Below are 45,541 nucleotides of genomic sequence, written 5' to 3' on the forward strand. Positions count from 1 at the left end.
GTGCGGCTGGTCGTGCCGCATCTGTATTTCTGGAAGAGCGCCAAATGGGTTCAGTCGATCGAATTCCTGACCGAGGACGCGCCGGGCTTCTGGGAAGTCCGCGGCTATCATAACCGCGGCGATCCCTGGGCAGAGCAGCGCTATTCGGGCGATTAGATTCAAAGCAAGGACGGGGGGAAGCCCATGCCGACAGAGCGCTTTCAATTCATCGGCGAAGGCGGCCATCAACTTTCGGCCGCGCTGGAGCTACCCGACGGCGAGCCCGCGGCCTTCGCGCTGTTCGCGCATTGCTTCACCTGCGGCAAGGACACGCTGGCCGCCAAACGCATCTCGGTCGCGCTCGCCGCCAAGGGCATCGCGGTGCTTCGCTTCGACTTCACCGGGCTCGGCTCGAGTGAAGGGGATTTTGCCAATTCGACGTTTTCCTCAAACGTGGCCGATCTCGTGCGCGCGGCCGATCATCTGCGTAGCGTCCGCAAGGTGCCATCCATCTTGATCGGTCACAGCCTCGGCGGCGCCGCGATCCTTGCGGCAGCAGGACAAATCCCGGAAGCCAAGGCGGTTGTGACCATTGCGGCACCGTCCGATCCCGCCCACGTCACCGGCCTGTTCAAAGAGCATCTCGACGACATTCGCACGCAAGGTGAGGTCGAAGTCTCGCTTGCAGGACGCCCGTTCCGGATCAAGCGCGAATTCCTCGACGACATCACCGAGCACGAACTGATGAAAGACGTCACCGGCCTGCACAAGGCGCTGTTGGTGATGCATTCTCCGGTCGACGATACCGTCGGCATCGAGAATGCGACGAAGCTCTTCGTCTCCGCCCGGCATCCCAAGAGCTTCGTCTCGCTCGACCATGCCGATCATCTCCTGACCAAGCCTGCCGACGCGCTCTACGCAGCCGACGTGATCGCGGCCTGGGCAAGCCGGTACATCGACACGGCAAAACCTGCGAAGGCGATGGATCTCCCCGAGGCGCCGCGCCGGGTCGTGGTGCAGGAGACCCGCAAGAGCAAGTTCAACCAGACCATCTCCGTCGGTCCGCATCAGCTCATCGCGGACGAGCCGGTCGCCGCCGGCGGCGAGGATGCCGGCCCTGGTCCCTACGATCTCCTGCTCGCTGGCCTCGGGGCCTGTACCTCGATGACTATGCGTCTCTATGCCGACCGCAAGTCGCTGCCGCTCGATCGTGTCACCGTCTCGCTGAAGCATTCCAAGATCTATGCAAAAGACTGCATGGAGTGCGAGACGCGCGAGGGCATGCTCGACCAAATCGAGCGCGACATTGCGATGGACGGCGCGCTCGATCCCGAGCAGCGCAAGAAATTGATGGAGATCGCCGACAAGTGCCCGGTGCACCGGACGCTGACCTCGGAAATCCGCATCGTGACGAGGGCTGTGGCCTAGGACGCTGGCGCTAGAAGCACGACGCCATCGTTCGCAATGCCGCGGTGATCTCGCCCTCGCGCCAGGCCGCGAAGCCGAGCAACAGACCGTGATCGCGCGGCCTGCCAACTGCCAAGCCGGACAGGGCACGCGTTTCAACGCCCGCTTCGACCAGCCGCTTGACCGCCGCCTGATCGGCGCGACCGCGCTTGAGGCGCGCGACGAGCTGAATGCCGCCCGGGGGCACTTCGGCCGCGAGCGCTTCCCCTAAATGGCGCTCCAATCCCTGCACGAGGTGATCGCGGCGGGCGTGATAGATCCGGCGCACCCGGCGCAGGTGCGCCAGGAAATGCCCGTCGGCAATGAACTCGGCCAGCGCTTCCTGGACGTGGCTCGGGGCGATCAGCCCGATGTGCCGCTGTGCGATCTCCAAGGTGTTGACCAGGGACGGCGGAACGACGAGGTAACCGAGCCGGATGTCCGAGGTCATGGCCTTGGAGAACGTGCCGACATAGAACACGCGGCCATGGGCATCGAGTCCCTGCAAAGCCGGCACCGGCCGGCTGTCATAGTGGAATTCGCCGTCGTAATCGTCCTCCACGATCCAGGTCTTGCCGGGCCTGCTCAGGCCAAGAAATTCCGTGCGGCGCGAGAGCGACATCAGGCGACCGGTCGGGTGTTGGTGCGACGGCGTCATGAAGATCAATGTCGGGGTCGCCATCCCCGGAATCCGCTGCATGCCCTGCTCGTCCAACCTGATCCCGGTCACGCGCGCACCGGACGCGCGGAAGGCGGCTGCGGCGCCGGGGTAGCCGGGATCCTCGACCCAGACGTCGTCGCCGGGCGTGATGAGGGCAGCCGCAATCAAGGTCAGCGCCGCCTGTGCGCTCGGCAGAATCAGGATCTGATCCGCCGTCGCGCGCACACCCCTGCTGGCCGCGAGATAGTGTGCCAGCGCCTCGCGCAGGCGCGTCCGGTTGACCGGTCCAAGCTCGCGCTTGGCCGCGCGCACGGCGCTGCGGCGCAGGCAGCGCGCCCAGACCTCGTTTGGAAACTCCCTGAAATCGCCGTGCCCGGGACGCAAGGGTCTCAGTCGCGCCTGATAAGACATCGGCCAGTCGGTTTGCGTGAGGCTCGAGGCCCAGGGCGAAAGCCGCGGCTTGCCAGGGCGCATGCGAGATGCGACGGCGCCCGCCTCTGCGACGCGCTCGCCGCCGTCGACTGTGACCATCGGACGGCGGCCGTGCGAGGCTTCGAGATATCCCTCGGCGGCGAGCTGCTCGAACGCATAGCTGACGGTGTTGCGCGAGACGCCGAGATCGCTCGCAAGCCGGCGGCTCGACGGCAGCGTGCGGCCTTTGCCGAGGCGGCCCGTCGCGATCAAGCTTCGGAGCTGGCTCGTCAGCTGAGCCACCAGTCCGTTGTCGTCGGCCCGGTTCAGGTCGATCAGGGCGGAAATCATGCTGTCCGGAACTGGCACCTTAATCCTTTCCGATCTGGCACTTTTTCAGGTGCCAAACGGGATGCTATTCGCCTGATAGAACTGCTTCAAGGATTTCCGATGAACTCCCTCTCACCCCGCGCGGCCGTCGGCCTGTTCCTCATCGTCGTGCTGGCCTGGGGCGTGAACTGGTCGGTGACGAAGCAGCTCGTCCAGTTCCTCCCGCCCCTGTGGACGTCGGCAATCCGGAGCTGGATCGCGCTGGCCGGATTGTTCGCGATCCTCGGACTGAGCAACAATCTGGTGATCCCGGAGCGGCGCGACATTCCGGTAATCCTCAGCGTCGCACTGCTGCACATGACGGTGTTCTCGGTGCTGGTTGCGACTGGTGTGCGCTTCCTGCCCGCAAGCAAGGCCATCGTGCTGGGCTACACCACGCCGCTCTGGGTCGCGATCGCCGCGCCGCTGCTCGGGAAGGACACGCTGACCGCGCCAAAGCTGGCCGGCGCCTTGCTCGGGCTGATCGGCCTTGCCGTGATCCTGAATCCGGCATCGATCGACTGGACCAACACCAACGTCGTGCTCGGCGCAGGCATGATCATCCTGGCCGCGATTTCATGGGCCGCAAACATCATCTATATCCGCGCGCATCGCTGGATCGCGTCCCCGCTCCAGCTTTTGATCTGGCAGGTGCTCGTGGCGACGATCGTGCTGACGGGATCGGCCGCCGTGACGCACGGACTGCCGCACGCGGAATGGTCATGGAAACTCGTCCTCCTGTTCCTGTACTCCGGTCTGATTGGGACGGCGCTGGCTTATTGGGCCATGTCGATGGTCAACAAGAGCATCTCGGCGCTGACGACGTCGCTCGGCACCACCGGGACGCCGCTCGTCGGTATAGCCACAGCCGCGATCCTGCTGGGTGAACCCATCGACATGAGCCTTGTCATCGCAGCCGCGCTGATCGTCACGGGCATCGGCCTCGCGACGCTGGGCGACCGGTTGCTCCGCCGTCAGGCTACGGCCAGCGGCTGAACACGCAGGCTTCCGCGCAGGCCAGCTGTCGTGCCCAGCAGGATGCCGGTGACCGCGACGAACGAGCCCAGCGCCAGCGTCGACACGCCGGTGAGCCCTTGCCCGATCGAACAGCCGAACGCCATCACGCCGCCGATGCCCATCAGCGCAGCGCCGCCGGCCGATCGCAGCATGTGACGTGGCGAGGAATAGCCTTCGAGATGGAAGCGGCCCGTGGCAAGGGCGGTGACCAGACTGCCGGCGAAGACGCCGGCAACTGTCGCGATGCCGAAGTTCAGCGTCAGACCGGTCGAGAGCATGGCATATTGCAGGCTGTCCGCGATCGGCGCGATGAACGTGAGCGAGGTCACAGGGACGGGGTTGAAATCATCCGCGCCGAGATAGCCGGTGACGAACCAGCCGCCCGCGACGAGGAGACCGACGATGACACCGGCCGCAATCTGGCCGGGCGAACGCCGGAACGCCGGGTGCGCGAAAGCAAACAGGATCAGCACAACGACGATGACAGCAGCGGCCATCGCGCGCGAAACCGCTTCAGCCGGACCGAACACGGCCAACAATGACGGCAGCGAATTCACGTTGACCGTGGTTTGCGAGGCCTGGACCAGCGCGATGCGCGCCGGCGCGATCAGGCCCTTGAGCGTCATCTGCGCGGCGATGGCGAGCACGACCACCACGACGAAGGAGCGGAGATTGCCGCGACCGAGCAGCACCAGCGCGCGCGAACCGCAGCCGTTCGACAGCACCATACCGTATCCGAACAGAAGCCCGCCGAGAAACAGTACTGGCACCGAAAAGGACTGTTGCAGGTAGATCGATTTGCCGAGATCGACCATGCCGTTGCCGGCGAGGAATTGGCTCGCTGCCGTCGCGACCGCGATCGCCAGCGCATAGGTGCGTACCAGCCGCCCATCCCCCTCCGACAGCCAGCCGCGCATGCTGCTCATCAGGCAGAAGCCGCTGAGCAGGCCGACGGCGCCGTAAACCAGGCCAATGACGAGGCCGGCGAGGACGACGAGCTGGGTGGACGATTCCATGATCAAGGCTTCAGGATCACACGATCCCGCGACGAGCCGGCAACGGCGACATAGGCCTCCTTCGCGCGTTCGAGCGGATAGACGGCGTTCGCCTTGATCGGGAACGGTTTCAGGTGCCCGCTCGCGAAGCCCGGGCCGAGCTCACGCAGCACAGCGCCTGTCGCGATCGACGACAGGCCGAGCGTGTCGATGCCGACATAGGTATGTTGCCCGCGATAGAATTCGAGAATGTTGAACTGCACGATGCGGTCGATCGCGGCGATCAGGATCTGGCGACCGCGAAGCGCGAGCGACTTGTGCGCCGCCTGGAAATAGGGATCGCCGACCGTGTTGAAGACGATGTCGGCGCCTCTACTATCGGTCAACTCGCGCACGCGCGTGGGGACATCGGTCGTGGAAGCGTCGATCACCTCGATGGACGCGTTGGTATGGCCCTCATAAGCTTCCGCCTTGCGCACCACGCCGATGACACGCGCGCCCTGCCACGTCGCGATCTGCACCGCAGCTTGACCGACCTTGCCATTGACGCCGAACACGAGAACGGTCTCGCCGCTCTTCGGCCCACCGGCGCGGCGAAAACCCTCCATGGCGGTGACAAAGGGCACCCCGATGCCGGCGGCCTCCTCCCAGGACACGGTCTTGGGCTTATCGACCACCGCGTCGGATTCAACGACGAGATGGCTGGCGTGAGTGCCGTCGCGACGGATGCCGAGATCGCCGGAGGAGCCGAACACCTCGCGGCCGATGGTACCGGCCGGCCCCTCGATCACCACGCCGGCGTAATCGCGACCCGGCGTGCGTGGGAAGACGGCATAGGGCATCAGCCCGGTCGCGGCCTTGACGTCGGAGGGATTGACGGCGGCGGCCTTCAGCTCGATCAGCAGATCGCTAGGGCCGCGAACAAGCGCGTGAGGCTCGACCACCGGCGCAACCGCAGCCGCGTTCTCGGCCTTGGCATTGAGGCGCACACAGCGCGCGTCGACGGCTTTGGGATCGGCTGTTGACATGGAAAGACCCGCGATTTCTCGCGGGCCTTGTCGCCTCTGCGGACGATCAAGTCAATCCGTCAAGTCAATCCTTGGGCCGCTTGTCGTAGAGGCGCTTGGCCTTGCCGAGCGAACGTTCCAATGTCGCAGGCGCAACCACCCGCACGTTGGAGCTGATCCCGATCGTGTTCTTGATATGAGTCGAGATCCGGTCGGCATGATCGATGAGACCCCGGCCGTCCCAGCTCTCAGGCCGCGCCTCGGCGATGATGGTCAGCTCGTCCATCCGGCCTTCGCGGGTGAGTTCCAGGACGAAGTGCCCGCCGCACCAATCGGTCGCCAGCAGAACCTCCTCGATCTGGGTCGGGAACAGATTGACGCCGCGCAGAATGATCATGTCGTCGGAGCGTCCGGTCACCTTCTCCATCCGCCGCATGCCCGGCCGCGCCGTACCCGGCAGCAGCCGCGTCAGATCGCGGGTGCGATAGCGGATCACCGGAAACGCTTCCTTGGTCAGCGAGGTGAAAACCAGCTCACCTTTCTCTCCATCGGGCAGCACTGCACCGGTCTCGGGGTCAATCACTTCGGGATAGAAATGATCCTCCCAGATGTGCAGGCCGTCCTTGGTCTCGATACATTCCTGCGCGACGCCGGGCCCGATCACCTCGGAAAGACCGTAGATGTCGGTCGCGTCCATGTCGAAGGCGTCTTCGATCTCGCCGCGCATCGCATTGGTCCAGGGCTCCGCGCCAAAAATGCCGACCTTGAGCGAGCATTGACGCGGATCGAGCTTCTGACGCTTGAACTCGTCGAGGATCGCCAACATGTAGCTCGGCGTCACCGTGATGATGTCGGGCCGGAAGTCGTTGATGAGCTGCACCTGCCGCTCGGTCATGCCCCCGGAGATCGGCACCACGGTGCAACCGAGCTTTTCGGCGCCATAGTGCACCCCCAACCCGCCGGTGAAGAGACCGTAACCATAGGCATTGTGGATGATCATGCCGGTGCGGCCGCCGGCGGCGCGGATCGAGCGCGCCATCACCTCCGACCAGGTGTTGATGTCGCGTTGCGTATAGCCCACCACGATCGGCTTGCCCGTCGTGCCAGAGGACGCATGCACGCGCACCAGCTTTTCACGGGGCACGGCAAACATGCTGAAGGGATAATTGTCGCGCAGGTCCGTTTTTACGGTGAACGGAAATTTCGCAAGGTCCGAGAGCTCTCGAAAGGCGGACGGGTGCACGCCGGCCGCGTCGAAGGCGTTGCGATAATGCGCGACGTTGTCGTAGGCGTGCTTCAGCGACCAGGCCAGCCGCTCCGTCTGGAGCGCCTGGATCTCGTCACGTGACGCGCGCTCGTGCGCGTCCATTTCGGCGCGGTAGGTGTTACCACCTTCCTTGAGCCTCGTCAGAGCCATCCTCGTTTCCCCACATCATTGGTTTGTTCTTTTTTTATTGATCTTGCGTCGGCAACCACGAACCGGAAATAACCCGCGAATGCCCGCGGAATTCGGCGATGACTGTATCGCCGGCGGTGACGCGCACGTCATAGATGCCGGAGCGCCCGCCGCGCGTGACCTCGCGCGCCTTTGCGACGAGGCGATCGCCGAGCTTGCCCGGCTTGATGAAGGTGATCTGGCCCTGCGCCGCTACGACGCGATCGTTGTGCGAGTTGCATGCGAAAGCGAAGGCCGAATCGGCCAGCGTGAAGATGAAGCCGCCATGGGCAATGCGCTGGCCGTTGACCATGTCCGGCCGTACAGTCATAGCCAGCGTGGCATAGCCCGGCCCGACCTCGACGATCTCCATGCCGAGTCCTTTGGAGGCATCGTCCTCCGCCCACATCGCATCGGCGCAGGCGCGGGCAACATCCTCGGGCGACAAGGTGGCTTTGACGTTCACGCGCTCCTCCCGTCCGATTGTTTGGACACGATGTTCTGCTGCCTGGCTAAGACTGTCAAACTTGGTCGTAATCGACCACGACCCGCTCCGACGATGGCTTGGCCTGACAGGTCAGGACAAAGCCGGCCTTCAGCTCCCACGGTTCCAGCGAGTAGTTGACATCCATCGGCGCCTCACCCTCCACCAGTTTGGCACGGCAGGTCGAGCACATGCCGCCCTTGCAAGCGAAGGGCAGATCGACACCGGCGCGTAGCGCGGCATCGAGGATCGCCTCGTCCTCGGCAACCGGCACGTCGCGGCGCTTGCCGTCGATGATCAGCGACGCGATCGCTTTCGGCGGCGCGTCCGGGGCAACCATCTTTTTCGGCCGCGGCTTGCCGCCGAACTCGGAGACAAACCGCTCGACATGGATGCGCTCTTCCGCGATGCCGAGTCCTCGGCAAGTCGCCTCGATGTCTTCGCTCATGCCGAGGGGGCCGCAGATGAAGACGTGATCGATGCTCGCGGCCGGCACCAGCGAACGCAGCAGCACCCTCACCTTGTTGCCGTCGAGCCGGCCGTGCAGGATCGGAATGTCCTGTTCCTCGCCCGAGATGACGTGGAAGATCGAGAGGCGGTCGATGAAGCTATCCTTGAGCTCTTCGAGCGCCTCGAGGAACATGATGTTGTCGGTCGTGCGATTGCCGTAGAACAGGAAGAATTGGCTGTCCGGCTCGCGCGCAAGCGTGCCCTTGACGATCGACAGGATCGGCGTGATGCCGGAGCCTGCGGCAAAGCCGACATGGATGCGGCCGGCGCTGGCCGGCGGGATCACGCCGAAGCGTCCCGTGGGCGTCATCACGTCCAGCGCGTCGCCGCACTTCAGATCGTCCGCCGCCCAGCTCGAAAACGCGCCGCCGTCCACCTTCTTCACGGCGATGCGGATCTCGCCGTCCTCAGGACCGGAGCAGATCGAATAGGAGCGGCGCACTTCCTCGCCATCCAGCACGGTGCGCAGCGTGAGGTATTGGCCGGGCGTGAAGGCGTAGTCGGTCGCAAGCTCCGCCGGGATGGCGAATGTCAGCGATATGGCGTCCGACGCCTCGCGGCGGAGGTCGTCGACGGCCAGGCGATGGAAGCGCGGTGCGGCTGCTGACATGATCAATGACACTTGAAATAGTCAAAGGGTTCGCGGCAGGCCCTGCAGCGCCAGAGCGCCTTGCAGGAGGTCGAGCCGAATTCGGACAGCAGCTCGGTATTCGTCGAGCCGCATTGCGGGCACGCAACGGCTTGCTCGCCGAACAGCGCGCGGCGTGAATTCGAAGCCTGCGGCGGCGCGATTCCGTAGGCGTGAAGCTTCTGGCGGCCCTCTTCGCTCATCCAGTCCGTGGTCCAGGCCGGCGACAGTACGGTGCGGACCTTTGGACTGCGGAAACCCGCGCGCTCCAGCGCGACCTCGATTTCCAGCGCGATCATGTTCATGGCCGGGCAGCCCGAATAGGTCGGGGTGATCGCGACCTCGACGTGATCACCATCGAGGACAACATCACGCAGCACGCCGAGATCGGCGATGGTCAAAACCGGAATTTCGGGATCGACCACGCTCGCCGCGGCATCCCAGGCCCGTTGGCGCAGTTCGCTATGGGGCTCCAGCACCATCACCATGTCTGCCCCGGGAAGGTGCGCTGTACCGACTGCAGCTCGGACAGAAGATGGCCAAGATGTTCGCTGTGCTGGCCCACGCGGCCGCCCTGCTGCATCCAGTCGTTCTGCGGCAGTTTGAGCGTGGCTTCGCCGATCACGTCCGAGAGTGTCGTCAGCCAGGGACCTCGCAAGGTCCCTGGGTCTACGGCGATACCGGCATGGATCAAGGCGCGCTCGCCGTCGTGGACGGCAAACATCTCGCCGGTGAACGCCCAGAGATGATCGATCGCGGCCTGCGCGCGGGCATGGCTCTCGTCGGTGCCGTCGCCCAGCCGGATGATCCACTCCGAGGCATGGCGAAGGTGATAGGCGCTCTCCTTCTCCGACTTGGCGGCAATGGCCGCAAGCGCAGCGTCGCGCGAAGTCATCATCGCCCGCCAGTAGAGATCAGCGAAGGCGGAGTAGAAAAACTGCCGCACCAGTGTCTGGGCGAAATCGCCATTGGGCTGCTCGACCAGCAGCAGATTGCGGTACTGCCTGACGTCGCGCAGGTAGGCGAGCTTGTCCTCGTCGTTGTCTTTGCCTTCGGCCTTGGCGGCGTAAGAGTAGAGCTCGCGGGCCTGGCCGATGAGGTCGAGCGCGATGTTGGAGAGCGCCATGTCCTCTTCCAGCATCGGCGCATGTCCGCACCATTCCGAGAGCCGGTGGCCGAGGATCAGCGCATCGTCGGCGCGGCGCAATGCGTAAAGCACTAGCGGCGTTTCGGAGACCTGGATGTTCGCGACGGGCATCACATGTGCCCCACTTCCTCGGGCACCTCGTAAAACGTCGGGTGCCGGTAGATCTTCGATTCCGCCGGCTCGAACATCATGCCCTTGTCTGCGGGGTCGCTCGCAGTGATCGCCGTCGACGGCACGACCCAGATCGAAAGACCCTCGCCGCGACGGGTGTAGATATCGCGGGCGGCCTGCAAGGCCATCGTGGCGTCGCTCGCATGCAGCGAGCCGACATGCTTGTGCGCGAGCCCGTTGCGGCTGCGAATGAAGACTTCCCACAGCGGCGTGTTCGGCGTGGCCATCGCGATCTCCCTACTCTGCCGCTTGTGCAGTTCGACGCTGCGCGCGCTTGGCGGCATAGCTAGCTGCCGCCTCGCGTACCCAGGCGCCCTCGTCGTGCGCCTTGCGGCGCGCGGCCATCCGGTCACGATTGCAGGGGCCGTTGCCGGCGAGCACCTGCTTGAACTCGGTCCAGTCGATCTCGCTGTAACGCCAGTGCCCGTCCGCGTCCTGAATCATGCCGGGATCGGGAACGGTGAGGCCGAGATATTGCGCCTGCGGCACGGTGGCATCGACGAACTTCTGGCGCAGCTCGTCATTGGAGAAGCGCTTGATCTTCCACTTCGTCGAGGTGTCGCTGTGCTGGCTGGTCGCATCGGGCGGGCCGAACATCATCAGCACCGGCCACCACCACCTGTTCAAGGCATCCTGCGCCATCGCCTTCTGCTCGTCGGAGCCACGGCACAGCGTCAGCATGATCTCATAGCCCTGGCGCTGGTGGAACGATTCCTCCTTGCAGACGCGGATCATCGCGCGAGCATAGGGACCGTAGGAGCAGCGGCACAGCGGGATCTGGTTCATGATCGCGGCGCCGTCGACCAGCCAGCCGATGGTGCCGCTGTCGGCCCAGGTCAGCGTCGGATAGTTGAAGATCGAGGAATATTTTGCCTTGCCCGCGAGCATGGCGTCGACCAGCTCTTCGCGCGACGTGCCGAGCGTCTCGGCCGCGGCATAGAGGTAAAGCCCATGGCCGCACTCGTCCTGCACCTTGGCGAGCAGCGCGGCCTTGCGGCGCAAGCTTGGCGCGCGCGTGATCCAGTTGCCTTCGGGCAGCATGCCGACGATCTCGGAATGAGCGTGCTGGGAGATCTGGCGGGTCAGCGTCTTGCGATAGGCCGCCGGCATCCAGTCGTTCGGCTCGATGCGCTCCTCGGCATCGATGCGCGTCTGGAACTGCGCCGCCTTGGCCGCATCCTCGAGGCCGCGATCATCGGTCTCGGCCGTGTTCAGCGCCTGGGTATACATGCGCATCCTCCCATCTTATTGAGAGGCAATATATATCAAGAATCATCTCATGCAAGATATTTCTGTAACATAACGATCAAGCTTGGAATCTCCGTTCCAAGAGTCTTCGCGCCGGCGGCAATGACCCCTTTTCATTAGTTCCATGACCATCAAGCCATTGTTCCGACGGGACAAGCAGCGCGCGATAGATATCGCCGCACAACGCACGGGCGGCCTTGCCCGGCCAGTTCGCCGGAAGCAGAGTTTCGGGCAGCAGCGGATCGCGCAACACGACCCGGCGGTAATGGTGGATCAAGAGGATCCGAGCCGTGAAGGCGTCGGCCTCGGACAAGTCCGTGCCGCGCGCGATCGCGGCGCGCAGCGGCTCGAACGTCTTCATAAACTTGAGATAGGCGTCCGCAGTGCGATCCAGCGGCCAGCTCGCACTGAGTAGCCGGCGGCCGCTGTCATCCTCGGCCGAGACTTCCAGACGGATGGCGCCCGCGGCCTCATCCGGCACTGGCACACCTGACGGGGCCACCCACACGCCCGGCAGCGGGCTGCCGAAGCCCGCATTGCGGAGCGCCTCGCGGGAGGCATCGCGATCCTCACCATTGCCGATCAGAAGCAGCTCGAAGCGCCCGGTCCAGTCGGATGGCGGCGGATCGTAGATATGGCGTGTCGCGGCCTCGAAGATCTGGCGGCCCTTGTCGGCCAAGCGGTAAAAACTATTGCGGCCGAGCTTTTCGCGCGACAGCCAGCCATCGGCGGCAAGTCGCGACATCGCGGTACGCACCACGCCGCTGTCGATGTCCAGGCTCTCGAAGAATTCCAGCAGCGTGCCGAGCCATACCGAGCCGCCACGCGGCACGATGGCATCGCCGAACACGGTGATGACGATAGAGCCGGTGCGCGACGGCTCGCGCTTGAGCTGCTCGATGATGCGGGACAACGGATGCGCCATGCGCGAGGCATAGCGCGTTTGGTGCGGGCGCGACAATGGGCCGGTGCGACAATGCAAGAGCCGGGCTCAATCCTTCGAGACGGCGCTTCGCGCCTCCTCAGGATGAGGTCTAACTACCTACGCGCCGCGCCACGTCGTCTCAATCCTCATGGTGAGGAGCGCGGCAAAGCCGCGCGTCTCGAACCATGCAGGCCCGGCTACCGATGCGGATCGGGATAGACCACGCTGCGCCAGCCGCTACGGTCGAAGGGCCGCCAGCTGCCTTCCTTCTGCGCAAGGCGATCAGCCACCGCGAAGACAGCGGCCGGATGATGGCCCATGCCGCAATGGCTGCTCTCGATCTCGATGCTCTCGGTCTGCGTGCCCGTCTTCTCCATGCAGCCCTGCCAGGCGCAGACGCCGTCGGTGCGGCTGAAGATCGCCGTGGTCGGCACCGGCGGCGGAACGGCGAGATCGCCGCCGAACTGCGGATCGACCTCGTCGGACTTCCGCCCGCTCGCCCATTCATAGACGCGCCAGGCGTTGGTCGAATGCGGATCGCCGGCAAAGGGGCTGCCGAGCGTGATCACCTGGCGTACGCGGTCGGGCATCATCTTGGCGAGCTGGCGCGCATAGAGACCGCCGAGGCTCCAGCCGACCAGGCTGATCTTGCGGCCATGCCTGTCGCTGAGCTCCTGAACCAGATCCACCATCGCGTGCTGCACGCCCTCGCGCAGGCCGTAATTGCGGCCCTGGCGCCAGCCGCTCACCGCATAGCCCTTGCCCGACAGAAACGTCCGCAGCGCGCGCGTGGACCCGTCGGAGGCCACGAGGCCCGGCAGCACCAGCACCGGATGTCCATCGCCGCGCGGCGCAAGGCTGAGCAGCGGCAGCGCGCCGAGGAACGCGCCGAACTCGTGGATCGCTCGCCCTTCCAGGAACATCAGGGTGCGAGACGGTGGGCTCAGCGTCTGGGCAGTAGTGGTCATCAATGGTCCCCTTGGGAGAATTGCTGAAAAGGCCACCGGTTGTTTGCCGGCAAATGGGTATGGGATTCCAACACGCCGGCTTCTTGATCGTTCCGCAACGCAACATGAATCAGCTAGGCAGCGGGTTTCCGACATTCAAGCGGGAGACACACCGGGCCACAATAGGCCGGCGCGCTAATGCTGGCGTCCGTGACGCAAAAGTCACAACAATCGAAGCAGGAATTCTACGGAGTAAAGCGCAAGGCCCGCCAGCCCGCCGATCAGCGAGCCGTTGAAGCGGATGTATTGCAGGTCGCGGCCGATGTTGATTTCGATCAGCGAAATCAGCTGCGCCATGTCCCACGACTTGACCTGGTCGGAGATGAAGGTTGAAACACCGCTCTTCTGGTCCGCGACGAAACTGCGCAGCACCGTCACCAGGCCCTTGTTGATCTCGCCGCGCAACTCGGCATCGCCGGCCAGCGCTTCGCCCGCCGCGACACACATGCCGGCGAGATGATGCTGCAGCACCTGCGTCTCGCCGCTTGCACTACGCTCGATGAATGACCGCGTGTTGGCCCAGACGGTGCGGGCGAGATCGGCAAGCTCGGGACGCGCGAGCAGATCGCGCTTCAAGCCGTCGATGCGGTCGACATAGGCCTGGTCGGTGCCGAGCCGGTCGACGAAGCTCAGCACCATGCGATCGAACTCGCCGCGGAACGGATGTTTGGGATCGCTGCGCACTTCATTGAAGAACGCGGTGGCGGAGGCCACGATCTTGTTCACCAGAAATTTGTCGGCCCGGTAGAGCCTGAGCAAGGTCGGCAACTCCGCACGCACCTTCTCGCGGATCATCGCCATCGTCTCGGTCTGGTTCAGCGTCTCGTGCATCACGCGCAGGAGATCGTCGAACAGGATCTGGTGGCGTCCCTCCGCGACGAACCCGCGCAACGTGCCGGCCGCGAGCGGCGCCAGATCGATGGCCTGGAGCTGCGAGGACATGCGGCGAAGGATGAAGGTCATCAGGCCCGAGCTTTCCGTCGCAGAGACGGCCTCCGGCAGCAGGCGCAACGCAAAGCGCGCGAGGTCGTCGCTGCGCTTGCGGTCGCGCAGCCAGTCGGCGACGAAGGAGCCGAAATCGATCTCCTTCAGCTTGGCCTCAACGGGAGCAGCCTCGAGGAAATGCACCTGGATGAACTCGCCGAGCTTGTCGGCGATACGGGCCTGGTTGCTCTGGATGATCGCGGTGTGCGGGATCGGCAGACCCAGTGGACGCTTGAACAGCGCCACCACCGCATACCAATCGGCGAGCCCGCCGATGGTCGCGGCTTCGGCGAAGGCCGCGATGAAACCGAACACGGGATGCACGGGCAGCAGCCATTTCGCGACGACGAACAGGACAAGCGTCGAGCCCAGCACCAGCGTCGCCAGCGCTTTCACGCGGCGAAGCTCGGCTGCGCGTTCGGCGTCGCCTGGGGAATCGAACGAGAAGGTGGCGGGTGGAGTCATGGTAGATACTTAGCGCGTCGATCTCCGCGTGTCCCGGACGCGGTGCAGCGCGGAGCGATGCGCCGCAGAGCCGGGACCCAGCATGGCCCCCGGATCAGCAGTGCACCACGCCGCAAACGCGGCGCGCTGCACAGCATCCGGGGAACGCAAGAGACAAAAAACAAGGCCCGCCGAAGCGGGCCTCAAATTCAGTTTTACTCAGGGCGTCGTATCAGGCGGTCTTGTTGTAGACCTTGGCAAAATTGTCCTGAGCGGATTTCGCACCGTTAGCGGCGAGCTTGCCGAAATAGTCGGTGGTCGCCTTGGCGCGCGAGACGAACGCTTCGCCGCGGGCGCGGAGCAGGCCGGACTGGATCTCGACAGCTTCGCTGAACGACTTGGCGGACGCGAGCTTGTCGATGCCCGCAAAGAATGCCTCGGCGTCCTCGTAGATCGCCTGCTGGATGTTGCGGCTGATCTTGCCGGCTTCGGTGACGGACTCGGTCACCGCGTTCTCGACGGCAGCGGTCACGCGCTCGGAGCCAGCGAACACCTCGGCAGCACGGTCCTTGGCGGTGTTGGCGGACTTCTTGACGAACTCGCGGGCGGCCTCGGGAACTTCCAGGTTCTGGATGTTCTTGAACGCGTCCTTGAAGCCTTCGAAAGCGGTGTTGGTTTCGGTGGTCATTGGGGTCTCTCCATCCTCATTGGGTTGAGCTATGGGCTCACCCCGTCCGGTTTTGGCCCGGGGCATGGCTTATATGGCATAGTTAATTGTGCGATGCAATATACATATTGCAGTGCGATATCACGAAATCGTGAATAGCCCTAATGTGAGGCAATCTGGCGCCTCCCTGACCATCCGGGTCCCAACACCCGCTCAGAGGTTCTCAGTGCTGGACGGCGCCGGGCAGCCCATAGGCCTCCATCTGGGCCTGCACCTGCGAGATGTTATGACCGAGCACGACGATGTCGTGGGTCTTGCCATCGACGTCCCGGACATGATCGCGCAGCAAGGCCTCGGCCTTGAAGCCGAGGCTCTCGAACAGCGTGATCGCTGCCTGCTGATCGACCGTCATCTGGACCGAGAGCTTCTCGAGGCCGGCGCCGAGCGCGAGTGCGAAGGTTTCCTGCGACAGCGTCCGTCCCACCCCCTTCCCGCGCACGTCGAGCGAAACCACCATCCGGATCTCGCCGACATGGGGCGACCAGGAGTGCGGGTCGCGCACGAGCGTGCCGCAGCCGACGACCGTGCCGCCCCTGACCGCGAGCAGGCTCGTGATCGCGCCGCGCTCGATCTCCTTGACCCATGCGGAGAGCACCTTCGCCTCACTGATGTTGCGCGGCAGGAACAACAGGTCGTGGGTCGGCAGGCCCTTGCCGAACGCGAGGACCGCGGCTTCGTCTGCCGGGGACATCAGGCGTATCTCGATATCGCCGGCGTCCGTCTTCACATGACGCGGATAGGAACGCTGCTCACTCATGTCGATCTCTTCCCCAACCAGGAATCCAGTTTCGGCCACAGCCGCTTCACCGCATTGGCGCCGGCGACGAGCGAGACATGACCGCCTTTCAGCATCACCTCCTCCTTGTCCTCCGATCCGATCTTGGCGATCAGGTGCTTTGCCGCCTCATACGGCACGATGTGGTCATGCTCCGCCACCGCGTGCAGGAACGGCACCTTGATGTCCTCGAGCTTCGCCGCACGGCCGCCGACCGACATGGTGTCGTTGAACAGCTTGTTGTCCCACATCAGGTCCTTGGTGATGGTGCGGAAATATTCGCCGGCCAGCGGCAGCGTGTCGGTCGCCCAGCGGTCGAACATCCGGTACGATTTGACGAACTCGTCGTTCCAGATGTTTTCCCAGAGCTGGATCTGGCTGACGGTGCGTGAGGCCGGGCGCAGCATCTCGAACGACGACAGAATCATCTCGGGCGGCACGTTGCCGACGCTGTCGACGAGGCGATCGACGTCGAAATAGCGACGGTCGGAGAAGTTCGAGAACAGTTTCATCTCGCGAAAGTCGATCGGCGTGGTGAAGCAGATCAAATTCTTCATCGGCCCGTCCCTGTGGATCGAGCCATAGAGCAGCGACAGCACGCCGCCAAAGCAATAACCGATGACGGAGACGTCCTGTTCGCCGGAATCCTGCTGCACGCGGCGGATGCAGTCTGGGATGAAGTCGAGGACATAGTCCTCCATGCGGAGACTCTTCTCCTCCGGCCGTGGCGCGCTCCAGTCGAGCATGTAAACGTCGTAGCCGCGCTTCAAGAGGAACTCGATGAAACTCTGGCCGGGCACGAGGTCGAGAATGTAACCGCGATTGGTGGTCGCCATCACGATCAAGATCGGAATTCGATAGATCTCGTCGGACATCGGCCGATAATGGTAGAGGCTCATCGTGCCGCGCGAATGCAACACGTCCTTCGGGGTTGAGCCGAGCGTGGGACCGGACGTCGAGAAATATTCGACGCCCTTGATGCTGCGCTGAATGGCGCGTTGCACCTCGGACTGGATGCGCTCCGGGATCCCTGCGTAATCTAATCCGGCGGGTGCATTCATGTCTGCTCTCCGCCTTCAGATGGCGGCCGCTTGGTGCGCGGCGGGCGCAATGCGGGATCGGGACCCTGAGATAGGCCGGAACTTGCAGCCATCTGGCTTAGCATCGACTTGATCTCACCGATCTGTCCTTCGATGGACTGCAGCCGTTCCGCAAGGCCGGTGACCTGGTCCCGGCTCGGTAGATTCATGGAGACCAGATATTTCTCCATGAGGTCGCCGAGCTGCTTCTGAGCACCTGCAGCAACGCCGCCGGCCCGGTTCACGGCTTGCGAAAACTCGGGCGACGACATCGCCTGATTGGCGAAGGAGTTGAACCCCTTCTCCATCTCGCCAACCATCTTCTGCCACATGGCAATGGGGTCGTTGCTCTTGTCGGTCATCGGCGTTCTCCTGAACTCGAGAGCTTCGATGCCCTTCCTTTTTTCACCATACCACACCGTTGCGCGGTGCCGGTCAACCGGCAAGCAGCGGGTCCGGTGTCGCGAACGCAGCTTCATTGCGAGGGGAAACCGTGCCATACAGCATTAATCAAAAGCCCAGGGAACGCACCCGTGAACGCCTATCAGCCGCCGCAAACCGTCCACGCCAACGGCATCGACATCTGTTACGAGACTTTCGGCAACGACAGTGCCGAGCCGCTGCTGCTGATCATGGGGTTAGGCGCCCAGATGATCCACTGGGACGATGCGTTCTGCGAGCAGCTCGCCGCGCACGGCTTTCGCGTCGTTCGGTTCGACAATCGCGACATCGGCAAGTCGAGCCATCTCACCGGCGGCAAGCGCCTGACGCCGCTCGAGCTGTTGAAGCTCCGCTTCCTCAGGATTCCTGTGGCCGCAACCTACAAGCTGATCGACATGGCGAAAGACACGGTCGGGCTGATGGATGCGCTCGGCATCAAGTCGGCGCATCTGGTCGGGGCGTCCATGGGCGGCATGATTGCGCAGGAAGTGACGTTGTCGTTTCCCGAGCGCGTGCGCTCGCTGACCTCGATCATGTCGACGACCGGCAATCCGCGCGTGCCGCCGCCGACACGTGAGGCCGCCGCGATGCTGATGGCGCCGCCGCCGCGCAGCAAGGAGGAGTTCATCGTCCGCTACGGCCAGACCTGGAACGTGTTGCGGGCCGGGTCCTTTCCGGAAGAAGAGGCGCTCGATCCCGGTCGTGCCGAGCGCGTGTTCGCGCGCGGACTCAATCCGGCCGGCGTCGGCCGGCAGCTCCGCGCGGTGCTCGCCTCCGGCAGCCGCAAGGAGCGGCTGCATGGCGTGAAGATGCCGACGCTGGTCATTCACGGTACCGTCGATCCCCTGGTCCGTCCCGAGGGCGGCAGGGACACGGCAGAGTCAATTCCGGGCGCCAAGCTGTTGATGATCGAAGGCATGGGCCACGCGCTGCCGATGCGGTTCTGGCCAGAGATCATTGGCGCCATCGCCAAGCACGCGCATAGCGCAGCGGCGCAGGCGGCGTAGATTGACCGGCGCAGCAGGTCGCCTCGCGGTGACCATGTGAGCTGCCGGTTACTCTCTTAACGGAAGCCGGCCCGAAAGCTATACTGGCCTCCTTCAATCGCCGAGAACCTCAATCGCCAACAAAGAGGCTGCGGCCTCTCGGAGTTCACATGCATCTCATCGTCCGGTCGGCCGCAATCGTCGCTGCTTCAGTCCTCACGCTGTCCCTCGCCAGTGGCGTCGCGATGGCGGGTAGCGCGCAAGAAGAAGCCAATCGCAAAACAGTCCTTGCGTTCTACGAGAAGGGGCTCAACCAAAAGGACGCCGATGCAGCCCTCGCCCATGTCGGCGACCGCTACGTCCAGCACAATCCCAACGCGGCCGACGGTCCGGACGGATTCCGAAAGTTCATCGGCTTCCTCCGCGAGAAATTCCCGAACTCGCACAGCGAGATCAAGCGCAGCTTCGTGGATGGGGACTACGTGATCCTGCACGTTCACGCGGTTCGCGAGCCCGGCAGCAGGGGCAACGCGATCGTCGACATCTTCAAGCTGGAGAACGGCAAGGTCGTCGAACACTGGGACGTCGTTCAACCGATCCCGGAAAATCCGGCGAACAACAACACGATGTTCTGACGGATTGAACTGATGGCTGCGCAGACAGCCTAACTCTTCCTGGCCAACCAGATCACGTGACGCGCGCCACCGCCTCTTCCGGTGGCGCGAATGTTGACTTCATTGACGTCGAAGCCGGCGCTCCCGAGCCGCTTGGTGAAGGCCGGGTTGGGTCCCGAGGACCAGACCGCGAGCACGCCGCCCGGCCGCAACGCCGTCTTCGCCGCTTTCAACCCGCTCGCATTGTAGAGCGCATCGTTGCCCTTCCGGGTCAGCCCTTCCGGTCCGTTGTCGACGTCGAGGAGGATGGCATCGAATGCCGACCGCCGCGCCCGGATGATTTCGCCAACGTCGGTTTCCCGGATGCTCACCCTGACATCATCGAGACTGTCGCCGAACACCTGCGCCATCGGGCCCCGCGCCCAGGCGACCACCGCCGGCACGAGCTCGGAGACCACAATCTTCGCCTTGCTTCCGAGCACGGTCAGCGCCGCACGCAGCGTAAAACCCATGCCCAGGCCCCCGATAAGGACGACAGGTTTCGCGACCGTCTCGATCTGCTTCGCCGCGAGCGTGGCGAGCGCGGCTTCCGAGCCCGACAGGCGGTTGTTCATCAGCTCGTTGGTGCCGAGCTTGATGGAAAACTCCTTGCCTCGCCGCATCAGGCGAAGCTCTTCATCGGAGCCGGGGATTTTGGCGGTATCGATCTTTTCCCAGGGAATCATGCGAGAGCTTTAGCACGTCCGGCCGCCGGCCTACCCACCTGCCCACACGTCCAGCACATACCTGTTCTTGGCGCCCATCTCCTCGATCCAGCGGGCAGCCGCGGCGGCATCGCTGCCGCTCTTCTCGCGATGGATCGCGACCAGCGCCGCCTTCACGTCGGGCTCCATCTTGCTGCCGTCACCACAGACATAGACGATCGCGCCCCGCTCGATCAGCGGCCAGACCTTGTCTTTCTGCGCGGCGAGGACGTGCTGCACATAGGTCTTCGGGCCCTCCGCGCGCGAGAACGCGGTGAACAGCTCGGTGATGCCGCTTGCCGCCAGCGCCTTCAGCTCGTCCGCATAGAGAAAATCCTGATCGGGATGACGGCAGCCGAAAAACAGCATGGCCGGACCGAGCGCGGCGCCCTTGGCCTTGCGCGCGGCGCGCTCCTGGAGGAAGCCCCGGAACGGCGCCAGTCCCGTACCCGGGCCGATCATGACGATCGGCACGGATGGATCGTCCGGGAGCCGGAAGCCGGCCTTGGTCTCACGCACGGTTGCATGGATCACGTCGCCCGCGCGTCGATTGGCGAGGTAGTTCGAGCAGATACCCTTGTAGGTGCCGCGGCCCGAGGCGGCCGGTCCTTCAACCACGCCGACAGTGACGCTGCAACGAACCTGGTCCACCGACGGCGAAGACGAGATCGAATAATAACGCGGCGCCAGCAGCGAGAGCATTTCCAGATAGACGTGGAACGGCAATTCGCAGGCCGGATATTCGAGCAGCAGATCGAACACCGATTTCCGCCTGGCCAGAATCTCGCTGCGATAGCGCTCCAGCAGCTGGGGCTCCTCGCCGACGTAGGCCAGCAGCTTCGGCTTGGTTACCGGGCAGCGCGTGTGTTCGGCCATGATCTTGATCTGGTTCCGCGTCGCGACCTGCTGCAGCTCGACGAACTCGCTGAGCAGGCGGCCGACCGACACGGCATCGCCGACCGGCAATTGCGCGCGGCGGCCTTCGGCGACCTGAAGCCTGATCTGGTCGGCCGGCAGGAAGCCGAAGCGACGGGCGACCGAATCCACCAGCGTCGGATCGTTGCGCGGAACCACACTCAGATGGTCGCCGACGCGGTAATTGATGTTGGACGGCAGCTGCACCTCGATGTGGCGGGTCGAACGCTCTGACGGATTGGAACCAGCCTTGTTCTGTAGCTCGTCATTGACGAGCACCTTCATCGCCACCGCGCCGCCCTGGGCAACGATGGTGTTGACGGCGGTCACCGCGACCGGCTCGATCGCGTAGAGCGGATCGTCCTCCGCGGTACGGGTGAAATTCCAGTCGATGCCGAATTCCTTGGTCGCGACCTGGGCGGCCGCCGGGAACCATTTCTGGAACTGGCCGTCGAGATCGCTGCGCGCATCGCCTTCGCCGCGCGGATAGACCGCGCGCGCGCCATGCTTCGACAACTGCTCATCGATGAAACGCGGCACCGACTGGTAGGTCGCGGCCCAGTCGCTGTTGCCGCAGCCGAACACCGCGTAACGCACATTGGCAAACGCATCCTTCGGCAGCTCGTCACCGAGCCATTTGACGAATTGCGTCGCGTTGTCCGGCGGCGCGCCGTTATAGGAGGCGCAGATGATCAGCACGCCGCCCTCCCGCGGCAGCTTGCCGACGTAATCGTCGAGCGGCCCCAGATGCACGGCAAAGCCGTTGATCTCGGCAAGGTCGGCCATGCGCGTCGCGAGCTCCTCGGCGGTGCCGAGATTGGAGCCGTAAAGGACCAGCATCGGCGTGTTGTGGCCGGGACGTGCGGTGGGCTGACGCGGGGCCTTCGGCGCCGACGACACCGCCACAGGTCCGCCATAGGCACCGCGCTCGCGATCGGCGCGCGGACGGACCTTGATCTTGAAGCCTTCTGGCTTCATCGTCAGCGTTTCCTTCAGATGCATCTGGTAGCGCTGGTGGTCGATCAGCTTGAATCGCTGGAGGATCATGCCGAGCGCGAGCGCGGCCTCGTGCATGGCGAAGCCGCGGCCGATGCAGGCGCGCTGGCCGTTGCCGAACGGCTTCCAGGCATTGATCGGCCGTTTGGCTTCCGCCTCCCGGCTGAAATTCTCCGGATCGAACGCGTCCGGGTTCGGACCCCAGACCGAGGGATCGCGATGCAGCGAGGTCACCAGGATGGTGGTGAACGTACCCTTCTTGAGCTTGTACTTGCCGCCGCCGATGGTCTCGTCGTTCAGCGGCGAGATGCCATAGGCCGGCGCCGGCGGCCATAGCCGCAGCGCTTCCTTGAGAATCTGCGTGATGTAGGTGAGCTGCGTGACCTGCTGATAGGTCGGACGCACGTCGACATTGGGACCGAGGACGCGATCGACCTCGTCATAGGCCTTCTTGAGAATGTCGGGGTGTTTCAGCAGCGCATACAGCGTGCAGGACAACAGGCCGCTGGTGGTCTCGTGGCCTGCGATCAGGAACGTGTTGATCTGATAGCGAATGTTGACGTCGTCGAGCTGCTCGCCGGTCGAGCGATCGACCCCGGTCATCATCGCCGCAAGCATATCCTTCTTGTCGTCGGTGGCATCGCCTCCCTTGCGGCGCTCCGCAATGATCTCGTCGACCATCCTATTCATGAAGTCGACGTCTTCGGCCATGGTCTTGCGCCGCTTCTGCATCCAGAGCTGCTCCAACGGCAGGCCGCGCGTCATCATGATGGTTTCGAGCGAGCGCACCAGCGACTCGACGAAGGGATGGTAGTCGCGCCGGTAGAACGAATTGAAGCGGTAGTCGAAGCCGCACAGCCCGATCGTATCCAGCGTCAGCGCCGTCATGTCGTGGACGACGTCGATCTCGTCGTCAGCGTTGAGCCGTTCCCATTTGCCCACGAGCTGCTCGGCGATATCGACCATGCTCGGATGATAGGATTGCATGGCGCGGTTGCCGAAGGGCTGGAGCAGGATGTTGTGCGCCTTGTTCCAGTTCGGCTCCCTGGTGTCGGCCGTGAACAGGCCGTCGCCGCCGACCGCGCGCACCCGTCGCAATGCACCGCGCACCGTCTTGTCGAAACGCTTCTCGTCCGACAGCTCGTCGACGAGATCGTGGCCGGAGACGACCACGATCGGCGAGCCCATCATGTCGAGCCAGAAGATCGGCCCCAGCTCCTTGGCAAGCCGGGTCAGATGCTGCACCGGCGCGGCCGAATCCAGCGACAGCATGTTGCCGACCACCGGCTTGGTCGGGGGCTGCGGGATCGGATCCAGACGGTTCTTCGATGACATTAAAAGTGCTTCCCCTGCCTCGGTATTCAACGTCGTCGTTGCGAGCTAGCCAAACCGCCTTCTACGCCATTCGATCAGTTTCGCGCTGACCTCATCCGGCTTCTCTTGTTGCGTCCAATGGCCGCTGTCCTTCACCAGATATTTCTCCAGGTCAGATACCAGCGTCTCCATGCCGTCGGCCGCCGACGGCGGCAGCACGGCATCGTTCTCCGCCATGATCATCAATGACGGCACGTGCACGTGATGGTCCAAACCTTTGGCGCGCTCCCAATTGCGGGTGAAGTTGCGATACCAGTTGATGCCACCGGTGAAGCCGGTTTTCGTGAACGTATCGACGAACACCTTCTTCTCGTCGGCCGACAGGATCGGCGTACGCGGATCGTGCTTTGCATCGTAGGCTGCGATCATCTGCGGGAATGCCAGATTGGTCTTCGACGAGGCGCCGACACCCGCGATCGGCGGCCCCTCCGGTTTCTCTGCCGGCCGCGCCAGCGGCTTGCGCATGAACGCGTCGAACGTCTGCTCGACGCGGCTGCCGAAGATCCTGTCCGGCTCACGCGCGGGATCCTGAAACTGGACGATGTACATCTGATCGCCGAAGCGCTGGCGGAACAGCGCGATCGGATCGATCGGCGCGCGGTCCCAATGCGGCGTGTTGACGCCGACCACACCGGCGACGCGCGAAGGATGCCGCAGCGGCATCTGCCAGACGACGAATCCGCCCCAGTCGTGGCCGACAAAGATCGCCTTGTCGATCCCGAGATGATCGAGCAGCCCGACCAGATCGCCGGTCAAATGCTCCATGTCATAATCCTCGACCGGCTCTGGCCGGTCGGTCGCGCCGTAGCCGCGCTGGTCCGGCGCGATCACGCGGATGCCGGCCTCGCTCAGCGCCTTGATCTGGTGGCGCCAGGAAAATGCGAGTTCGGGCCAGCCATGGCACAGCACCATCGGCGGCTTGTCTGTGACCGGGCCCGCGTCGTAATAGCCCATGCGGATTCCGTTCGTCTGCACGAACCGGAGCGGTGGCATTTCAATCATCGGGACATTCCTACTCAGCGGCGCCCTTGATGTCCGCAGCGGGCAAAGCATAGGCCGCCTCCAGCGCGGCGAACTCTTCCGGCAGCATGTCGCACATCACCTGCACGTGCGGAATGATGTTGGCGCCGACGATGAAGCCGAAATCGAGCTGGTCGCGATAGCTCTGCACGGTGATGTTGAGCGCCTGTCCGTGTGTCGAGATCGACACCGGGAAGATGTGCAGCAGCTCCGCGCCCGCAGCGTAAAGCGTCTGCCGCGGCCCGGGTACGTTGGACACCGTGATGTTCGCAGCCGGCGGCAACACGTCCGACAAATCGGAGCGACTGTAGAGCAGCGCCATGATCTGCACGACGATCGGCGCGCCCAGCATCGAGATATTGGATATCTGCGGCATCAGTGCCCGCAGCGGATGCGACATCTCCTTGGACTTGGTCGATTGCGCGATAATGGCTTGCAGCCGCTCCTTGGGATCGTCGATGTTGGTCGCGATCGAGCAGATCATCCCGAACACCTGGTTGTTGGCCTCGGTGTTGCCCTCTTCGCGTAGCGAGATCGGCACCGCGGCCGTCAACGATTTTGCCGGCAGCGTGGCATATTGCTGGAGGTAGCGCCGGACCACACCGGAGGCGAGCGCCAGCACGACGTCGTTGAGCTTGCCGCCGGCCTGCTTGGCCAGCGCCTTGGATCGCGACAGCGAGATCGAGACGCCGGCGAAACTGCGCTCGGACGAGATCGACTTGTTGAGCATGGTCGGCGGGGACACCATGCTGGCGAGGCTCTCGCGCGATTTTGGATCGGATATCTTGCCGAGCACGTCCGAGACGCTCTTGACCATGGTCGGGATGTTGCCGGCAAAGCGCACCGCACTCTCGATCTGGTACATCGCATTGTCGAACAGGATCGAACCGATGTCGCTCTTGCCGGTGCGCGGCAGCTGCAGGTTCTTCGCGGCCGCCGATGCATCGAGCGGCTGGGTGAAGAGCTGCTGGTAGGAATCGACCAGGTTCGCTGCGATGTCGCGCGGCTCCTGCCCGGGCTTCGCTCCCGCGGTCGGCGGATCGACCTTCCGCGGGATCGGCGAGATATCGTAGATCATGTTGGTCAGCGCCGCGCCGGCGCCGCCGTCGATGGCGGCATGATGCATCTTCGAATAAAGTCCGACCTCGTTGTCCTTCATGCCCTCGAACACGTAGAACTCCCAGAGCGGGCGGGCGCGATTCAAGAGCTTGGCGTGCATCCAGCCCACGATGCGTTCGAGCGTGGCGCGGTCGCGCGGCTGCGGCAGGCTGGCGCGGAAGATGTGACGGTCGATGTCGAACTGATCGTCCTCGACCCAGGAGGGATGATCGATGTCGAGCGGCGCCTTCTCCAGTCGCGCCTTGAGGATCGGCGCGATGTGCAGGCGCGAGACGATCATCGCCTTGAAATCTTCGAAGAAGTCGCCCTTGTAGTCGTCCGGCAGGCGGAAGATCGCCATGCTCCCGACATGCATCGGCATTTCCGGCGTTTCCAGATAGAGAAACGACGCGTCCAGCGACGACAGTTTCTTACCGTCAGCCATAGTTCCCTCCCGAGTATTTGACGGGCGCCTTAGGCGGCGCTTCTCGTCAGGCCGATACTGCCTGTTCCGGCGGGGCATATGCAATGGCAAACGGCCCTGCCCTGTCAAATGGCCAGAACTCCCCCTCCGGTTGCGCAAGGCGGTCCGCCACGGCCCATAGCGCTGCGGGATTCACCCCAAGCCCGATATGGCTCGCCAGGTGCACCTCCATGTTCTCGGCGCGGTCGGAGGGACGCAGCAGGCAGGTCCGCCAGTTCACGATGCCGTCGGCGCGCGAATAGATCGACGTCGCCGGTACCGGAAGATCGCCGGCGATCGCCTCACGCAGCTCGACGAAATCCTCGACACGCTCGCCGGACATCATCTCGTAGAGCCGCGTCGCATTGGTCGCTCGTATGTCATTGGCAAAAGGGCTGCCGAGCGTGATGACATTGCGGACCAAGTCGGGCGCCTGCAGCGCGAGATCGCGTGCATAGACACCGCCGAGGCTCCAGCCCACCAGGCTGACCTTGCGTCCGCTCGCAGCATGGATTTCGGCGAGACGGGCGCGCAATGAATCCCGCATCCGTCCGAACCCGCCGAAATTGCGGCCCATCCGCCAGGCATGTGCCTCATAGCCGAGCTCGCTGAGATAGCGTCGCATCGGCGCCATCGAGAGGTCGCTGGCGAGGAAGCCAGGCAGCGCCAGCACCGGATGACCATCGCCTTTGGGGGCCCGCATCAGGACCGGCGACAGCAACAAGCTGGCGTTGAGTTCGAGCAACCCACGGGCTTCGGCGAGCAGCAAAGCAAGGCCGGGCGGACGAAGCCGGCCTGGGGTCTGCGGCCCGTCCGGACCCGGCGGCATTATTTCTTCTTGTCGCCGCTGCGCGTGCCGCCCAGGCCGGCCATGGTGACGAACATGTCCTGAAACCGTTCGGCCAGCTTGGGATCGAAGGTGAACCAGCTCTGGATCAGCGACTCCGGCGAGACCTTGTCGATGTTGCTCAAGACCTGCTGCTGCAGCTTGTCCATCACCGCCGTCTGCATCGGTGCCAGATCGGGCAATCCGATGAACTGACGGGCTTCGAGGGGGGTGCAGTCGATTTCGATATTAACCTTCATGTCCCCTCCAGATGAGATTCGAGCGCCCGGCCGCAGTATCGCCGCGAGACGGTGTGCAACGCAAGCGACCTGAGGCCGGTCGCGGCGCTTCGGCTTCCGCGATCGGCGCGTATGGTCAATCAAAATCGGCCGCGTCCGCGCCCATCCACCCGTCAATGCCGGTCAGCATTGCTGCACAGCGGTGCAACTTGGCGCGTTCCTTGCTGGAATGGCGCTTGCACGGGTCGAGAACTCTGGGCAACATGGATTGGGACGCCCCGCCGAACAATCAAAAATCACGGCGCGGCCGAGTTGAGAGGATCAAGAATGACAGTCGGTCGAACTCTGATTGCGGCGACGCTCGCCGGTATGCTTGCGTTGACGATGTCGCCCGCGTCGAGCCAGACGTTGCGCTATGCCAACCAGGGTGACCTGAAGTCGCTTGATCCCTACTCCCTGAACGAGTCCACCACCCACGCCCATCTCGGTCACGTCTATCAGGGCCTCACCGCACGCGACAAGGACCTCAAGATCATCCCGGCGCTGGCTGAGAGCTGGGAGACTCCGGAGCCGACCCGCTGGCGCTTCCATTTGCGCAAGGGCGTCAAATTCCACAACGGCGACCCCTTCACCGCCGACGACGTGCTGTTCTCCGCCGACCGTGTTCGCAACAAGAACTCGAACATGCAGACCCGCCTGGCGCCCAACGTCAAGGTCGTCAAGGTCGACGACTACACGGTCGATTTCGTCCTGCCCTCGCCCAATCCCATCCTGCATTCGGCATGGGACGTCTGGTACATCATGGACAAGAAGTGGGCTGAGGAGAACAAGGCCGTCGAGCCGACGCCGGTGTCCGCGACCTCGCCGAGCTACGCCTCGCTGCACGAAAACGGTACCGGTCCCTTCATCATCGAGAGCCATCAGCCCGGCGTGAAGACCGTGTTCAAGGCCAACCCCGATTACTGGGGCAAGATGGAAGGCAACCTGAAGGAGATCATCTTCACCCCGATCGCCTCCGACGCCACCCGTGTCGCTGCGCTGCTTTCGGGCGAGGTCGACGTCATCGAGCCGGTGCCGATCCAGGACATCTCCCGCGTTGATGCAAGCCCGAATGCCCAGGTGCTGAAGGCTCCGGAGCTCCGCACCATCTTCATCGGATTCGATCAGACGCGTGACGAGCTGCTCTACTCCAACATCAAGGGCAAGAACCCGTTCAAGGACGCCAAGGTCCGCGAAGCCTTCTACAAAGCGATCGACATCGAGCTGATCAAGACGCGGGTGATGCGCGGGCTGTCGACGCCCTCGGCGCTGATGATCGCTCCGGAATTGTTCGTGCTGTCGAAGGAGTTCACCCGGCCGAAGTTCGATCCAGATGGTGCCAAGAAGCTCCTGGCCGAGGCCGGGTACCCCGAAGGCTTCGAGGTCACCATGGATTGCCCGAACGACCGTTACGTCAACGACGCCGCGATCTGCCAGGCCGTCGTGGGCATGCTTGCCCGCATCGGCGTCAAGATCAATCTGCTGGCGCAGCCCAAGGCGCAATACTTCGCCAAGGTGTTGAAGCAGGGCGGCTATCAGACCTCGTTCTACATGCTGGGCTGGACGCCGAGCACGATGGACTCCCATAACGTGCTCTACGACATCATGGGCTGTCGCGACGATGCGAAATCATCGCGCGGCGAGGCCAATCTCGGCGGCTATTGCAACAAGGAATTCGACGCCATCACCGACAAGGTGCTGGTCGAAACCGACACCGCCAAACGCAATCAGCTGATCAAGCAGGCGTATGAGATCAGCATCAAGGACTGGGCCTATATTCCGCTGCATCAGCAGGCGCTGGCCTGGGGCGTATCGAAGAAGGTCAACCTGCCGCAGCGCGCCGACAATCTGGTCATGTTTCACTGGGCGACCAAGAAGGAATAGCGTCAGTTGAACACGAGGTCCCGGCAGCGTCAGGCTACCGGGACCTTGTCCTTTTCCGGCTGACAAAGACGTCGGCCAGACGCACACTCAAGGAAAGTGGAAGGCATGCTCGCTTTCACTCTTCGCCGGGCCGTTCAGGCCATCGGCGTCATGTTCGCCGTCGGCATCATCGCGTTCTCGATGTTCCGCTTCGCCGGCGACCCCATCAACCAGATCGTCTCGCTCGATACGCCGGCGGCCGAACGCGCCGCCGTGCGCAAGTCACTAGGTCTCGATGACCCTGTGCCGGTGCAGTTCGTGCGCTATTTCGCCGATGCCGCGCAATTCAAGTTCGGCGTCTCCTATCAATTCCGCCAGCCGGTCTCGACGCTGTTGATGGAGCGTATGCCCGCAACGCTGGAACTTGCGATCTGCGCGACCGTATTTGCAATGGTCTCCGGCATCCTGATGGGCGTCTATTCGGCGCTCAGGCGCGACACCTTGCTCGCCAAATTATTCCAGGCGGTTTCGCTGATCGGCATCTCGCTGCCAACTTTCCTGATCGGCATCCTTCTGATCTATCTGTTTGCGGTGACGTTGGGCTGGTTGCCCTCGTTCGGCCGCGGCGAAGTCGTCAAGCTCGGCTGGTGGACCACGGGCCTGCTCACATTGTCGGGCCTGAAGGCGCTGATCATGCCCTCGATCACGCTCGGCCTGTTCCAGATGACCCTGATCATGCGGCTGGTACGCGCGGAGATGCTGGAAGTGCTTCGGACCGACTATATCCGCTTCGCCCGCGCCCGCGGGCTGACAACCCGTGCCATTCATTTCGGCCACGCGCTGAAGAACACGCTGATTCCCGTGATCACGGTGGCAGGACTTCAGTTTGGCTCGGTTATTGCATTTTCGATCATCACCGAAACCGTGTTCCAATGGCCCGGCATGGGACTTCTGTTCGTGCAGGCCGTGCAAAACGTCGATATCCCGATTATGGCTGCCTACCTGCTGATGGTCTCGCTGATTTTCGTCACCATCAATCTGGTGGTCGACATCCTCTACACCGTCGTCGATCCGCGCCTGCGCGCGACCGTCGGCCGCGCCACATAAGGCAGCCTGTATGTCCGAAGTGGTCGCCTCCAATCCCGACAAGCCGAACACGCTGCCGACGCATGCCGCCCGTAGCTGGTTCAGCCGCGCACTCGACAGCGACGTCTTCTATTCGTTTCGCCGGTCCAAGCTGACCATGGTGGCGGCAACCATTACCGTGCTGTTCTTCCTGCTCGCGATCTTTGCCTCCGCGCTCGCGGTGCAGGACCCTTTCGATCCGGCACAGCTCCAATTGATGAATTCCAGGATCTCACCGCTCTGGACCGCCGAGGGGCAGAGCCCGTTCCTGCTCGGCACCGACGAGCAGGGCCGCGACGTGTTCTCCGCCATTCTCTACGGGCTGCGCATCTCGCTCGCTGTCGGCGTGGCCGGCGTGATCTTCGCGGGCGCGCTCGGCATCGCGCTTGGCCTGGTCGCCGGGTATTTCGGCGGCGCGGTGGACGGCGTGATCATGCGGATTGCAGACGTGCAACTCACTTTCCCCGCCATTCTGATCGCGCTGCTGGTCAACGGCATCGCGAAATCGATCCTCGGCAACCGGCTGGATGCAACCAGCATGCTGATCGTGCTGGTGATCTCGATCGGCCTGAGTTTCTGGGTTGGCTATGCACGGACGGTACGCGGCTCCGTGATGGTCGAGAAGAACAAGGATTACGTGGCTGCCGCGCAATTGATCGGCCTTCCCGCGCCAAAGATCATGTTCCGCCATGTGCTGCCAAACACAATGGGTCCGATCCTGGTCATCGCCACGATCAACCTCGCGCTCGCCATCATCACCGAGGCGACGCTGTCCTTCCTTGGCGTCGGCCTGCCCGACACAATGCCCTCGCTCGGCACATTGATCCGCATCGGCAACAACTACCTGTTCGCGGGCGAATGGTGGATTGTGGCCTTTCCCGGTATCGCGCTCGCCGCCTTGATCCTGTCGATCAACCTGCTCGGCGACTGGCTGCGCGACGCGCTCAACCCGAAGCTCCGATGAGCAAAATTTCGATGAGCAAAACTTGCATAAGCAAAATTCGGATGAGAGCGTCTCGCTCATGATCGACCCCATCCTCTCCGTGCGTAATCTTCAGGTCGAGTTCGCCTCCCGCCGCGGCACGCTACGCGCCATCGATGGCGTCTCCTTCGACATCGCCAAGGGCGAGGTACTCGGCGTGGTCGGCGAATCCGGCGCCGGCAAGTCCGTCACGGGCTTGGCTGTGATCGGCCTGATCGATCCGCCCGGCCGCATCGCCGGCGGCGAGATTCGTCTTGCGGGCTTGCGCATCGACAATTTGCCGGCGGAGGAGCTGCGCCGTATCCGGGGAAAACGGATCGGCATGATCTTCCAGGATCCCCTGACATCGCTCAATCCGCTCTATCGCGTCGGCGATCAGCTGATCGAGACGATCAGAACCCATCTGAACCTCTCCGAGACCGCCGCGCGCCGCCGGGCGATCGACCTGCTCGCCGAAGTCGGAATCCCCGCGCCCGAAAAGCGCATTGACGGCTATCCCCACGAATTCTCCGGTGGCATGCGCCAGCGCGTGGTGATTGCGCTCGCGATCTGCGCCGAGCCGGAGCTGATCATCGCGGACGAGCCGACCACCGCGCTCGACGTCTCCGTACAGGCGCAAATTATTTCGCTCATCAAGCGGCTAGGACGCGACCACGGCACCGCCGTGATGCTGGTAACCCACGACATGGGCGTCATCGCGGAGGCGTCCGACCGCGTCGCGGTGATGTATGCCGGCCGCGTCGCCGAGATCGGTCCGGTGCAGGACGTGGTCAGGAACCCGCTGCACCCTTATGCCAAGGGCCTGATGGGCGCGATCCCGACCCTTGCAGGCGACGACAAGCGTCTGGTGCAGATCCCCGGCTCCATGCCGCGCCTGTCGGCGATCCCGCGCGGCTGCTCGTTCAATCCGCGCTGCGCGTTCGCATTCGACCGGTGTCGCGTGGAGCGGCCGGAGCCGCTGCCGCGCGGCACGCAATCCGTCGCCTGCCACCTCTATGACAGCGTGCCGGCGGAGAGCGCGGCATGAGCACTTCCTTCGTCCAGGCCACAAATCTGCGGCGCGTGTTCGACGTCTCGAAACCCTGGCTCAACCGCGTGCTCGAGGGCGGCCATCTCGAATACCTCAAAGCCGTCGACGGCGTCACCTTCGACATCAGGAAGGGTGAGACCTTCGCGCTGGTCGGCGAGTCCGGCTCGGGCAAGACCACGGTCGCACGGATGGTCGTGGGCCTGCTGCCGCCGAGCTCCGGCGACGTCCTGATCGACGGCGTCTCGATGACCGACCCGAGGCAGGCCCAGGCGCGGCGGAAACTGCGCCGCCGCATCCAGATGATCTTTCAGGATCCCTATGCGAGCCTGAACCCACGCTTCCGGGTCGACGCCATCATCTCCGAGCCGATCCGCGCTTTCGACCTGATCGAGGGCGAGCGCGACATCCAGGCCCGCGTCGGAGAGCTGCTCACCCTCGTCGGCCTGCATCCCGACGACAGGTTGAAATTTCCGCACGAATTCTCGGGCGGCCAGCGTCAGCGAATCGCGATCGCTCGCGCGCTCGCCTCCGACGCGGAGTTCATTGTCTGCGACGAGCCGACCTCCGCGCTCGACGTCTCCGTGCAAGCGCAGATCCTGAACCTGATGCGCGACCTCCAGGACAAGTTCGGTCTGACCTACATGTTCATCAGCCACAACCTCGCCGTGGTCCGCCACATGGCGAGCCGCGTCGGCGTGATGTATCTCGGCCGCATTGTCGAGATCGCGGAAGGACGTGAGCTGTTTGCTCGTCCTCGCATGCCCTACACCAAGATGCTGCTCGGCGCCGTGCCCGATCTTGCCATGAGCGGCCGCCAGCGCATTCCCGTGAAGGGCGAGATCCCGAACCCGATCAATCCGCCGCCTGGGTGCGCCTTCAATCCGCGCTGCCCGCTGGCGTTCGATCTCTGCCGCAAGGAAGCACCTGAATTGATCGACGGCGTCGCCTGCCATGCGGTCAACACCGCGCCGGTACCGGCGTGACGCGCGCGTGCCATGCAGCCTGCGCATTTGGCGGCGGCCTGGCCCTGTGATCAATTGCGCGCGCCGCAAATGAGGTAGTCCATGGCCAGCATCGTCAATCCCGATCCCTTCACGACACGCCCCGAGATCGAAGGCACCTTCGGCGTCGTCGCGACCACGCACTGGATCGCGACCGCTATCGGCATGGCCATCCTGGAAAAGGGCGGCAATGCCTTTGACGCCGGCGTCGCCACCGCTTTCACGCTCCAGGTGGTCGAGCCGCATCTGAACGGCCCAGGCGGCGACGTTCCGATCATCGTGCACGACGTGAAGCGCGGCCGCACCGAGGTGATCTGCGGCCAGGGTCCGGCACCGGCCCGCGCCACCATCGCGCATTACAAGAGCGAAGGCCTCGATATGGTGCCCGGCACCGGCCTGCTCGCGGCTTGCGTTCCCGGCACCTTCGAATCCTGGATGATGCTGCTGCGTGACTACGGCACGATGCGCCTGCGCGACGTACTGGAGCCGGCGATCTCCTATGCGCGCGACGGCTATCCGCTGGTCGAGCGCGCCTGCGCCACGATCCAGACCGTCGAGCAATTATTCCGCAAGCACTGGCCGACGTCAGCCGCCGTCTATCTCCCGAACGGCGAAGTGCCAAAGCCCGGCATGCTCTTCACCAACAAGACACTTGCAGCGACCTACGCACGAATTCTGAGTGAAGCCGAAAGCGGCGGCGGCGGCCGCGATGCCGAGATCGAGCGCGCGCGCAAGGCGTGGTCGCAGGGCTTCGTCGCGGAAGCCATCGACAAATTCTGCCGGACCCAGGAGGTGATGGACGTCAGCGGCTCGCCGCACCGCGGCGTGCTGTCGGCCGATGACATGGCGCGCTGGCAGCCGACGGTCGAGGCCCCGCTCACCTACGATTATGGCCGCTACACTGTCTGCAAGGCCGGGGTCTGGAGCCAGGGGCCGGTCACGCTGCAGCAGCTCGCGCTGCTGAAGGGCTTTGCCCTCGATGGGCTCGACCCGACGGGGCCGGAATTCATCCATCTCCAGATCGAATGCGCCAAGCTCGCCTTCGCCGACCGCGAAAAATTCTACGGCGATCCCAGGTTCAGCGAGATCCCGATCGCGACGCTGCTGTCAGATGCTTACAACGACGAACGTCGCAAGTTGGTGACCGAGAAAGCTTCGCTCGATCTCCGGCCTGGCGCGGTCGAGGGCTTCGGCGGCGTGGTCAAGTTGCGCCGCGCCGAAGGCCAACGCGAGGCCGTCGGCGCGCTCGGCGCCGGCGAACCAACCGTGGGGCGCTTCGGCGAGGTGCGCGGCGACACCGTGCATTTCGACATTATCGACAAGGCCGGCAACATGGTGTCGTCGACGCCGTCGGGAGGCTGGCTGCAATCCTCACCTGTCATTCCCGAGCTGGGTTTCTGCCTCGGCAGCCGCGCACAAATGTTCGATTTGGAAGAGAATCAACCGAGCTCGCTCGCGCCGGGCAAACGGCCGCGCACGACCCTGTCGCCGAGCATGGCGTTGCGCGACGGCGAGCCTTATCTCGCCTGGGGCTCGCCCGGCGGCGACCAGCAGGACCAATGGATCACGCAGTTTTTCCTGCGGCACGTCCATTGCAATCTGAATCTTCAGGAAGCCATCGACGCCCCGGCCTGGCACTCCGAGCATTTCCCGATCTCGTTCTGGCCCCGCACCGCGCGCCCCGGCGTGCTCGTGGTCGAAAACCGTGTGCCGAAGGCGACGATCGAGAATCTTCGCGAACGCGGACATATCGTCGAGGTCGGGCCGGATTGGTCGGAAGGCCGCCTCACCGCGGCCTCGCGCGTCGGTCCGCGCCGCCGTGCCGCCGCCAATCCGCGCGGCATGCAGGGCTACGCCGCAGGGCGCTAAAGGCAGCACATGACCTGGTCGATCATCGCGCGCGATTCTGCTACCGGCCAGTTCGGCATCGCCGTTGCCACGCGGTTCTTCGCCGTCGGCGCGCGTGTCCCCTACATCGCGGCGGGCCTTGGCGCCATCGCGACGCAGGCTTTCGTCAATCCCTATTACGGCATCGACGGCGTCAAGCTGCTGCGTGAAGGTCTCAATGCGCACGACGTGCTGGCTGCCCTGCTCGCCACCGACGACGGCCGCGAGAGCCGCCAGATCCACATCATGGACGCGAGCGGCGCGATTGCTGCGCATACCGGTCGCGACTGCGTGGATTGGTGCGGGCACATTGCGGGCAGCGGCTTCTCGATCGCCGGCAACATGCTCGCGGGCGCCGATGTGCTCGAGGAGACCGCAAAAACCTATATCGCCAATGACAGTCTGCCCTTCCCGCGCCGCCTGCTCGCCGCGATGCGCGCGGGCGAAGCCGCCGGCGGCGACAAGCGCGGCAAGCAGTCCGCCGCGCTCCTGATCCACGGCGAGGAGGAATGGCCGGCGCTGGACATCCGCGCCGACGATCATCCCGATCCACTTGGTGAGCTCGAGCGGCTCGAGCGGGTCAGCCACGAGCTCTGGGTCCACTTCCGCGCCTCCATGCCGACGCGGCAGAACCCGGCCGGCAACACCGATCGCAGTGTCATCGACGCCAGCATCGCCGCAGCGCGCGCAAGACAATCATGAACCCGAGCCCCCTGATCGAGATCAAGGATCTGCGTATTCGCTTTCACGGCGACGACGGCCGCGTCACCTACGCGGTCGACGGTGTCGATCTCAGCGTCGCCAATGGCGCGACGCTCGGCCTCGTTGGTGAATCCGGCTGCGGTAAGAGCGTGACGTCGCTGGCGATCATGGGCCTGCTGCCGAAGCAGAGCGCGGAAATCTCCGGCGCGATCCGCTTCGACGGTTTCGACCTGCTCAAGACGTCGGACCAGACGCTGCGCGACCTTCGCGGCAACCGACTCGCCATGATCTTTCAGGAGCCAATGACCTCGCTCAATCCGAGCTTCACCATCGGCGATCAGATCGTCGAGACGATTTTGCGCCATCGCGGCGGTTCGCGCAGGAGTGCGCGCGAGCGGGCGATCGATCTGCTGCGTCGCGTCCACATCCCCTCGCCCGAGCGGCGGATCGACGAATATCCGCACAAGCTCTCCGGCGGCATGCGCCAGCGCGTCATGATCGCAATGGCGCTTGCCTGCGACCCGCGGCTGCTGATCGCGGACGAGCCAACCACCGCGCTCGATGTCACCCTGCAGGCGCAGATCCTGGAGCTGATGCGCGAGTTGAAGGCGGCGAGCGGCGCGGCCATCATCCTGATCACCCACGATCTCGGCGTCGTCGCCGAAGTCTGCGACGAGGTCGCGGTGATGTATGCCGGCGAGATCGTCGAGCGCGCGCCGGTGGACGAGTTGTTCTCGGCGCCGCAGCATCCCTACACCGTCGGCCTGCTCGGCTCGATTCCGCGGCTCGACCATCGTGCCGAACAGCTCGCCACCATCGAGGGCATGGTGCCGAACATGGCGCAGCCGCCCGCGGGCTGTCGCTTCGCCGCACGCTGCCCCTTCGTGCTGGACGCCTGCACCAAGGCGCCGCCGCCGCTGGTCGAAGTCAGTCCCGGCCACCTCTCGCGCTGCATCCGCGCGCCGCTCCAACGTCTGGTGTCGTGATGGCTCTGCTCGAGGTCCACGGCCTGGTCAAGCATTTCGTCGCCGAGCGTTCGCTGTTCGGCCGGGCGCTGGCGCATGTCAAAGCCGTTGATGGCGTTTCCTTCTCGCTCGACGCCGGCAAGACGCTGGCGCTGGTCGGTGAATCCGGCTGCGGCAAATCCACCGTCAGCCGCCTGGTGCTGCGGCTGATCGAGCCGGATGCAGGCACAATCCGTTTCGAAGGCCGCGATCTGCTGTCGCTCGACGCCGGCGCGCTACGCGCCTTTCGCCGCGAGGCCCAGATCATCTTCCAGGATCCCTACGCCTCGCTCAATCCGCGCATGACCGTCGGCCAGATCCTGACCGAGCCGCTGGCTCTGCACGATCTGGTGCCGCCCGCCCGGCGGCGCGAACGCATCGAGGAGATCTTGCGGCTGGTCGGGCTAGAGCCGCGGCTGGCGCGGCGTTACCCGCACGAATTTTCCGGCGGCCAGCGCCAGCGCATTGCCATCGCCCGCGCGCTCGCGGTCGAGCCGAAACTGATCATCTGCGATGAGCCGGTCTCGGCGCTCGACGTCTCGATCCGCTCGCAGATCCTCAATCTGCTGCGCGAGCTCCAGGACCGGCTTGGGCTGGCCTACATTTTCGTTTCGCACGACCTCGCGGTGGTCAAGCACATCGCCGACCACGTGGCGGTGATGAATCTCGGCCAAATCGTCGAAGCGGCTGCGGCGGACGCACTGTTCGCCGCGCCGCGTCATCCCTACAGCCGGGCTCTATTGTCCGCGATCCCGGTGCCTAAACCGCGGGCAAAGCGCAGCCGGATTGTGCTGCAGGGAGAGATCCCCAGCGCGCTCAATCCGCCGCCGGGATGCCGCTTCCACACCCGCTGTCCCTACGTGGTCGACCGTTGCCGCAGCGAAATGCCTCAGCTCGTGGGGGATGGCATCGGACATGCAACGGCGTGCCACCGAACGTCGGAACTGCCGTCGTCCGAGGCGATCGTCCCGACGGACGGCGGCTTCTCCCCGGTTCTCGAAAAATTGGTCGCCGCCTTCAGCGGCGGCCCGGAAGCAGTCCGCGGCAGCGGGGTTAGTTCATTGGGGACGAACCCGCCATGGCCGCAAAACAGAGGTTGAGAGCGATGAGTCCTATGCGTTTGGCACTCCTGGCGTCGGCATTGCTGACGTCGCTCGCAGGCGCGGCCCAGGCCCAGGCCCAGACCACGCTTCGCATCGGCATTGCCGAGGATCCTGACATCCTCGATCCCAGCATCGGCCGCACCTATGTCGGCCGCATCGTCTTCTCTGCCTTCTGCGACAAGCTGTTCGACATCGACGAGAAGCTCAACATCGTGCCGCAGCTCGCGCTGTCGCATGAGACGTCGGCCGACGGCAAGGAGATGACGATCAAGCTCCGGCCCAACGTGAAATTCCACGACGGCGAGCCGCTCGACGCGGAAGCGGCAAAGTTCTCGATCGAGCGTCACATGACGCTACCGACCTCGTTCCGCAAGTCCGAGCTTGCCAGCGTCGACCACGTCGAGGTCGTCGATCCCCTGACCATCAAGCTGGTACTCAAGACGCCTTACTCCCCGCTGATCGCGCAGCTGACTGATCGCTCCGGCATGATGGTGTCGCCGAAGGCCGCCAAGGAAGCCGGCGACAAGTTCGGCCTGCATCCGGTCTGCGCCGGTCCCTACAAGTTCGTCGAGCGCGTGCAGCAGGACCGCATGGTCTTCGAAAAATTCGCCGACTACTGGAACAAGGACAACATCCATATCGACCGCGTGGTGTTCCTGCCGATCGTCGATGCCACGGTGCGCCTTGCCAACCTGAAGTCCGGCGGGCTCGATCTGATCGAGCGCGTGCTCGCCACCGATATCAAGGATGTGCGTGCAGATTCGCGGCTCGTGCTGTCGACGGCGCCCGAGCTCGGCTATTATGGCCTGACCGTCAATATCGGCAACGACAAAGCGAAAGGGCCGCTCAGCCAGTCGGCGAAAGTACGCCAAGCGCTCGATCTGTCGATCGATCGCGAAGCTCTCAATCAAGTCGTCTTCAACGGCGAGTTCACGCCCGGCAACCAATGGGTCAGCCCGACCCATCCCTATTACCAGAAGGCCTTTCCGGTCCGTGGCCGCGACGTCGCAAAGGCGAAGGCGCTGCTGAAGGAGGCGGGCGTCACCACGCCGATAACGGTCGATTACATGATTCCCAAGGGCGCGGAGAACGAAGCGGTTGCCCAGGTGATCCAGTCGATGGCCGCGGAAGCGGGCTTCGACATCAAGATCCGCGCGGTCGAATTCGCGACCACCTTCAAGCAGGCCCAGGCCGGCGAGTTCCAGATCTTCCAGATCAACTGGAGCGGCCGTATCGATCCCGACGGCAACTCCTATATCTTCATGCGCAGCAAGGCACCGCAGAACGACGGCGTCTATTCGAATCCGGAGGCCGACAAGCTGCTGGAAGAAGGAAGGGCGACATCCAACGTCGAGGAGCGGAAGGCGATCTACGCCAAGCTGAACAAGATCCTGCTCGACGACCTGCCGATCATATACATCTATCACCGCACGCTCCTGATCGCGCACACGACCAAGCTCCAGGGCTATAAGCAGGTGCCAGATGGCCTCGTGCGCGTGGTCGGGCTGAAGTTCAAGTGAGCACGGCGTCGCCTGACACGCGGCCGGCGCCATGCTGAACTTCCTCGCCCGCCGCATTGTGCAGATCGTGCCGACACTGTTCTTCGTGTCGGTGCTGATCTTCTCGCTCCAGCAATTGTTGCCGGGTGATCCGGCGCTGGTGATGGCCGGTGAGGAGCGCGACCCCGCCGTGATCGAGCAGATCCGCCAGCAATACCGGCTCGATCAGCCAATTCCCGTGCAGTACGTCTACTGGCTCAAGGGAGTCCTGACCGGCAATTTCGGTGAATCGCTGCGCAACAAGATGCCGGTGCGCGAGCTGATCGCGCAGAAGCTGCCGGTGACGCTCCAGCTCGGCTCGATGGCAATGTTGATCGCGCTCCTGATCGGTATTCCCGCCGGCATCGTCTCCGCCGTGAAGAAGGGCACCGTCTGGGACTACGGCGCCAATTTGTTCGCGCTGTGGGGCATCTCGACGCCGAATTTCTGGCTCGGCATCATGCTGATCTTCCTGTTCTCGATCGAACTCGGCTGGCTGCCGGCGTCCGGCTACGTGCCGCTGACCGAGAACTGGCGTGCGAGCCTCGCCGCCACCATCATGCCGGCCTTCGTGCTCGGCAACGCGATTTCCGCGGTCCTGATGCGGCACACCCGGAGCGCCATGCTGCAGGTGCTGGAAAGCGACTACGTCCGCACCGCGCGCGCCAAGGGATTGTCCGAACGCTCGGTCATCCTCAAGCACGCCATGCGCAACGCACTCACGCCGATCATCACGCTCGGCGCGCTCGAGCTCGGCACGCTATTGTCGGGAGCGGTCCTGACCGAGCAGATCTTCTCGATTCCCGGTTTCGGCAAGCTGATCGTGGACGCCGTGTTCAACCGCGACTACGCGGTCGTACAGGGCGTCGTGCTGGTGACGGCGACGGTCTACATCACGCTGAACCTGGTTGCCGATATCGCCTACATCCTCGTCAATCCACGGCTGCGGGGCTAGATACATGACCGATGCCGTCCTGCCCGCTGCTCTCGTCGCGCAAGCTGACGAGCTGGACAGCCCGGCGCGTCGCGCCCGGCGGCGCCTGTTCAAACGCAAGGCCGCAGTGTTCGGACTTGTCATGATCAGTTTGTTCGTCGGCTTCGCGGCTCTCGCGCCGCTCGTCGTGCCCTACGATCCCATCGCGACGAGCTGGAGCCTGGTCCGCAAGCCGCCCACGGCGGCGCACTGGTTCGGCACCGACGAGCTCGGTCGCGACATCCTGAGCCGCGTCGTCTACGGTGCCCGGGCGTCGTTGCTCGCGGGCCTCATCTCGGTCGCGATCGCGCTGGGCGTCGGCGTTCCGCTCGGCCTGCTTGCCGGCTATCGCGGCGGCTTCGTCGATGCGCTGATCAGCCGGATGACCGACGCAATGCTGGCCTGCCCATTCCTGATCCTGGCAATCGCGCTCGCCGCATTCCTCGGTCCGAGCCTCGGCAACGCCATGATCGCGATCGGCATCTCGGCAACCCCGATCTTCATCCGCCTGACCCGCGGCCAGGTGCTGAACGTCAAGGCCGAGGACTATGTCGAGGCGGCGCGCGCGCTCGGCAATCCGCCGTGGCGAATCGCGTTCTCGCATATCCTGCCGAACATCCTGCCCGCACTGCTGGTGCAGGCCACGCTGTCGATTGCGGCCGCCATCATCGCCGAAGCTGCGCTGTCCTTCCTTGGCCTCGGCCAGCAGCCGCCGGCGCCATCCTGGGGCAGCATGCTCAATGCAGCGCAGCGCTTCCTGACCCAGGCGCCCTGGATGGCGATCTGGCCGGGGCTAGCGATCTTCCTCGTGGTGCTGTCGCTGAACCTGCTCGGCGACGGCCTGCGAGACGCGCTCGATCCAAGGCAGCGCTAGAGCGGAATGAGAATAGGTTGAATTGAGCGGCTCCGGGCTCGGTGCACCTCTCCCGCTTGCGGGAGAGGTCGGCGCAACGCGCCGGGTGAGGGCTCTCTCCTTTTGGGGGTTCTCGATTGCGGAAATACCCTCCCCCGCAAGCGGGAGAGGGAGCACACCTCCCCCGTTGCAGCAAACGAGCCTGATCTCACCGGTCCTTGGTCTAGCTAGATCACGGTCTCCCGCATCACCCGGCGGCAATCCATCTCGTATTCGAGATCGACCACAGGCGGCCGGGCATAGTGCCAGGTCAGGCCGGACCGCAACGCCCCGCGGCGGACGAGTTCGTCGACCAGCGCGTGGTGGAAGTCGTGCACGGAATAGGCCTGCACGCCGGTCGTGTCCTTCCAGCCGAAGCCGAAGGCCGTCATCCTGTTCTCCATCTGGGAGGTCGTCGTGAAGCGCACCTTCTCGCGAAGGCCGTCCGGGCTGAGGTCGCGGTAGCGCACGGTGCGCTCGACATAGGTCCCATTGCCCTCGCGCGCCTCGGCGCCGCCTGATATCACGAAGCTCGGCGTCTTCGAGCTTGTCGGGCGCGTGAAGGAGAACGCGTAGAACGACGGCTCGGCGGGTGGATCGATCTCCGGACAGACATTGCTGCGCGCCACAGGATTGGTGGTGCCGTCGAAGATGTTCCATTCGGACAACGTCTTCACATAGTGCAGGTTGAACGCGCGAAAGCCTTCCTCGCTGAAGGCCGCGGGCGAGCGCAGTTCGCAGGCGCAGAACGCCGTGAGCGGCCGCCCCGCCTCCTGAATATACTTCGCGGCAAGTGCAAACCCTTCCGCAAGCGGCACCAGGCGGTCGAAGCGGACGCGCTCGATCTCATAGCCGTCATTCGCGGCCGCACCGGCCGAATACTGGAATACGGACGGAATGAAACGGTAATTGCCGGTGGAGAATTCACCAATCATGTCGGACTCCTATTCCAGTTGCATGCGAATGCCCTTGGCGCCGTTAAGCAGGCGCTTCAGGTGAAAGCCAGCCAGGGAATCGCCGGCATGCATTCCGACCAGCGCGGCGAAGGCTGGCATGGCGGCGGCATCCCCGGCTTCCATCTTGGCAAACGCCTCGGAATACAGCGCCGTTTCCGGCGCAGCGAATTGGGCCGGCGTCAGTGGCTCGAACGCGCGCAACGGCTCGCTGCGTCCGCGCAGCGTCAGCTCACCGACAGGGCGACCCCGGAAATTCTCGGCCGCCTCGGCGATGCCGGCACTGACGCAAATCCGCGTGCCCAGATGCTTGTTCGCGGCTTCCAGCCGCGCCGCGATGTTGATGGAGTCGCCATACGCGGTGTAGTCGAAAAACCGGTTGCCGCCGAAATTTCCGACCAGCGCCGGCCCGGCGTGAATGCCGATGCGGGTGGCGCCGAAATTCACGCCTCTCGCTTTCCAGCGCGCGGAAAAATCCTCCGCCCAGACGTCGAGATCGTGCGCACAGGCGACCGCGCGCGTCGCATAGTCGGGCTGATCGCCGGGCGCGTTGAAGAGCACCTGGATCGCATCGCCGATGATCTTGGCAACCGTCCCCTCATGCGCGAAGACGATTTCGGTCATGCCGCCGACATATTCGTTGAGAAGCGCACCCAGCGTCTCCGGCGGCGCAGTTTCGACCAGCGAGGTGAAGCCGGTAATGTCAGTGAAGATGGTCGCGATATCGCGCCACTGCACTTCGATTCCCTCGCTCTCTCCGTTGGCCGCCAAGCGCTTGGCGAGCTCGGGCGAGAAATGACGCGAGAGCGCGGCATGGGCGCGCTCTGCTTCAGCCTGGCGGCCTCGCACCTCACGCAGCATTTCGATATGGCGGATGGTCTTCTGGATCGTCGTCTCCAGGTCGGCGAAGTCGATCGGCTTGGTCAGGAAGTCGAACGCGCCGCGGTTCATGGCAGTGCGAATATTGCTCATGTCGCCATAGGCCGAGACGATGATGGTGGACTTCTTGTCTTCGGCTTCCTGGAGCTTCGCCAGCAGCGACAGCCCGTCCATCCTGGGCATGTTGATGTCGGAGACCACCATGTCGACATGCGGGTTCTGCTCGAGCGACTGTAGCGCTTCGAGGCCGTCGCGGGCGAACATGATGGTCACCAACCCATCGCGAATCTGCTTGCGGAATTTTTGCAGGACCAACGCCTCGAGATCCGGCTCGTCGTCGACGAAAAGGATGGTCGCGGTCATGCGGCTTGCCCGAGCCTCGTGTCGATTTCCTGCCGCAGCAGCGCGAAATCGATCGGCTTGGTGAGAAGTCCGACTGCGCCGCGCTCGATCGCCTTCCGACGCGTCTCGGCATCGCCATAGGCGGTGATCATGATGACGGGAACGTCCGGATGCGCGTCACGCACCTTCGGCAGCATGTCGAGCCCGCTCATGCCGGGCATGTTGATGTCGGACAGAATCAGGATCAACGAGGGATCGCGAACCTCCGCGGCGAGCTTCAGCGCATCGGGTGCGGAAGGCGCGAATTCCATCTGGAAGCGGCCGGCGCGCAAATCGCGCCGAAACTGCTGCCGGAACAGCGCCTCGACGTCGGGCTCGTCATCGACGACCAGGATGTAAACGTTCAAGTCTTGCCTCCGGAAGTGTCGCCCGCCGCCATCATGCGCGGCAGGGTGATGATGAACTCGGTGAACACACCGGGCTCGGTGTTCACGTCGATCGTACCGCCGTGCTGATTCACGACGATGTCATGGCTCATGGAAAGGCCAAGGCCGGTGCCCTCGCCGGCCGGCTTGGTGGTGAAGAAGGGATTGAACATCTTCTCCCTCACCTCCGACGGGATCCCGGTGCCGTTGTCGCGAATGCGGATCTCGAGCTTGTCGCCGAGAGTTTTGGTTGCCGCGCGCAAGGTGGGCTCGAAGGCGTCTGCGGCGCTCTCCTTGCGTTTGGCGGTGGCGTAGAAGCCGTTCGAGATCAGATTGAGGAAGACGCGCGTGATTTCCTGCGGATAGACATCGACCATGCCCGCCGCGGGGTCGAAGCCGCGCTCGATCGTGACGTTGAAGCCGGGCCTTTCGACACGTGCGCCGTGATAGGCGAGATTAAGGCTCTCCTCCAGGATCGCGTTGATATCGCTGGGGCGATGCTCGCCGGAGCCCTCGCGCGAATGCAGCAGCATGTTCCTGACGATGGAATCGGCGCGCTTGCCATGCTGTACCACTTTTTCGAGGTTGCTCTTCAGCATGCCAGTCAGCTCCTCGACCTCCTCTTTTGTCGTGCCGTCGAGCGAGGCCGCTTGCAAGGCCTCGTTGAGCTCGTCGATCAGCTCGGTCGAGACCGCCGAGAAATTGTTGACGAAATTGAGCGGGTTCTTGATCTCGTGCGCGATCCCCGCCGTGAGCTGGCCGAGGGACGCCAGCTTCTCGGTCTGGATCAGACGGTCCTGCGCGGTGCGAAGATCGTCAAGGGATTGCGACAGCTCCGTCGTACGCTTGCGCAACTCGTTCAGAAGCCGCGTATTCTCGATTGCGATGACGGCTTGCTTCGTGAAGTTCTCAACCAACGCGATCTGCTTGTCGGTGAACGGCCGGACCTCCTTGCGATAAACCGCGACGGTTCCGATCAGCTCGCTGTCCCTCATCATGGGCACGATGACGATCGTGCGGGCGCCGGCAACGTCGGAGATTCCACGAATGGTCGGACCTCCGGCCAGATAGGCCGGAGTTTGTTGCACATCGTGAACGCGGACAACCTGACGTGTCCTGACGACCTCAGCAAGCGCGCTCTCCGGATGAGGACGGATCGCCATATCTTTCCGCGAAGCCGCGAACGCGGGCGGCACATTGTAATCCGCAGCAATCGTGAAACTCTCACCATTCCACAAATTCATCACGCCGAAACTCGCGCCACAGACGCGTGTGGCATTCTCGAGCATCTTGTTGAACACCGGCGCGAGTTCGCCCGGAGACGAGCTGATGACCTGCAACACTTCCGACGTAGCCGTTTGTTGCTCGAGCGACTCGGTCAACTCGGCCGTTCTCACCTCGACCTTTTTCTCCAGGTCTGCATACGATTCCTGCAGGCGCTCGCCCATGTGGTTGAACTGGTCTGCGAGACCCTCGAGCTCGTCACCGGTTCTGATCGAGATGCGCTGGGAGAAATCGCCGCTACCGATGCGCTCGGCGCCGCTCCGCAGCGCCTGGATCGGCCCGACCATGCGGCGCGCGAGGAATATCCCGGCAAGCACCGCGAAGATCGACGCCGCGAGCAGCACGAATGCAAGCC

General features: G+C 64.0%; 44 protein-coding genes (1 of these 44 running past the window's edge). 17 read left to right on the forward strand and 27 right to left on the reverse strand.

Annotated elements, in window-relative coordinates:
- On the forward strand, window positions 1–156 hold the 3' end of the coding sequence (locus AC0L21_RS23205; RefSeq protein WP_473264110.1) for a sulfite oxidase-like oxidoreductase. The gene continues 507 nt to the left of window position 1, outside the view; 156 of the gene's 663 nt are visible here — the last part of the coding sequence; its start codon lies beyond the left edge, outside the window; it ends in the stop codon at window positions 154–156.
- A 27-nt stretch (window positions 157–183) separates the two neighbouring features.
- A complete protein-coding gene (locus AC0L21_RS23210) occupies window positions 184–1,407 on the forward strand; it encodes a bifunctional alpha/beta hydrolase/OsmC family protein (protein ID WP_473264111.1) in 1,224 nt (407 codons plus the stop codon).
- A 10-nt stretch (window positions 1,408–1,417) separates the two neighbouring features.
- Here AC0L21_RS23210 and pdxR read toward each other — a convergent pair whose 3' ends face one another.
- Window positions 1,418–2,848 (reverse strand): MocR-like pyridoxine biosynthesis transcription factor PdxR, encoded by a 1,431-nt coding sequence (pdxR, locus tag AC0L21_RS23215; RefSeq protein WP_473264145.1) that lies wholly within the window; start codon window positions 2,846–2,848, stop codon window positions 1,418–1,420.
- 99 nt (window positions 2,849–2,947) lie between these two features.
- Here pdxR and AC0L21_RS23220 point away from each other — a divergent pair, with 99 nt between their 5' ends.
- Window positions 2,948–3,862, forward strand: a complete 915-nt coding sequence (locus tag AC0L21_RS23220; protein ID WP_473264112.1) for a DMT family transporter — start codon at window positions 2,948–2,950, stop codon at window positions 3,860–3,862.
- Here the strand turns inward: AC0L21_RS23220 and AC0L21_RS23225 are convergent.
- The 16 genes from AC0L21_RS23225 to AC0L21_RS23300 form a co-directional block, all read right to left on the reverse strand.
- Window positions 3,841–4,899, reverse strand: a complete 1,059-nt coding sequence (locus tag AC0L21_RS23225) for a YeeE/YedE family protein (protein ID WP_473264113.1) — start codon at window positions 4,897–4,899, stop codon at window positions 3,841–3,843. The genes AC0L21_RS23220 and AC0L21_RS23225 overlap by 22 nt on opposite strands.
- 2 nt (window positions 4,900–4,901) lie before the next feature.
- Window positions 4,902–5,906, reverse strand: coding sequence for a quinone oxidoreductase family protein (locus AC0L21_RS23230; protein ID WP_473264114.1), 1,005 nt, complete (start codon window positions 5,904–5,906; stop codon window positions 4,902–4,904).
- Between the two features lie 64 nt (window positions 5,907–5,970).
- Window positions 5,971–7,302 (reverse strand): phenylacetate--CoA ligase PaaK, encoded by a 1,332-nt coding sequence (paaK, locus tag AC0L21_RS23235; protein ID WP_473264115.1) that lies wholly within the window; start codon window positions 7,300–7,302, stop codon window positions 5,971–5,973.
- A 34-nt stretch (window positions 7,303–7,336) separates the two neighbouring features.
- A complete protein-coding gene (gene paaI, locus AC0L21_RS23240; protein WP_473264116.1) occupies window positions 7,337–7,786 on the reverse strand; it encodes a hydroxyphenylacetyl-CoA thioesterase PaaI in 450 nt (149 codons plus the stop codon).
- A 55-nt stretch (window positions 7,787–7,841) separates the two neighbouring features.
- A complete protein-coding gene (paaE, locus tag AC0L21_RS23245) occupies window positions 7,842–8,924 on the reverse strand; it encodes a 1,2-phenylacetyl-CoA epoxidase subunit PaaE (RefSeq protein WP_473264117.1) in 1,083 nt (360 codons plus the stop codon).
- Window positions 8,925–8,926: 2 nt separating this feature from the next.
- Entirely contained in the window at window positions 8,927–9,430 is a 504-nt protein-coding gene (gene paaD / locus AC0L21_RS23250; RefSeq protein ID WP_473264118.1) for a 1,2-phenylacetyl-CoA epoxidase subunit PaaD, read from the reverse strand.
- Complete coding sequence (gene paaC / locus AC0L21_RS23255; protein WP_473264119.1) at window positions 9,424–10,200, reverse strand: 1,2-phenylacetyl-CoA epoxidase subunit PaaC; 777 nt, start codon at window positions 10,198–10,200, stop codon at window positions 9,424–9,426. The genes paaD and paaC overlap by 7 nt, the downstream gene beginning before the upstream one ends.
- A complete protein-coding gene (paaB, locus tag AC0L21_RS23260) occupies window positions 10,200–10,487 on the reverse strand; it encodes a 1,2-phenylacetyl-CoA epoxidase subunit PaaB (protein ID WP_106942621.1) in 288 nt (95 codons plus the stop codon). The genes paaC and paaB overlap by 1 nt, the downstream gene beginning before the upstream one ends.
- Before the next feature lie 10 nt (window positions 10,488–10,497).
- Window positions 10,498–11,490, reverse strand: a complete 993-nt coding sequence (gene paaA, locus AC0L21_RS23265; protein ID WP_473264146.1) for a 1,2-phenylacetyl-CoA epoxidase subunit PaaA — start codon at window positions 11,488–11,490, stop codon at window positions 10,498–10,500.
- A gap of 76 nt (window positions 11,491–11,566) precedes the next feature.
- Entirely contained in the window at window positions 11,567–12,433 is an 867-nt protein-coding gene (gene paaX / locus AC0L21_RS23270; RefSeq protein ID WP_473264120.1) for a phenylacetic acid degradation operon negative regulatory protein PaaX, read from the reverse strand.
- 197 nt (window positions 12,434–12,630) lie between these two features.
- On the reverse strand, window positions 12,631–13,401 hold the full coding sequence (locus AC0L21_RS23275) for an esterase/lipase family protein (protein ID WP_473264121.1): 771 nt from the start codon (window positions 13,399–13,401) through the stop codon (window positions 12,631–12,633).
- 201 nt (window positions 13,402–13,602) lie between these two features.
- Window positions 13,603–14,889: a DUF445 domain-containing protein gene (locus AC0L21_RS23280; protein ID WP_473264122.1), complete on the reverse strand. Its 1,287-nt coding sequence runs from the start codon at window positions 14,887–14,889 to the stop codon at window positions 13,603–13,605.
- 211 nt (window positions 14,890–15,100) lie between these two features.
- Window positions 15,101–15,556 (reverse strand): phasin, encoded by a 456-nt coding sequence (locus tag AC0L21_RS23285; RefSeq protein WP_027568907.1) that lies wholly within the window; start codon window positions 15,554–15,556, stop codon window positions 15,101–15,103.
- 202 nt (window positions 15,557–15,758) lie between these two features.
- On the reverse strand, window positions 15,759–16,352 hold the full coding sequence (locus tag AC0L21_RS23290; protein ID WP_473264123.1) for a GNAT family N-acetyltransferase: 594 nt from the start codon (window positions 16,350–16,352) through the stop codon (window positions 15,759–15,761).
- Window positions 16,349–17,431, reverse strand: a complete 1,083-nt coding sequence (locus AC0L21_RS23295) for a PHA/PHB synthase family protein (RefSeq protein ID WP_473264124.1) — start codon at window positions 17,429–17,431, stop codon at window positions 16,349–16,351. Before AC0L21_RS23295 ends, AC0L21_RS23290 begins: the two co-directional genes overlap by 4 nt.
- Window positions 17,428–17,811, reverse strand: a complete 384-nt coding sequence (locus AC0L21_RS23300) for a hypothetical protein (RefSeq protein ID WP_473264147.1) — start codon at window positions 17,809–17,811, stop codon at window positions 17,428–17,430. Before AC0L21_RS23300 ends, AC0L21_RS23295 begins: the two co-directional genes overlap by 4 nt.
- 171 nt (window positions 17,812–17,982) lie before the next feature.
- On the opposite strand from AC0L21_RS23300, the gene AC0L21_RS23305 reads away from it, so the two are divergent.
- A complete protein-coding gene (locus tag AC0L21_RS23305; protein WP_473264125.1) occupies window positions 17,983–18,897 on the forward strand; it encodes an alpha/beta fold hydrolase in 915 nt (304 codons plus the stop codon).
- Window positions 18,898–19,046: 149 nt separating this feature from the next.
- Window positions 19,047–19,511 (forward strand): nuclear transport factor 2 family protein, encoded by a 465-nt coding sequence (locus AC0L21_RS23310; RefSeq protein WP_473264126.1) that lies wholly within the window; start codon window positions 19,047–19,049, stop codon window positions 19,509–19,511.
- Between the two features lie 29 nt (window positions 19,512–19,540).
- Here the strand turns inward: AC0L21_RS23310 and AC0L21_RS23315 are convergent, their stop codons facing one another.
- From AC0L21_RS23315 to AC0L21_RS23340, 6 genes are read right to left on the reverse strand one after another with little or no spacing between them, the layout of a single operon-like run.
- Window positions 19,541–20,215, reverse strand: coding sequence for a spermine/spermidine synthase domain-containing protein (locus tag AC0L21_RS23315; protein WP_473264127.1), 675 nt, complete (start codon window positions 20,213–20,215; stop codon window positions 19,541–19,543).
- Window positions 20,216–20,245: 30 nt separating this feature from the next.
- Window positions 20,246–23,479: a bifunctional cytochrome P450/NADPH--P450 reductase gene (locus AC0L21_RS23320; protein ID WP_473264128.1), complete on the reverse strand. Its 3,234-nt coding sequence runs from the start codon at window positions 23,477–23,479 to the stop codon at window positions 20,246–20,248.
- Window positions 23,480–23,524: 45 nt separating this feature from the next.
- Window positions 23,525–24,520 (reverse strand): alpha/beta fold hydrolase, encoded by a 996-nt coding sequence (locus AC0L21_RS23325; protein WP_473264129.1) that lies wholly within the window; start codon window positions 24,518–24,520, stop codon window positions 23,525–23,527.
- Between the two features lie 10 nt (window positions 24,521–24,530).
- Window positions 24,531–26,081, reverse strand: coding sequence for a WS/DGAT/MGAT family O-acyltransferase (locus AC0L21_RS23330; protein WP_473264130.1), 1,551 nt, complete (start codon window positions 26,079–26,081; stop codon window positions 24,531–24,533).
- A gap of 46 nt (window positions 26,082–26,127) precedes the next feature.
- Window positions 26,128–26,928 (reverse strand): esterase/lipase family protein, encoded by an 801-nt coding sequence (locus AC0L21_RS23335; RefSeq protein WP_473264131.1) that lies wholly within the window; start codon window positions 26,926–26,928, stop codon window positions 26,128–26,130.
- A complete protein-coding gene (locus AC0L21_RS23340; protein WP_007593837.1) occupies window positions 26,928–27,185 on the reverse strand; it encodes a DUF6489 family protein in 258 nt (85 codons plus the stop codon). The genes AC0L21_RS23335 and AC0L21_RS23340 overlap by 1 nt, the downstream gene beginning before the upstream one ends.
- Window positions 27,186–27,491: 306 nt before the next feature.
- Here AC0L21_RS23340 and AC0L21_RS23345 point away from each other — a divergent pair, with 306 nt between their 5' ends.
- The 12 genes from AC0L21_RS23345 to AC0L21_RS23400 all read left to right on the forward strand — a co-directional run bounded on the left by AC0L21_RS23345 (window position 27,492) and on the right by AC0L21_RS23400 (window position 41,285).
- On the forward strand, window positions 27,492–29,087 hold the full coding sequence (locus tag AC0L21_RS23345; RefSeq protein ID WP_473264132.1) for an ABC transporter substrate-binding protein: 1,596 nt from the start codon (window positions 27,492–27,494) through the stop codon (window positions 29,085–29,087).
- Between the two features lie 105 nt (window positions 29,088–29,192).
- Window positions 29,193–30,173, forward strand: coding sequence for an ABC transporter permease (locus AC0L21_RS23350; protein WP_007607877.1), 981 nt, complete (start codon window positions 29,193–29,195; stop codon window positions 30,171–30,173).
- 10 nt (window positions 30,174–30,183) lie between these two features.
- On the forward strand, window positions 30,184–31,155 hold the full coding sequence (locus AC0L21_RS23355) for an ABC transporter permease (RefSeq protein WP_473264133.1): 972 nt from the start codon (window positions 30,184–30,186) through the stop codon (window positions 31,153–31,155).
- Between the two features lie 58 nt (window positions 31,156–31,213).
- The gene (locus AC0L21_RS23360; protein WP_473264134.1) at window positions 31,214–32,200 is read left to right on the forward strand and encodes an ABC transporter ATP-binding protein; all 987 of its coding nucleotides are present in this window, start codon (window positions 31,214–31,216) and stop codon (window positions 32,198–32,200) included.
- Window positions 32,197–33,186 (forward strand): ABC transporter ATP-binding protein, encoded by a 990-nt coding sequence (locus tag AC0L21_RS23365; protein WP_473264135.1) that lies wholly within the window; start codon window positions 32,197–32,199, stop codon window positions 33,184–33,186. The genes AC0L21_RS23360 and AC0L21_RS23365 overlap by 4 nt, the downstream gene beginning before the upstream one ends.
- 81 nt (window positions 33,187–33,267) lie before the next feature.
- Window positions 33,268–35,073, forward strand: a complete 1,806-nt coding sequence (locus AC0L21_RS23370) for a gamma-glutamyltransferase family protein (RefSeq protein ID WP_473264136.1) — start codon at window positions 33,268–33,270, stop codon at window positions 35,071–35,073.
- A gap of 9 nt (window positions 35,074–35,082) precedes the next feature.
- Window positions 35,083–35,793, forward strand: a complete 711-nt coding sequence (locus tag AC0L21_RS23375; protein WP_473264137.1) for a DUF1028 domain-containing protein — start codon at window positions 35,083–35,085, stop codon at window positions 35,791–35,793.
- A complete protein-coding gene (locus AC0L21_RS23380; protein WP_473264138.1) occupies window positions 35,790–36,779 on the forward strand; it encodes an ABC transporter ATP-binding protein in 990 nt (329 codons plus the stop codon). Before AC0L21_RS23375 ends, AC0L21_RS23380 begins: the two co-directional genes overlap by 4 nt.
- Complete coding sequence (locus tag AC0L21_RS23385; protein ID WP_473264139.1) at window positions 36,779–37,897, forward strand: ABC transporter ATP-binding protein; 1,119 nt, start codon at window positions 36,779–36,781, stop codon at window positions 37,895–37,897. Before AC0L21_RS23380 ends, AC0L21_RS23385 begins: the two co-directional genes overlap by 1 nt.
- A 5-nt stretch (window positions 37,898–37,902) precedes the next feature.
- Complete coding sequence (locus AC0L21_RS23390; RefSeq protein ID WP_473264140.1) at window positions 37,903–39,420, forward strand: ABC transporter substrate-binding protein; 1,518 nt, start codon at window positions 37,903–37,905, stop codon at window positions 39,418–39,420.
- 31 nt (window positions 39,421–39,451) lie between these two features.
- Window positions 39,452–40,393, forward strand: a complete 942-nt coding sequence (locus AC0L21_RS23395; protein ID WP_035974921.1) for an ABC transporter permease — start codon at window positions 39,452–39,454, stop codon at window positions 40,391–40,393.
- A gap of 4 nt (window positions 40,394–40,397) precedes the next feature.
- Window positions 40,398–41,285 (forward strand): ABC transporter permease, encoded by an 888-nt coding sequence (locus tag AC0L21_RS23400; protein WP_007607862.1) that lies wholly within the window; start codon window positions 40,398–40,400, stop codon window positions 41,283–41,285.
- Window positions 41,286–41,491: 206 nt separating this feature from the next.
- Here the strand turns inward: AC0L21_RS23400 and cnbZ are convergent, their stop codons facing one another.
- From cnbZ to AC0L21_RS23420, 4 genes are all read right to left on the reverse strand, one after another.
- Entirely contained in the window at window positions 41,492–42,238 is a 747-nt protein-coding gene (gene cnbZ, locus AC0L21_RS23405; protein ID WP_473247592.1) for a 2-amino-5-chloromuconate deaminase CnbZ, read from the reverse strand.
- 9 nt (window positions 42,239–42,247) lie between these two features.
- Window positions 42,248–43,498, reverse strand: coding sequence for an adenylate/guanylate cyclase domain-containing protein (locus AC0L21_RS23410; protein WP_473264141.1), 1,251 nt, complete (start codon window positions 43,496–43,498; stop codon window positions 42,248–42,250).
- A complete protein-coding gene (locus tag AC0L21_RS23415) occupies window positions 43,495–43,884 on the reverse strand; it encodes a response regulator (protein WP_027516726.1) in 390 nt (129 codons plus the stop codon). The genes AC0L21_RS23410 and AC0L21_RS23415 overlap by 4 nt, the downstream gene beginning before the upstream one ends.
- On the reverse strand, window positions 43,881–45,541 hold a 1,661-nt coding region (locus AC0L21_RS23420; protein WP_473264142.1), incomplete at its 5' end, for an ATP-binding protein. The genes AC0L21_RS23420 and AC0L21_RS23415, both read right to left, overlap by 4 nt.

Source organism: Bradyrhizobium sp. WSM4873, from assembly GCF_055811355.1.

Bases quoted from the DNA above. Each gene is read 5' to 3' on its own strand.
- AC0L21_RS23210 (WP_473264111.1), top strand. From the start codon at position 184: ATGCCGACAGAGCGCTTTCAATTCATCGGCGAAGGCGGCCATCAACTT.
- pdxR (WP_473264145.1), bottom strand. From the start codon at position 2,848: ATGATTTCCGCCCTGATCGACCTGAACCGGGCCGACGACAACGGACTG.
- AC0L21_RS23220 (WP_473264112.1), top strand. From the start codon at position 2,948: ATGAACTCCCTCTCACCCCGCGCGGCCGTCGGCCTGTTCCTCATCGTC.
- AC0L21_RS23225 (WP_473264113.1), bottom strand. From the start codon at position 4,899: ATGGAATCGTCCACCCAGCTCGTCGTCCTCGCCGGCCTCGTCATTGGC.
- AC0L21_RS23230 (WP_473264114.1), bottom strand. From the start codon at position 5,906: ATGTCAACAGCCGATCCCAAAGCCGTCGACGCGCGCTGTGTGCGCCTC.
- paaK (WP_473264115.1), bottom strand. From the start codon at position 7,302: ATGGCTCTGACGAGGCTCAAGGAAGGTGGTAACACCTACCGCGCCGAA.
- paaE (WP_473264117.1), bottom strand. From the start codon at position 8,924: ATGTCAGCAGCCGCACCGCGCTTCCATCGCCTGGCCGTCGACGACCTC.
- paaD (WP_473264118.1), bottom strand. From the start codon at position 9,430: ATGGTGATGGTGCTGGAGCCCCATAGCGAACTGCGCCAACGGGCCTGG.
- paaC (WP_473264119.1), bottom strand. From the start codon at position 10,200: ATGCCCGTCGCGAACATCCAGGTCTCCGAAACGCCGCTAGTGCTTTAC.
- paaB (WP_106942621.1), bottom strand. From the start codon at position 10,487: ATGGCCACGCCGAACACGCCGCTGTGGGAAGTCTTCATTCGCAGCCGC.
- paaA (WP_473264146.1), bottom strand. From the start codon at position 11,490: ATGTATACCCAGGCGCTGAACACGGCCGAGACCGATGATCGCGGCCTC.
- paaX (WP_473264120.1), bottom strand. From the start codon at position 12,433: ATGGCGCATCCGTTGTCCCGCATCATCGAGCAGCTCAAGCGCGAGCCG.
- AC0L21_RS23275 (WP_473264121.1), bottom strand. From the start codon at position 13,401: ATGACCACTACTGCCCAGACGCTGAGCCCACCGTCTCGCACCCTGATG.
- AC0L21_RS23280 (WP_473264122.1), bottom strand. From the start codon at position 14,889: ATGACTCCACCCGCCACCTTCTCGTTCGATTCCCCAGGCGACGCCGAA.
- AC0L21_RS23285 (WP_027568907.1), bottom strand. From the start codon at position 15,556: ATGACCACCGAAACCAACACCGCTTTCGAAGGCTTCAAGGACGCGTTC.
- AC0L21_RS23290 (WP_473264123.1), bottom strand. From the start codon at position 16,352: ATGAGTGAGCAGCGTTCCTATCCGCGTCATGTGAAGACGGACGCCGGC.
- AC0L21_RS23295 (WP_473264124.1), bottom strand. From the start codon at position 17,431: ATGAATGCACCCGCCGGATTAGATTACGCAGGGATCCCGGAGCGCATC.
- AC0L21_RS23300 (WP_473264147.1), bottom strand. From the start codon at position 17,811: ATGACCGACAAGAGCAACGACCCCATTGCCATGTGGCAGAAGATGGTT.
- AC0L21_RS23310 (WP_473264126.1), top strand. From the start codon at position 19,047: ATGCATCTCATCGTCCGGTCGGCCGCAATCGTCGCTGCTTCAGTCCTC.
- AC0L21_RS23315 (WP_473264127.1), bottom strand. From the start codon at position 20,215: ATGATTCCCTGGGAAAAGATCGATACCGCCAAAATCCCCGGCTCCGAT.
- AC0L21_RS23320 (WP_473264128.1), bottom strand. From the start codon at position 23,479: ATGTCATCGAAGAACCGTCTGGATCCGATCCCGCAGCCCCCGACCAAG.
- AC0L21_RS23325 (WP_473264129.1), bottom strand. From the start codon at position 24,520: ATGATTGAAATGCCACCGCTCCGGTTCGTGCAGACGAACGGAATCCGC.
- AC0L21_RS23330 (WP_473264130.1), bottom strand. From the start codon at position 26,081: ATGGCTGACGGTAAGAAACTGTCGTCGCTGGACGCGTCGTTTCTCTAT.
- AC0L21_RS23335 (WP_473264131.1), bottom strand. From the start codon at position 26,928: ATGCCGCCGGGTCCGGACGGGCCGCAGACCCCAGGCCGGCTTCGTCCG.
- AC0L21_RS23340 (WP_007593837.1), bottom strand. From the start codon at position 27,185: ATGAAGGTTAATATCGAAATCGACTGCACCCCCCTCGAAGCCCGTCAG.
- AC0L21_RS23345 (WP_473264132.1), top strand. From the start codon at position 27,492: ATGACAGTCGGTCGAACTCTGATTGCGGCGACGCTCGCCGGTATGCTT.
- AC0L21_RS23350 (WP_007607877.1), top strand. From the start codon at position 29,193: ATGCTCGCTTTCACTCTTCGCCGGGCCGTTCAGGCCATCGGCGTCATG.
- AC0L21_RS23355 (WP_473264133.1), top strand. From the start codon at position 30,184: ATGTCCGAAGTGGTCGCCTCCAATCCCGACAAGCCGAACACGCTGCCG.
- AC0L21_RS23360 (WP_473264134.1), top strand. From the start codon at position 31,214: ATGATCGACCCCATCCTCTCCGTGCGTAATCTTCAGGTCGAGTTCGCC.
- AC0L21_RS23365 (WP_473264135.1), top strand. From the start codon at position 32,197: ATGAGCACTTCCTTCGTCCAGGCCACAAATCTGCGGCGCGTGTTCGAC.
- AC0L21_RS23370 (WP_473264136.1), top strand. From the start codon at position 33,268: ATGGCCAGCATCGTCAATCCCGATCCCTTCACGACACGCCCCGAGATC.
- AC0L21_RS23375 (WP_473264137.1), top strand. From the start codon at position 35,083: ATGACCTGGTCGATCATCGCGCGCGATTCTGCTACCGGCCAGTTCGGC.
- AC0L21_RS23380 (WP_473264138.1), top strand. From the start codon at position 35,790: ATGAACCCGAGCCCCCTGATCGAGATCAAGGATCTGCGTATTCGCTTT.
- AC0L21_RS23385 (WP_473264139.1), top strand. From the start codon at position 36,779: ATGGCTCTGCTCGAGGTCCACGGCCTGGTCAAGCATTTCGTCGCCGAG.
- AC0L21_RS23390 (WP_473264140.1), top strand. From the start codon at position 37,903: ATGAGTCCTATGCGTTTGGCACTCCTGGCGTCGGCATTGCTGACGTCG.
- AC0L21_RS23395 (WP_035974921.1), top strand. From the start codon at position 39,452: ATGCTGAACTTCCTCGCCCGCCGCATTGTGCAGATCGTGCCGACACTG.
- AC0L21_RS23400 (WP_007607862.1), top strand. From the start codon at position 40,398: ATGACCGATGCCGTCCTGCCCGCTGCTCTCGTCGCGCAAGCTGACGAG.
- cnbZ (WP_473247592.1), bottom strand. From the start codon at position 42,238: ATGATTGGTGAATTCTCCACCGGCAATTACCGTTTCATTCCGTCCGTA.
- AC0L21_RS23410 (WP_473264141.1), bottom strand. From the start codon at position 43,498: ATGACCGCGACCATCCTTTTCGTCGACGACGAGCCGGATCTCGAGGCG.